Below are 57,198 nucleotides of genomic sequence, written 5' to 3'. Positions count from 1 at the left end.
GGGACGGGACGGGGACTCGCAGGTCGCGCTCGATTCGTGACACTGCCGATACGGATTCGCCTCGTCCGCGAAACACGACAGCCCAAACATGGGTGCATGAACACCACGGCAACGGGAGTGACGACGTCCGTCTCGCGGCGGGTGGCGGCGGGCCGGGAACAGGAATTCCTGCGCTGGACGGACGCCGGCATGGCGATGGCGGGCACGTTCCCGGGGTTCCTGGGCGGGGGCTGGCTGCGTGCGGCATCCGATCCCGAGCAGTACCACGTGGTGTACCGGTTCGCGGACGAGGACACTCTCGACGCGTGGACGACGTCGCCCGCCAGGAAGGTGTGGGTAGGCAGGGGGACGGGCCTCGCACAGGACACGGTCACTCACCGGCTGACCGGGGTGGAGGGCTGGTTCGAACCGCAGTCGACGCTGACGCACGCCGTACGGGTGAGTGCACCTCCGCCGCGGTGGAAGCAGGCGGTCACCATCTGGCTCGGTTTCTTTCCGATCTCACTCCTCATCGCGATGTTCGTCACTCCCCGGCTCTCGGCGCTGGACGTGGTGACCCGCACTGTGGTGGCGTCGGTGGTCACGACTCCGGTGATGGTCTTCGTGGTTCTGCCGTTCCTGACGGGCAGGTTGCGGCGCTGGCTGCACGGCTGATCGGGCCACGCTCTAGGCTGGACCCACTTGTGTACGTCCGAACCGAAAGGGGCCCCGCGGTGCCTGCCATCTCCCGTGACGAGGTCGCGCACCTCGCGCGGCTGTCTCGACTCGCCCTGACCGATGCCGAGCTCGACGAGTTCGCCGGTCAGCTGGACTCGATTCTCAGCCACGTGAAGGTGGTCACCGAGGTGCCCGCCGAGGATGTTCCGCCGATGGCGAACCCGAATGCGGTCACCAACGTGACCCGTCCCGACGTGATCGTTCCCGGCCTGACTCCCGAGCAGGCGCTCTCCGGCGCCCCGGCTGTCGAGCAGGATCGCTTCGCCGTCCCGCAGATCCTTGGAGAGGGCGAATGAGCGCCGAACTGACCACTCTCGACGCCGCAGATCTCGCGTCGAAGATCCACAGCCGTGAGGTGTCGTCCGTCGAGGTCACCCAGGCGCATCTCGACCGCATCGCCGCGGTCGACGGTGAACTGAACGCCTTCTTGCACGTCGCAGGGGAGCAGGCCCTCGTGTCGGCGAAGGAAGTCGACAGCAGCCTCGCCGCAGGCAACGCGCCCGCCTCCCCGCTCGCGGGAGTTCCATTGGCGCTCAAGGACATCTTTACCACCACCGACATGCCCACCACGTGCGCGTCGAAGATTCTCGAGGGCTGGATCGCACCGTACGACGCGACGCTCACGACGAAACTGCGCGAGGCCGGCATCCCGATCCTGGGAAAGACCAACCTCGACGAGTTCGCGATGGGTTCGTCCACCGAGAACTCCGCCTACGGCCCCACCCGCAACCCGTGGGACACCACGCGCATCCCGGGCGGCTCGGGCGGCGGCAGTGCCGCCGCCCTCGCGTCCCGGCAGGCCCCGCTCGCGATCGGCACCGACACCGGCGGCTCGATCCGTCAGCCCGCCGCCGTCACGGCGACGGTCGGCACCAAGCCGACGTACGGCACGGTCTCCCGTTTCGGACTGGTGGCCTGCGCGTCCTCGCTCGACCAGGGTGGTCCGTGCGGTCGCACGGTCCTCGACACCGCGCTGTTGCACGAGGTCATCGCCGGGCACGACCCGCGTGACTCGACGTCGATCGACGCACCCGTGCGCCCCGTGGTGGCGGCCGCGCGTGAGGGCGCCGGTGGCAATCTGAAGGGCGTGAAGGTCGGTGTGGTCAAGGAACTGCACTCCGACAGCTACCAGCCCGGGGTCATCTCCTCGTTCGACGCCGCCGTCGCGCAACTCACGGAGCTCGGTGCCGAGGTCGTCGAGGTGTCGTGCCCCAACTTCGAGTACGCGCTCGCGTCGTACTACTTGATCCTGCCGAGCGAGGTGTCGTCGAACCTCGCGCGCTTCGACGCGATGCGGTACGGACTCCGCATCGACGAGGGCGACATGAGCGCCGACCAGGTGATGGCTGCGACGCGCGCCGCCGGCTTCGGCCCGGAGGTCAAGCGCCGCATCATGATCGGTACCTACGCGCTGTCGTCCGGCTACTACGACGCGTATTACGGTCAGGCGCTCAAGGTGCGGACGCTCATCGCCAGGGACTTCGAGAAGGCCTACGAGAAGGTGGACGTCCTGGTGTCGCCCACCAGCCCGTTCACCCCGTGGAAGCTGGGCGAGAAGGTCGGCGACCCGCTCGCGATGTACCTCTCGGACCTGTGCACGCTGCCCACCAATCTGGCCGGGCACTGCGCGATGTCGGTTCCGTCGGGACTGTCCGCGGACGACGGTCTGCCGGTGGGACTGCAGATCATGGCGCCCGCGCTGGCCGACGAGCGGCTGTACCGCGTCGGTGCCGCGTACGAGGCCGCACGCGGTCCGATCGGCTCGCCGAACTAGGAGCAGTCGGGCAGGGCGGTGCCCTGCTCGCTGCCGTAGCGGTGTCCGTGCCCGGCCGCGAAGTTCAGCGCGGACACCAGGTCGACGCTCGTCTGCAGGAACGTGATGCCCGGAATCCATTGGGGGACCGGCGCATCGCGTACTGCGAGCGAGAGGTCGGGTCGGTGGACGATCAGGTCGGGGGACCACCACACCACCGGGTCGGACGTGTTCGCCAGCACCGTCGCCCCGTCCGTCAGTACGGAGCCTGCGGGCGGCCCTGCCCACAGTGCGCCGCAGACACGCTCGCGGAGTTGGTCGGCGTCGGTGAAAATTGCGCTGCCGCCGACGGATCCGAGACTCTGGCCGTAGACGTACAGCGCCGGGCGCAGGAGGTCGGGAAGATCGGCGATCCGCTCGGCGACGGCATCGAACAACGCTGCCGCCGATTCGTCTGCGGCGGAACGTCCGAACACGAACGTGATCCAGCTCGGCAGGTACGAGTACTGCATGCCGACGATCGCGACGTCGTCGTCGAAGCGCTCCTCGAATCCCTCGGCGGCATTCTCGTCGATCCACCCCGAGCCGGTGGGGACGGTGACGACGATGGCGGACCGGGCGAATCCGCCTGCCCGCTCGAGCTCCGAGACCGCCAGTGCCGCACGCGATTCGACGTCGGGTGCCGAGTCCATTCCCACATAGGTGCGGATGCCGGCCGACTGCTCGCCCGCCGCCACGAACCGTCGTCCCTGGCGTCCGAGCGACTCCCAGCTGATAGCGGAGTCCGGGCTGCCGGACAATTCGGCGGACATCGGCCGGTGCAGTGACACGTCGACGAGAGCGTTGGAGTCGCTGTAGGAACGGGACATCATTCCCCACAACGCGGGCCCGGCGACCAGTTGCAGTCCGGTCGCGAGAACGACGGCGGTGGTGGCGCTGCCGATCCAGCCGAGACGGCGGGCGACCGTGCCGACGACGCTGCCGATACCGACCAACAGCAGGAACGTCAGCGCCGCCCCGAGGATCGCCTGCATCCAGTGGTCCGGCCCGATGCCCGGCATGCCCATCGCGGCGCGCAGCGAATCCTGCCAATGGTCGGCGAGCACGATCGCCCAGGTCACCACGATCATGGCGCCGATCAGGACCAGCAGACGCACCGAGTCCCGCGGCGGGTGGTGGCTGCGCGAACGGGTGACGAGGTACCGCAGCCGGCGGAAGAGGACGACGAATCCGAAACCGATCGCGGCGAGGACCCCGGTGAACAGGGCCTGCGTCAGCGCACTCCGGGGGAGCAGTGAGGGAGCAAGAGATGCGAGTGTGACGGCGGTGACGACGATCGTGGAGGAGGCGCGGGGGAGAGCGGAGACCGGGATCGTCGTGACCAGAGTGCGGCGCAGGGCATTCGGCTTCGTGTGCGAGCTACTGTGCACCGTGCTCCGTCCGGGACCGGACAGAGCGGTGGTGGTCATGCGACGGCTCCGACCGGATGCGGCCGGCGGCGGATCGACCAGGCCGCGCCGGCGAGGAGCACGACACCGACACCGCCTGCCAGTGCATACGGGAGTCCGGATTCGGTGACCGGTGCCGAATAGCTCTGGCGCCAGCTGTTTCCGGTGACGAAGGTGGTCGCGACGTTTGCCATGACGAAGCACTGCGCCCGTGACTGCTCGTCGGCGCGGGTGTCGCACGCCGCGTGCATGCGCTGATCCAGCTGCGTGTCGAGGCTCTGCCGCGCCCAGGGACCCAGGTCCTCACCGGACCGGGACGCGTACCGCAGAAGGTCGTACCCGAGGTCGTGCGCCTTGCACGACGTGTCGAACTCGAGGGGCAGCGGCACGGGAGACGAGCAGTCCCCGCCGGGATTGGCGAGCATCCCGTCGATCGGCACCGGCGTGTAGCCCATCACGTCGGCGAAGTCCGCGGGAATGGAGTCCTCGGAGATCTCGGCCGGTGCGGTGAGGGTGTGCACCGCGGCGGAGGCGGCAGCGTTCTCGTGCCGGGGCGTGCTCGCGGCGCCGGTGCCTGCGAATCCTGTCGTGGTCAGTAGTGCGGTTGCGGCGCACGCCACCGCGGCCCAAGTCGTTCTCCGTGTCCCCGTCTTTCGCATGACGAGAACGTTATGAATTCGTGTTGCGCGGCCACATCACCCCGGAGTCCGGTTCGATCCCTGGCCTCGTGGTGCGAGGGGGCCCCGATCTCATACTCCGGGGCTACGCCGACATGAGCCCGGGGTATGAGGACACTGCGTGACCACGGTTTCTACTGTCGACGGTGTGAAGACGAAGACGCGCATCCGGAGAGCCGCCGAAGGTCAGTGGCTGAACGTGGCAATCGTCGTGGTCACGGCGATCCTGTTCGCCGTGGCGTGGCCGACCCTGCAGCTGACCCACCAGGTCAGTCCTCCCATTCAACCGTTCGTGGCGGCGCTCGCGACGTTCCCGTTCCTGCTCATCCGGTCGAATCCGGCGCTGGCCTGGGCCGTCTCCGCAGTCTCGGCGCTGGTGATTCCGCGCGTCTTCGCACTGCAGGACGGCTACGACTACCCCTGGCAGGTGGTCCACATCCTGGTGATGCTCGCCCTGCTGGCCGCCGTCAGCATGCGGGCCGCGATTCCGGTAGTGGGCGTGGCATGGATGTCCACCGTCCTGCTGTTCCTCGCCGACACCCCGGGCACCAACGGCCGCGGGTGGGCGGTGGGCCTGACCGCGATCGTCGTCTTCGGCCTGCTGATCCGGTGGCTGGTGCTCTCCCGCCGGCAACTCGCGCAGCAGGAGGAACTGAGCGAGCTCGAGCGCACTCGCCGGACGATTCTGGAGGAGAAGGCGCGCATCGCCCGGGACCTGCACGACGTCGTCGCGCACCACATGTCGATGGTCGTGGTGCAGGCGCAGAGCGCGCCGTACCGCATCGCCGACATGTCGGACGAGACGCGGGCCGAGTTCGAATCGATCGGGGCCGCCGGCCGCGCCGCGCTGAACGAGGTGCGCGGACTGCTCGGAGTGCTGCGCAGCGACGGCCAGCTGGCAGAGCACGCGCCCCAGCCCGGGGTGCAGCAGATCAGCGAGCTGCTCGAGGGCAGCCGCAGGGCAGGCATTCCCGTCGCCTGGCACGTCGACGGTGACCCGACGCTCGTGTCGGAGTCGGTCGGACTCGTGATGTACCGCATCCTGCAGGAATCCCTCGCCAACACGGCCCGCCACGCGGCGGGCGCCGCGGTCGAGGTGAAGATCGCGTACGAGTCGCCGATCGCGTCGGTGTCGATCGTGAACGGCCCGCCGAGGCGGAGCCTCGTCTCGGCCCTGACCAGGCACGAGTCGACCGGCGGCAACGGCATCATCGGAATGCGTGAGCGTGCGCAGGCAGTCGGGGGCGTACTCACCACCCACCTGCACGACAACGGCGGATTCGAGGTCCACGCCGAGTTCCCGGTCGCCTCCGCCTAGGCTGGCTGGGTGGCCATCACCGTATTCATCGCCGACGACCAGGCTATGGTCCGGCAGGGCTTCGGAGCCCTGCTCGCCTCACAGCCCGACATCAGTGTCATCGGTGACGCTCCGGACGGGGCAGTGGCGGTGAGCGAGGTCCGGCGTCTGCGGCCCGACGTGGTCCTGATGGACGTCCGCATGCCGGAGATGAACGGACTCGACGCGGCCCGCGTCATCCTGTCGGCCGGTTTCGATCCGCCGGTGCGGGTGCTCATGCTCACCACGTTCGACGTCGACGACTACGTGTACGAGGCGCTGAGCATCGGGGCCAGCGGCTTCATGCTCAAGGACGCGCCCGCGGAGGAACTCATCCGTGCGGTGCGGGTGGTCGCGGACGGCGAGGCGCTTCTCGCGCCGACCGTCACCCGGCGACTCATCGCCGACGTGACCAGCCGCCGCAGCACGGCGCGCCGCAAACCGGCAGCGCTGTCGGCGCTGACGCCCCGCGAGCGCGAGGTGCTCGAACTCATCGCCCGCGGCATGTCCAACACCGAGATCGCGGAGCGCCTGTTCGTCGCCGAGCAGACCGTCAAGACGCACGTCGGCAAAGTGCTGTCGAAGCTGGATCTGCGCGACCGCGCCCAGGCAGTGGTCCTGGCGTACGAGAGCGGTCTCGTCACACCCGGCTGAGTGAACCGGCGGTCCGAGGTGCTCGAACGCGGTTCGAGCGGCAAGATGTGTAAAGAGAACCACCATCACCACACGAGACGACGAGGGGTGCTTGGATGCGGATCGGAATGCTCACCGGAGGCGGCGACTGCCCCGGACTGAATGCGGTGATCAGGGCGGTGGTTCGGACCGCCGCCGGCCGATACGGCAGCTCGGTGGTGGGATTCCGTGACGGCTGGCGCGGCCTGCTCGAGGATCGCAAGGTCGTGCTGTCCAACGACGACCGGATCGACCGAATTCTCACCCGCGGCGGCACCATCCTCGGCACCGCGCGGGTCAACCCCGACAAATTGAAGGCCGGTCTCGACCAGATCCGCCAGACGCTCGACGACAACGGGATCGACGCGCTCATCCCGATCGGCGGGGAGGGAACGCTCACGGCCGCCAGCTGGCTCGCCGAGAGTGGGGTGCCCGTGATCGGGGTTCCGAAGACGATCGACAACGACATCGACTGCACCGACGTGACGTTCGGTTTCGACACCGCGCTGTCCATCGCGACCGACGCGATCGACCGCCTCCACACCACCGCCGAATCCCACCAGCGGGTGATGCTCGTCGAGGTGATGGGACGGCATGCGGGCTGGATCGCGCTGCACTCCGGGCTCGCGACCGGTGCGCATCTCACTCTCGTTCCCGAGGTCCCGTTCGACGTCGGCGAAGTCTGCTCCCTCGTGAAGAAGCGATTCCAGCGCGGCGATTCGCATTTCATCTGCGTCGTCGCCGAGGGGGCCACTCCGACCCCGGAGTCGATGAGTCTGCGCGAAGGCGGCATCGACGAGTTCGGTCACAAGCGATTCACCGGCGTCGCGCAGCAGCTCGGCGACGAGATCGTCCGCCGCATCGGCAAGGAGGTGCGGACGACGGTGCTCGGGCACGTGCAGCGGGGTGGAACCCCGACGCCGTACGACCGGGTGCTCGCCACCCGCTTCGGGGTGCACGCCACCGACGCGGTCCACCGCGGCGACTTCGGCAACATGGTGGCCCTGCACGGCACGTCGATCGACCTCGTGCCGCTCGAGGAGGCGACCCGGCGCCTCAAGACGGTGCCGCGGGAGCGGTACGAGGAGGCGGCCGCATTTTTCGGCTGACCGCGTTTTTCGGTGAACGCCCGGACGCATAAACTCTGTGGCATGACTGCTGTCGATGCTCCGGACCTCCTCGACTACGACGAAGTGCTCGCCAAGTACGAGCCTGTTCTCGGCATGGAGGTGCACGTAGAGCTCGGCACCGAAACGAAGATGTTCTGCCCGTGCCCCACCGAGTTCGGTGCCGAGCCGAACACGCAGGTGTGCCCGGTGTGCCTCGGTCTGCCGGGGTCGTTGCCCGTCGTGAACGAGGCGGCGGTCGAGTCCGCGATCCGGATCGGGCTCGCACTGAACTGTTCCATCACACCGTGGGGCCGGTTCGCGCGGAAGAACTACTTCTACCCGGATCAGCCGAAGAACTACCAGATCTCCCAGTACGACGAGCCGATCGCCACCGACGGTTACCTCGACGTCGTCCTCGACGACGGCACCACGTGGCGCGTGGAGATCGAGCGCGCGCACATGGAAGAGGACACCGGAAAGTCGCTGCACGTCGGCGGCGCGACCGGGCGCATCCACGGTGCCAGCCATTCGTTGCTCGACTACAACCGCGCCGGGGTCCCGCTGGTCGAGATCGTCACCAAGACGATCAGCGGCGCCGGTGCCCGCGCCCCCGAGGTGGCCCGCGCGTACGTCACCGCGCTGCGCGACCTGCTGAAGTCGCTGAACGTCTCCGACGTCCGCATGGACCAGGGTTCGATGCGCTGCGACGCCAACGTGTCGCTGATGCCGATCGGGGCGACCGAACTCGGGACCCGCACCGAGACGAAGAACGTCAACTCCCTCAAGAGCGTCGAGGTGGCGGTGCGGTACGAGATGCGCCGGCAGGCCGCTGTGCTGGAGGCCGGCGGTGAGGTGATCCAGGAGACCCGGCACTTCCAGGAGGCCGACGGGACCACGTCGCCGGGCCGCCGCAAGGAGACCGCCGAGGACTACCGCTACTTCCCGGAGCCCGATCTCGAGCCGGTCGCGCCCAGCGCGGAATGGATCGAGGAACTGCGTGGCACCCTGCCGGAGCTGCCGTGGGTCCGCCGTGCCCGGATCCAGGCCGACTGGGGCGTCTCCGACGAGGTCATGCGCGACCTCGTCAACGCCGGCGCCCTCGACCTCGTCATCGCGACCGTCGAGGCCGGCGCCTCCCCGGAGGCCGCGCGGTCGTGGTGGGTGTCATACCTGGCGCAGCAGGCCAATACCCGCGGGGTGGAACTCGCCGAGCTGCCGATCACCCCGGCTCAGGTCGCGCAGGTCGTCGCGCTGATCGACAGCGGGAAGCTCAACAACAAGGTGGCCCGCCAGGTGGTCGACCACGTCCTCGAGGGTGAGGGCGACCCCGAGCAGGTCGTCGCGAACCACCCCGAGCTCGTCGTCGAACGCGACGACACGAAGCTGAAGGCGGCCGTTGAGGAGGCTCTGGCCGCGAACCCCGACATCGCCGAGAAGATTCGTGGCGGCAAGGTCGCGGCGGCGGGCAAGATCGTCGGCGACGTGATGAAGGCCACGCGTGGTCAGGCCGACCCGGCCCGCGTCAAGGAGCTGGTCATCGAGGCCTGCGGCTGATCTCCGTCTGCACCAACGGGACGCTCGTTCGGATGAACCGAACGAGCGTCCCGTTCGTTTCGACGGGGGCGGGCCGTCAGTCGAATCCGCCGCCACCGGAGGGCAGGGGCATCTTGATCACACGGTCGTCGTTGGGTCCGGGCTGACCGGCGGTCTTGTTGACGGTGCTCACCCAGATGAGACCGTCGGGTCCGAGTGCGGCGCCGCCGAGTTGGCCGTACCGGTCCTGGACGATGACACCGGGGGCTGTCGTGACGGCTCCCGTGCCGGGGTCGGCAGCGAGTGCGGACATGGCCTTCGCGGTGCTCAGTGACACCGCAACGACGTCACCGGCGGCGACGCAGCCGCCGACGCCGGGCCGCTCCGGCCACGTCCACACCGGAGACGACACGGCTCCGTCGGCGCTGACCCGCAGGAGCCGGTCCTCCAACGCGGTGCGGTCGGTGACCCACACGGCCACACCCGGGTCGACGCACACCCCGCCGGCGGTCCCGATGCCCGACAGCACCACCTGAGGGCGGGGCTGCGCCGGAGTCGGTGCGGGCGACAGGGCGGTGACCTTCAGCAGTTTCCCGGCGAGGGACGCCGGATCGGCGGCCGCGGCGGCGTTGCCCGCGTTGCCGGTGAGGACCATCAGTTCGTCGCCCGAGAATTCGAGCGACCCGGCGTTGCCCGCGTCTCCGCGCGGGATCCCGCCGAGAACTTCCTTGGCGGAGTCTCCCGGTGCGATCCGCACCACCCGGTTGTCGGTCGGGGTCGTGACGTACGCGTAGATGAGGTTGTCCTCGACGAAACTCGGCGACAGCGCGATGTCGAGGAGTCCACCGTCGGTGCTGCCGTCGACGTCGACGTGCGCGATCTCCTTGGGGGTCTGCCCCTGGGCGACCTGCAGGATGCGTCCGGTCCGCCGCTCCGCGACCAGGGCGGTGGCCCCGTCGGGGAGGACGACGAGTCCGCCGGTGGTGTCGAGGCAGGTGGCGATCACGCTGGGGTCCGGATCCTGGCACGGTCCGAGCGGCCCGCTCGGCGGTGGGGTGGTCGTGGTGGACGGCGGCGGGTTCTCCGGTTCCACCTCGCCCCCCGACGCGCCCGTCGGTTCGGGTGTGAAGGGGGAGGACGCGGAGTCGTCAAATTTCGCGCATCCGGCGGCGAGGACCGCCGTCACGCACAGTGCGGACATCGCCATCTTGCGGGACGCCGTGCGGCGCCGCCCACCCACCATCATGATGGAGACGTTACGGAAGAGTGCGAGGTCGCCGCCACGCCGGTTCCGCCTACCAGCGATGTCCGGCCGGTCGACCTAGGCTTGACGGTGTGACTGACATGCGGAAAGACCCCAGCGAGTCGTCGGACCAGGGTGCTGCGGACCAGAGCGCCTCACCCGGCTACGGCAAGGTCTCGAGCCCTTACGACCTTCCCACCGAGCGCTTTCCGTCGGCCACGCCGACGTCCGGTTCCGCGGGGCAGCGTCTGCCGCACACCGATGACGAACTCGACTACGGCGATGCGCGCGGCGCCGGTCTCCCCACCGAGCAGATCCCCGCGTACCGGCAGTCGGGGGCGTCCGACATGTCGGACCAGCCGACGCAGGTGATCGGCGCGGGTTCCGGCGCATCCCTCGGGGCCACGGCGGGTGATTCGTCGACCGACCGGATCGGCGAGGGCGACGTGAAGATCGGCCGCGGCACCCTGGACCTCGGACTGCTGGCCCTGCGACTCGCGGTCGGCGGAACGGCACTCGTGCACGGCCTGCAGAAGCTGACGGGGATGTGGAACGGTCCGGGACTCGACGGGTTCGAAGAGGTGCTCGTGAACTCGGGGTTCCAGCAGGCGAAACTGCTCGCGATCCTGGGTGCGATCGGTGAGGTCGCAGGCGGTGCACTGCTGATCCTCGGCCTCGTCACCCCGCTGGCCGCGGCCTCGGTGCTGGCCGTGATGATCAATGCGTGGGCGTTCCGGCAGATCGCGGAACCGGGGCTCGAGTACTTCGCGCCCGCAGGCACCGAGTACGAGACGCTGCTGGGTGTGTGCGCCGGCGTGATCATTCTCACCGGGCCGGGACGCATCTCGCTCGACGGCCGCCGGGGCTGGGCGACGCGCCCGTTCATCGGGTCGTTCGCGGCACTGATCCTGGGCGTCGCCGCCGGTGTCTGCGTGTGGATCTTCCTGAACGGCGCCAACCCGCTCATCTGAGCGTCTCTTGCATACACGACTGCGCCGCACCCCGGATCGGGAGTGCGGCGCAGTCGTTTTCGTCAGAGATCAGCGTTGGACGAGTTCCGGGATGTTCTCCTCCTCGGGCGGGCCGGACTGTGCGGCGAGCTTCTGTCCGAGGACCGACTTGCGCCGGCCGTAGGCGAGGTAGACGACGACGCCGAGGGCCATCCACACGAGGAACCGGATCCAGGTCTCGACCGACAGGTTCAGCATCAGCCACCCGCAGGCCAGGACGGCGAGGATGGGGACCAGCGGGACCAGCGGAACGCGGAATCCGCGCGGCAGGTCGGGACGCGTGCGGCGGAGGATGATGACGCCGATGCAGACGAGGACGAACGCGAAGAGGGTGCCGATGTTCACCATCTCCTCGAGCGTGCCCATCGGGAAGAAGGCGGCAAGGAGTGCGACCACGGCGCCGACGAACAGGGTGATGCGGACCGGGCTGCCGTTCTTGCCGGTCTTGGCGAGACCGCGGGGCACCAGTCCGTCGCGGGACATGGCGAACAGGACACGGGTCTGGCCGAGCATCATCACCATCACGACGGTGGTGAGGCCCGCGAGCCCACCGAAGTTGATCGCGGTCTGGGCCCAGGTGATGCCGTGTGCCTCGAAGGCGGTTGCGAGGGTGGCGCTGCTGTCGCCGACGAGCGGGCTACCGGTCTTGAGGTCGGTGTACTTCACCATGCCGGTGAGCACGAGGGTGACGGCGACGTAGAGCACGGTGACGATGGCGAGCGAACCGAGAATGCCGCGGGGGAGCGCCTTCTGCGGGTTCTTGGTCTCTTCGGCGGTGGTGGCGACGACGTCGAATCCGATGAAGGCGAAGAAGACGAGGCTCGCTGCGGCGAGGAGGCCGTACCAGCCGTAGCTGCTGCCGTCGGCTCCGGAGAGGAAGGAGAAGAGGGTCTGGTGCACACCCTGCGCGGCGCTCCCGTTGCTCTCGGCGGGCGGGATGTACGGGGCGTAGTTCTCCTTCTTGATGTAGAAGACGCCCACGGCGATGACGAGGAGGACGACGGCGATCTTGATGGCCGTGATGACGGCGGACACGCGCGAGGACACCTTGGTCCCGATGGCGAGCACGATCGTGATGCCGCCGACGATGATCAGCGAGCCCCAGTCGAAGTCGATGGGACCGAGGTGGGCTGTGGTGGATCCGCTGAACCCGAGGACGTTACCCAGATAGAGCGACCAGCCCTTGGAGACGACGGCCGCTGCGAGGGCGAATTCGAGGATGAGGTCCCAGCCGATGATCCAGGCGACGAACTCGCCGAAGGTGGCGTAGGAGAACGTGTACGCACTGCCCGCGACGGGGACGGTGGATGCGAACTCGGCGTAGCAGAGGGCGGCCAGGCCGCACGCGATGGCGGCGAGGACGAAGGCGAGCGAGATGGACGGCCCGGCGACGTTGCCTGCAGTCCGGGCGGTGAGCGTGAAGATGCCGGCGCCGATCACGACGGCGACACCGAAGACGGTGAGGTCCTTCGCGGTGAGTTCCCTCCGCAGCCGGGTGTCGGGTTCGTCGGTGTCCGCTATCGATTGCTCAACGGATTTCGTTCGCCAAATGCCGACTCCTGGCATGTGTCGCTCCTTGGTTGTGTTCCCGATGGCCTCGTGGGCCGGAGATGTTCCGGTGGTGCTGCCGATTGTGATGTAGGTCTCAACGGCCAACTGAGGGAACCACTACTGAGCGCCGTGTGCAAGAAGCGCGGCCTCAACTGATCAATTCGATCAGTAGAACCTGTTCTGGGGTGTTGCCGCCTGCGCGAGTTGATCACCCGTGAGCGCGGTCACATCCGCGGCGGAATCGGTGGGCGCACCGACGACGGAAGCCGGGTGCCGCGGCAGGAAGCTCCTGCTGCGGCACCCGGCTTCGTGTCTGCTCGGTGCGCCCGGTGCTGGGGCGTCAGGGGACCTGACGGACCGCGCCCTTGTCTGCGGACGTGGCCAGCGCGGCGTACGCCCGCAGGGCCGTGGTGACGGTGCGTTCGCGATTCACCGGCTGCCACGGACGCTCGGAAGACTCCATCTTCGCCCGGCGCTCGGCGAGCACCGCGTCGTCGACGAGGAGCTTCAGCGTGCGGGTCGCGATGTCGATGAGGATCTGGTCGCCGTCCTCCACCAGGCCGATGGCGCCGCCACTGGCGGCCTCGGGGGAGATGTGGCCGATGGACAGTCCCGAGGAACCGCCGGAGAATCGGCCGTCGGTGATCAGCGCGCACTTCTTCCCGAGGCCGGAGCCCTTGAGGAATGCGGTGGGGTGCAGCATCTCCTGCATGCCCGGGCCGCCTGCGGGACCCTCGTAGCGCACGACGAGGACCTCACCGGGCTGAATCCTCTTGCCGAGGATCACCGACACCGCCTCTTCCTGAGACTCCACGACGCGCGCGGGACCCTGGAAGTGGAACAGGTCTTCGTCGATGCCCGCCGTCTTGATGACAGCACCGTCGACGGCGATGTTGCCGCGCAGCACGGCCAGGCCGCCCTCGACCGTGTGCTTGTGCTCGAAGTCGCGGATGCAGCCGTTGGCGGCGTCCGTGTCGAGCGACGACCAGCGGTTGTTCGTCGAGAACGGCTCGGTGGTGCGGACACCGCCCGGTGCGGCGTGGAAGAGTTCGACGGCCTCGTCGGATGCCTTGCCGGACCGGATGTCCCATGTGTCGAGCCACTCGTCGAAGCTCTTCGTGTGCACGGTCGAGACGTCGCTCTCGAGCAGTCCGGCCCGCCGGAGTTCGCCGAGGATCGCGGGGATCCCGCCCGCCCGGTGCACGTCCTCCATGTGGTAGTCCGAGTTGGGCGAGACCTTCGACAGGCACGGAACCTTGCGGCTGATCTCGTCGATCTTGTCGAGGTCGAAGTCGTAGACCTCACCCTCCTGCGCGGCCGCGAGGGTGTGCAGGACCGTGTTGGTGGACCCGCCCATCGCGACGTCCAGTGCCATCGCGTTGCGGAACGCGGCGGGCGTCGCGATGTTGCGGGGGAGGACGGAGTCGTCCTCGTCCCGGTAGTACCGCAGTGCGGCTTCGACGACGGTGGTTCCCGCACGGGTGAACAGCGCGCGACGGGCCTCGTGGGTGGCCAGCGTGGAACCGTTGCCCGGCAACGCCAGACCGAGCGCCTCGGTGAGGCAGTTCATGGAGTTCGCGGTGAACATGCCCGAGCACGACCCGCACGTGGGGCAGGCGCTGCGCTCGACCTCGGACAGTCCTTCGTCGTCGACCTGGTCGTTGGCGCTCGCCGAGATCGCCGTGATGAGGTCGGTCGGTGCCTGGGCGACACCGTTCACGACCACCGCCTTGCCTGCCTCCATCGGACCGCCGGACACGAACACTGTGGGAACGTTCAAACGCAGTGCGGCATTGAGCATTCCGGGGGTGATCTTGTCGCAGTTGGAGATGCACACGAGTGCGTCGGCGGTGTGCGCGTTGACCATGTACTCGACGGAGTCGGCGATGATCTCGCGGCTGGGAAGGGAATACAGCATGCCGCCGTGTCCCATCGCGATGCCGTCGTCGACAGCGATCGTGTGGAACTCGCGAGGTACACCACCGGCGGCGCGGACGGCGTCGGCGACGATGTCGCCGACGTTCTTCAGGTGGACGTGCCCGGGAACGAACTGCGTGTACGAGTTCGCGATCGCGACGATCGGCTTCCCGAAGTCGGAGTCGGTCATTCCGGTGGCGCGCCACAGCGCGCGGGCGCCTGCGGCATTTCGTCCTGCGGTGGTGGTTCGGGACCTCAGCGGGGGCATGAGCGTATTCCTTAGTCAGCGTACGGAAGTACTGACAAACGCTACTCGCGCACTATTCCCCGTCTGTGTCCGGCCGGTTCTTCACGGGCTGCTCGCCGTTCGATTCGGCGCCGGCGTGGTCGGCCGCTTCGTCCGCCGCGGCGGCTGCCGCGTAGGGGTCGGTGATGCGGCCGCCGCTCGCCTCGGCGATCTCGGGAAGGCGGTCGAACGTGACGACGGGCAGGGTCACCTCGCCCCCGTCGGCCAGCGTCGCCCGGGCCCAGCCGCGCTTGGGGAACCGGAATCCCGTGATCTCGGACCACGCCAGCGACCGGCCGCCGAACAGCCGGCGCACCTCGAGTCCGTCGGACGTGACCGTGGTGCGCACCCGCGCGACCCAGGCCACCGCGGCGATCGGGGCGATCACGAGCCAGCCGAAGGCGGCGGGCCAGCCGAAGATGGGGAACGACACGGCGAACAGGAGGAAGGCGCATCCCAGATAGGCCAGGGGAGAAATCCGGATGACCTGCTTGGGTGGGTTCGTCGTGTGGGATGATGATTCTGGTGGCACGGGCTGCTGCGGAGTTGACACCTCTACATCTTCGCACCGCAGCCGATGTATCTCATATTCTGGGACGGCCGACTCACCAAGTTGACTGTTCGCTATTAGCGCGCCTACCGTCGAGCGCGTGAAACAGAATGAGTTGCTCGTAATCGGCCGGCGCGTCGTCGCCTGAGTCGATTCCTTCAACTCGCCAGATAACGACGCGCCACCCTCGTACAGCATCAGCTGACGGGGGTTTTTTGTTGCCCGGAGCCAGAATCAGAGGATTTCCCAGTGAGCGCACCAACCGCACGGCCTCAACCCACGCCGCGCAAGTCGGGGGCAGCAAGCCCGACGACCGCGGCCGCCGCGACTCAGACCGGTAGCCGCCGCCAACTCGCCCCCGAGCGGGTCAGCGGCGCCCAGTCCGTGGTCCGAGCCCTCGAGGAGCTCGAGGTCGACACGGTATTCGGCATTCCGGGTGGTGCCGTTCTGCCTGTCTACGACCCGCTCTTCGACTCGAAGAAGGTCCGGCACGTGCTCGTCCGTCACGAGCAGGGTGCAGGCCACGCTGCCACCGGGTATGCCCAGGCGACCGGCAAGGTCGGCGTCTGTATGGCGACGTCCGGGCCCGGTGCGACCAACCTCGTGACACCGCTCGCCGACGCGCAGATGGACTCCGTTCCGGTCGTGGCCATCACCGGACAGGTCGGCCGGGGGCTCATCGGCACGGACGCGTTCCAGGAAGCCGACATCTCCGGCATCACGATGCCGATCACCAAGCACAACTTCCTCATCACCGACGGCGTCGACATCCCCCGGATCATCGCGGAGGCCTTCTATCTCGCCTCCAGCGGTCGTCCCGGCGCAGTGCTCGTCGACATCCCGAAGGACGTTCTGCAAGCGCAGACCACGTTCTCGTGGCCGCCGGAGATGCGGCTGCCCGGATACCGACCCGTCACCAAGCCGCACGGCAAGCAGGTCCGCGAGGCGGCCCGCCTGATCGCCGACGCGAAGCACCCGGTGCTGTACGTCGGTGGTGGCGTCATCAAGTCGGAATCGTCTCCGGAGCTGCTCGAATTGGCCGAGCTCACCGGCATTCCGGTGGTCACCACCCTCATGGCGCGCGGCGCGTTCCCGGACAGCCACACGCTGAACTGCGGCATGCCCGGTATGCACGGCACGGTCGCCGCGGTGGCGGCACTGCAGCGCAGCGACCTGCTGATCACGCTCGGTGCGCGCTTCGACGACCGCGTCACCGGTCAGCTCGATTCGTTCGCCCCCGACGCCAAGGTCATCCACGCCGACATCGACCCGGCGGAGATCGGCAAGAACCGGTACGCGGACGTCCCGATCGTCGGCGACTGCAAAGAGGTCATCGTCGAACTGATCGAGGCGATCAAGGCCGACCTGGCCACCGGAACCACGCTGGACCTCACCGAGTGGTGGGCGTATCTCGACGGAATCCGTCGCACGTACCCGCTCAGCTACGACCGTCCGTCCGACGGCGCGCTGTCCCCGGAGTACGTGATCCAGTCGGTCGGCAAGCTCGCCGGTCCCGACGCGATCTACTGCGCCGGCGTCGGACAGCACCAGATGTGGGCCGCACAGTTCGTCAACTACGAGAAGCCGCGCACCTGGCTGAACTCCGGCGGTCTCGGCACGATGGGCTACGCCGTGCCCGCCGCGATGGGCGCCAAGATGGGCATGCCCGACACCGAGGTGTGGGCCATCGACGGTGACGGCTGCTTCCAGATGACCAATCAGGAACTCGCCACCTGCGCGCTCGAGGGCATCCCGATCAAGGTTGCGCTCATCAACAACGGCAACCTCGGCATGGTGCGCCAGTGGCAGACGCTGTTCTACGACCAGCGCTACTCCAACACCAACCTCGGCACGCACGGCGCGATCCGCATCCCCGACTTCGTCAAGCTGGCGGAGGCGTTGGGCTGCCACGGCATTCGCGTCGAGCGCGAAGAGGACGTCGAGGCGGCGATCCGTGAGGCGCAGTCCATCAACGACAAGCCCGTGGTGATCGACTTCATCGTCGGCGCCGACGCCCAGGTGTGGCCGATGGTCGCGGCGGGCACAAGCAACGACGAGATCATGGCGGCGCGGGGCATCCGTCCGCTGTTCGACGACGACGAGGCGGCCGCAGAGCCGGCCGTCATTCACGAGGCCATGGAGCGCGAGCAGCGTTCGGGCACGGCCGCAGCGGCCAGGGAGGAAGATCAGTGAGCACCAGCCACACCCTCAGTGTTCTCGTCGAGGACAAGCCGGGCGTGCTGGCCAGGGTGGCCGCGCTGTTCTCCCGTCGTGGGTTCAACATCGAGTCGCTCGCCGTCGGTGGCACCGAGCTCCCCGAGATCTCCCGCATGACCATCGTCGTGACCGTCGACGAGTTCCCGCTCGAGCAGGTGACCAAGCAGCTCAACAAGCTCGTCAACGTCATCAAGATCGTCGAGCAGGACGGTGAGGCCTCCGTGGCCCGCGAGCTGGTGCTCATCAAGGTGCGAGCCGACGCCAGCGTGCGCACGCAGGTGATCGAGACGGTGAATCTGTTCCGCGCCAAGGTGATCGACGTCTCCCCGGAGTCGGTCACGATCGAGGCGACTGGAACGCGATCCAAGCTGGATGCGCTGCTGCGGATGCTCGATCCGTACGGTATCCGGGAGATCGTGCAGTCCGGGGTCGTGGCCGTGGGACGGGGGCCTAAGTCCATCACGGCCACTCGCTAGTACTTTAGATACGCAAATCCAAGAAAGAGGTTGAACTGTGGCAGTCGAGATGTTCTACGACGACGATGCCGATCTGTCGATCATCCAGGGCCGTAAGGTCGCTGTGATCGGTTACGGAAGCCAGGGCCACGCGCACTCGCTGAGCCTGCGCGACTCGGGCGTCGATGTGCGTATCGGCCTCAAGGAAGGCTCGAAGTCCCGCGCGAAGGCCGAAGAGCAGGGCCTGACCGTCGGTACCCCCGCCGAGGTCTCCGAGTGGGCCGACGTGATCATGGTGCTCGCACCCGACACCGCGCAGGCGTCGATCTTCACCAATGACATCGAGCCCAACCTGAAGGACGGCGACGCGCTGTTCTTCGGACACGGCCTCAACATCCACTTCGACCTGATCAAGGCTCCGGAGTTCGTCACCGTCGGCATGGTCGCCCCCAAGGGCCCCGGCCACCTGGTGCGTCGTCAGTTCGTCGACGGCAAGGGTGTTCCCGCACTCATCGCGATCGACCAGGACCCGAAGGGTGAGGGCCAGGCCCTCGCGCTGTCCTACGCCAAGGGCATCGGCGGCACCCGCGCCGGCGTCATCAAGACCACGTTCAAGGAAGAGACCGAGACGGACCTCTTCGGCGAGCAGGCCGTGCTCTGCGGCGGCACCGAGGAACTGGTCAAGACCGGTTTCGAGGTCATGGTCGAGGCCGGCTACGCGCCCGAGATGGCGTACTTCGAGGTGCTGCACGAGCTCAAGCTCATCGTCGACCTCATGTACGAGGGTGGCATCGCCCGCATGAACTATTCGGTGTCCGACACCGCGGAGTTCGGTGGCTACCTCTCCGGCCCGCGCGTCATCGACGCCGGCACCAAGGAGCGCATGAAGGCGATCCTGGCCGACATCCAGTCGGGTGAGTTCACCCGCCGCCTCGTCGCCAACGTCGAGAACGGCAACACCGAACTCGAGGGCCTGCGCAAGGCCAACGCCGAGCACCCCATCGAGGTCACCGGCAAGAAGCTGCGCGACCTGATGAGCTGGGTCGATCGCCCGATCACCGAAACCGCCTAGGTTTCACTGCTTTACAGTTCCACCGAATCACCGGCCCGATGCCGCATCGGTCTCGTCAGAGGCCACCGATGCGACATTGGGCCGGTGTTGTTTCGTGTCCGATTCCGTTGTTGCAGGCGTCCACTATGTGGTATCGGAGACCAGGATGCGGTTTCCCTGTGAGGGCGGACTAAGCTGTGTGTGGTTAAAACACCCCCACACCCACCTATTCAGGGAGTTTGCACGTGAGCCAGCCAGGCCGTCCTGTAGTTCTGATCGCCGACAAGCTCGCGCCGTCCACCGTCGAGGCATTGGGCGACGGTGTGGAGGTGCGATGGGTCGACGGACCTGATCGCCCGGCCCTGCTCGCGGCGGTGCCCGAGGCCGACGCGATCCTCGTCCGTTCCGCCACCACCGTGGACGCCGAGGTCCTGGCGGCCGGTACCAAGCTCAAGATCGTCGCCCGCGCGGGCGTCGGCCTCGACAACGTCGACGTGCCCGCGGCCACCGAGCGCGGTGTCATGGTCGTCAACGCCCCGACGTCCAACATCCACACGGCCGCCGAGCACGCCGTCGCGCTGATGCTCGCCACCGCCCGCCAGATCCCCGCGGCCGACGCCACCCTGCGCGACCGCGAATGGAAGCGCAGCAAGTTCAACGGTGTCGAGATCTTCGGCAAGACCGTCGGCGTCGTCGGCCTCGGCCGTATCGGCCAGCTGTTCGCGCAGCGTCTCGCCGCGTTCGAGACGCACGTCATCGCGTACGACCCCTACGTGTCGGCCGCCCGCGCCGCGCAGCTCGGCATCGAACTGGTCACCCTCGACGAATTGCTCGAGCGCGCCGACCTCATCTCCGTCCACCTCCCCAAGACCCCCGAGACCAAGGGACTGCTCGGCACGGAGAACCTGGCGAAGACCAAGAAGGGCGTCGTCATCGTCAACGCTGCCCGTGGTGGTCTGATCGACGAGGCCGCGCTTGCCGAGGCCATCAAGTCGGGTCACGTGCGCGCCGCGGGCCTGGACGTGTTCGAGACCGAGCCCTGCACCGACAGCCCGTTGTTCGACCTGCCCGAGGTTGTCGTGACGCCGCACCTCGGTGCCTCCACGAGCGAGGCTCAGGACCGCGCCGGCACCGACGTCGCGAAGTCCGTACTGCTCGCTCTCGCAGGCGATTTCGTTCCGGACGCCGTCAACGTGTCGGGTGGCGCCGTGGGCGAGGAAGTTGCCCCGTGGCTCGAGATCGTCCGCAAGCAGGGTGTGCTCATCGGCGCCCTGTCGGGTGAACTGCCCGTCAACCTGTCCGTCGACGTGCGCGGCGAGCTCGCCTCCGAGGACGTCGAGGTGCTCGCGCTCTCGGCTCTGCGCGGTGTGTTCTCCGCCGTCATCGAGGACGCGGTCACGTTCGTCAACGCTCCCGCACTTGCGGAAGAGCGCGGTGTCACGGCCGAGGTCACCAAGGCCGCGGAAAGCCCCAACCACCGCAGCGTCGTGGACCTGCGCGCGGTGTTCGGCGACGGCAGTGTCATCAACGTCTCGGGCACGCTGACCGGCCCGCAGCAGGTCGAGAAGATCGTCAACATCAACGGCCGCAACTTCGAACTGCGCGCCGAGGGTCTCAACCTGGTGGTCAACTACACCGATCAGCCCGGCGCGCTGGGCAAGATCGGCACGCAGCTCGGCAACGCCGGCATCGACATCCAGGCTGCCCAGCTCAGCCAGGATGCCGAGGGCGAGGGTGCGACCATCCTCCTCCGCGTCGACCGGGAGGTGCCGAGCGAGGTGCGGGACGCGATCTCCACCGCCGTCGGCGCCACCAAGATCGAGCTCGTCAACCTGGCCTAATCCCCACTGTGCGCGTGTCGCGACCCCTGTTGTCGTGGCACGCGCACAGCTCTATCTGAAGTGAGGCGTTCATGAAGCTTGCGGTCATTCCGGGTGACGGCATCGGTGTCGAGGTCACGGCCGAGGCGCTGAAGGTGCTGCGGAAGCTCGTACCCGATCTCGAGACCACCGAGTACGACCTCGGTGCCCGTCGATACAACGCCACCGGGGAGCTGCTCCCGGACGCCGATCTCGCGGCGATCCGCGAGCACGACGCGATCCTGCTGGGCGCCATCGGCGACCCGTCGGTCACGCCCGGCGTGCTCGAGCGGGGTCTGCTGCTGAACATGCGATTCGCGTTGGATCATCACGTGAATCTGCGTCCGTCGCAGCTCTATCCGGGGTCGAAGTCGCCGCTGGCGGCGCAGCCGGACATCGACTTCGTGGTCGTGCGCGAGGGGACGGAGGGTCCGTACACCGGCAACGGTGGCGCGATCCGCGTCGGCACCCCGCACGAGATCGCGACCGAGGTGTCGATCAACACGTGGTTCGGTGCCGAGCGGGTGGTGCGGTACGCGTTCGCGCTCGCGCAGACCCGGCGTAAGCACGTCACGCTGATTCACAAGACGAACGTCCTCTCCAACGCCGGTGCGATCTGGACGCGTGCCGTGGAGACGGTGTCGGCCGAATACCCGGACGTGGAGACGGCCTACTGCCACATCGACGCGGCCACCATCTACATGGTCACCGACCCGTCGCGCTTCGACGTGATCGTCACCGACAACCTGTTCGGCGACATCATCACCGACCTCGCGGGTGCGGTCACGGGAGGCATCGGCCTGGCGGCGTCGGGGAACATCGACGCGTCGGGGACCAACCCGTCGATGTTCGAGCCCGTGCACGGCAGCGCCCCGGACATCGCCGGCCAGGGGATCGCGGATCCCACGGCGGCCATCCTGTCCGCGGCGCTGCTGCTGCGTCACCTCGGCCGGGACGGCGATGCTGCACGCATCGAAGCTGCCGTCGAGGCCGATCTGGCGTCCCGTGGTGACTCGAAGGTCGTCACGTCGGAGGTCGGCGACCGGATCGCCGCCGCCCTCTAGGACCGCGATTCGACCTTGTCTCCCTCGATCCCCGTGGCCCGGTCTTCGGACCGGGCCACGGGGATCAGTGGTATCGAGGCGGCCGGAAATCCCGCAGCTATGGCGAAAGTCACCGGGAAGCCGACGATTCCGATCAGAGCGCCGAACACCGGGGGAACGATCGAGGCCGCGACGAACTGACCGGTGTTCTGGACGCCGAGCGCGCGCCCGCCCCAGAACGGCCCCGCGATCTCGGCGACGGCGGTGAAGGCGAGGCCGTTCGGTGCCACGGTCGCGACGGACGCCGCCAGCAGCGCCGCGATCGCCAGCGGCGAGTCCATCGCATCCGTCACGGCGAGCGCCGCCATCGACACTCCGCCTGCGACGGCGACCCAGCGAAGTGGGCGCATGCGACTGCCCACCACGTCGGACCAGAAGCCGACTCCCATCCTGCCGAACGCGCCGAGGATCTGGGCGACTGTCACGATCAGGCCTGCCGCCGTTGCTTCCCAATGCCTTTCGGAGATCAGCCACACGAGCGCGTACGTCCACACCGTGTACTGGGGCACGACGAGCAGCACCGAGACTGCGTGGATGCGCCACAGTGTGCCGCTGTCGCGATACGGATTCGCGAGCATGCCGAGGTCCTCCGCAGCGCTGCGACTCGGTCTGGGCGGATCGACCACCCAGAGTGCGCAGGCCAGCGCGGCGGTCGCGCACAGGATGGCAGGCAGCGCGAGCGCCCATCCGATGCCGTGGTCGTGTGCGACCGAGGGGAGCGTCAGCGCAGCGCAGGCAATGCCCAGCGGCAGCGACATCTGCCGGATGCCCATCGCCAGTCCACGGCGCTCGGGCGGGAACCATCCGACGACGACGCGTCCACTCGCGGCATTCGCCGAGGCCGCCGCCATGCCGCCCAGCAGCAGGAAGGCTGCGGTGGCCGTGAGTGATCCGGACAGGGCCGCGCCGATTCCCGCGGCCGCCGTGGACGCCATTCCGGCGGCCAGCACCCGGCGTTCGCCGTAGCGGTCGGCGAGTGCGCCCCACGCGATCAGCGTCAGCATGACTCCGAGGGTGGGTGCGGCGACGAGGAGTCCGGTGCGGGCGAGGCTGAGCCCGTGATTCTCCTGGAGTTCGGGGATCAGGAAGGCGACGCCGTTGACGAAGACCGCCTGTGCGGCCTGCGCGAACATCCCGAGGGCGAGCATCCACCATCTGCGGGCAGTTCCGACGGTGGACGGCGTGTCGATCGATGCTGTCATGTCATCTCAATATCTAGGATTGAAGTCTCATATATTGGGGAACATGCGGAGTCTATACCTCGCGTCCCCCGGCGTCCCGGTACGGCGGTGAACCCGGGCCGATAGACTCGGCGCCATGCGTCTTGGTCGAGTGGCAAGTCCCGATGGTGTTGCGTTCGTCAGTATCGAGGGGGACGGGGAGTCCCGGATCGCGAAGGAGATCGCCGAGCATCCGTTCGGCAGTCCCACTTTCACCGGCCGGAGCTGGCCGCTCGCCGATGTGCGACTGCTGGCCCCGATCCTCGCGAGCAAGGTCGTGGCGATCGGAAAGAACTACGCTGCCCACGCCGCCGAGATGGGCGGCGAGGCACCGGCCGATCCTGTGATCTTCCTCAAGCCCAACACCTCGATCGTGGGCCCCGACGCCGCGATCGTCCTGCCGAAGTCCTCCAACGAAGTTCATTACGAAGGAGAACTCGCGGTCGTCATCGGACGCCCCTGCAAGGACGTGCCTGCGGCCAAGGCCCTCGACGTGGTGCTCGGTTACACGGCCGCCAACGACGTGTCGGCCCGTGATCAGCAGCGCCAGGACGGGCAGTGGACGAGAGCGAAGGGTCACGACACGTTCTGCCCACTGGGCCCGTGGATCGAGACCCAGCTCGACGCGTCCGACGTCGACATCACCACCGAGGTGGACGGAGTGGTGAAGCAGCGGAGTAACACTTCGCTTCTGCTGCACGACATTCCGAAGATCATCGAATGGGTGTCGGCCGTCATGACGCTGCTCCCGGGCGACGTCATCCTCACGGGCACCCCCGAGGGCGTCGGCCCGATCGTCGACGGTCAGAGCGTGAGCGTGACCATCGGTGGCATCGGCACCCTCACCAACCCGGTGACTGCCAAGCGCTGACGGCTCTCGTGTCGAAATCGGGAGCGGACTAGCCTGTAGGAGTCCGTTTTCCCAGCGTCGACCCAAGTGAGCCATGACCACAAGCGAAGTTCGCGTCCGTTTCTGCCCGTCGCCCACCGGAACCCCGCACGTGGGGCTCGTCCGAACCGCCCTGTTCAACTGGGCGTTCGCCCGACACAACGGTGGGTCGTTCGTGTTCCGCATCGAGGACACCGATGCTGCCCGTGACAGCGAGGAGTCGTACCAGGCGATCCTGGACGCGCTGCGCTGGCTCGGACTGAACTGGGACGAGGGCCCGGAGGTCGGGGGACCGTACGAGCCCTACCGCCAGTCCCAGCGGCGGGACCTGCATCTGGACGTCGTCGCGAAACTGCTCGCGGCGGGCGAGGCGTACGAGTCGTTCTCGACGCCCGAAGAGGTCGAGGAGCGGCACAAGGCAGCCGGCCGCGATCCCAAGCTCGGCTACGACAACTTCGACCGTGATCTGACACCGGAGCAGCGGCAGGCGTTCCTCGACGAGGGACGCAAACCCGTGGTCCGGCTCCGGATGCCGGACCACGACCTGACATGGGACGACCTCGTGCGTGGCGAGACGACGTTCAAGGCCGGAACCGTTCCCGACTTCGCCCTCACTCGCGGCAACGGGATTCCGCTGTACACGTTGGTCAACCCCGTCGACGACGCGTTGATGAAGATCACACACGTCCTGCGCGGCGAGGACCTGCTGTCGTCGACGCCGCGGCAGCTCGCCCTCTACGAGGCGATGCAGCGGATCGGCGTGGCCGATTTCACTCCGAAGTTCGGGCATCTGCCGTTCGTCATGGGGCAGGGCAACAAGAAGCTGTCCAAGCGCGACCCCGAGTCGAACCTCTTCATTCATCGCGACCGCGGTTTCGTCCCCGAGGGATTGTTGAATTACCTGGCGCTGCTGGGCTGGGGTATTTCCGACGACCACGACGTGTTCTCGCTGGACGAGATGGTCGCCGCCTTCGATATCTCCAAGGTCAATTCCAATCCGGCCCGGTTCGACCAGAAAAAGGCCGACGCGATCAACGCCGAGCACATCCGGTTGCTGGAGCCCGCCGACTTCGCCGCGCGCCTGCGCGCGTTCCTGACGCTGCACGGCCATCTCGGGGAGAACGTGGACGAGTCCGTCTTCGCGACCGCTGCAGAACTGGTCCAGACGCGCATCGTCGTCCTGTCCGATGCCTGGGATCTGCTGAAATTCCTGTTCGTCGACGAGGCCGGCTTCGTGATCGATCCGGCCGCCGCTGCCAAGAACCTGGGCGCCGACTCCGCACCGGTTCTCGACGCCGCCCTCGCGTCGCTGGACGCACTCGAGGGATGGGATGCGGCCTCCCTGGAAGAGGCCCTCAAGACCGCTCTCGTGGACGAACTGGGCCTCAAGCCACGTAAGGCGTTCGCTCCGGTGCGGGTGGCCGTCACGGGCTCGCACATCAGCCCGCCGCTCTACGAATCGATGGAACTGCTCGGACGCGACGTTTCGCTGTCCCGGCTGCGCTCTGCGCGGGCCGGCATCGACGGCTAGGACGCCGCCCTCGGGCCGAAAAGGGTGCAAAAACAGCCTCTGACCATACGATTTGGTAAATCCCGGCAGTAGGCTGGTAATCTCTTCTTCGGCCCGAGGCGGGCCGCAGAGCCCACAAGCTCAGCGGTTCGAGAACGGCCATTGGGGTATGGTGTAATTGGCAACACAGCGGTTTCTGGTACCGCCATTCTAGGTTCGAGTCCTGGTACCCCAGCGGAAGTTCGGCCGATTTTGACTCCGAACTTCTGGAAGCTATGCTTGCTGAGCTTCCAAAGCAAGACAAAGTTCCTGGCCCCGTCGTCTAGCGGCCTAGGACGCCGCCCTCTCAAGGCGGTAGCGCGGGTTCGAATCCCGTCGGGGCTACAAAGAGAAACACCCTCCAAGTAATTGGAGGGTGTTTCTTTATATCCGGATATGTGTCGTTTATCCGGTCTTGCGGCGGAATTCGCGTTTGTGGTCGGCAGGCCCGTGGGCCTCGTGCGCCTTGGAATGTCCGTCCTTGTGATCGGTGGACAGCCCGGCCTGATGATTCTTCCGCTCGAGTGCTTCGCGGAATTTCTTTTTCGTGTCCTCGTTACTGGCGTCAGTCATGGTGAACTCCCTCGGGTAGTCGGTTCACTCTGTGAAGCTACGCCGAGGGCACCGAGAATGCTCCCGTTTTTCCGCCCGCCCGGGATCAGGCGCGGCGGTCGGCCGTCTCCAGGTACGCGGCCGTGGTGCCTCCCACCGGCATCGCGGGCAGGCCGAGCTTGGCGTGATTCCAGCTCCTGATGCGCTCGGGAACGATCCGCACGACCACCCGCTTGTGCAGCAGCTGATCGATGGCGGGACGCAGATCGTCGGTGTAGGGGCCGGTGTACCGCTCCCACACGCTGACCCCGACCGCGAACATCGCGTCCGGGTCCTCCACGATCTCCGCCCGGCCCTCGACGGAAATACCGCGCAGGGTGTCGTACGTCTGGCCGTCCTCGATCAGGACGGTGACCCGGTCGTCACGGCGCAGGTTGACCGCCTTCTGCGATTTGGATTTCGTCTCGAACCAGATCTCGCCGTCGATCACGGCGTACCACATGGCGACCAGATGAGCTCTGCCGTCCGCTGCCACCGTTGCGAGCGTGGCAATCCGGCTCCGATCCACGAATTCGGCGATCTCCGAATCCGTCATCGTGATCTGCGATCGCTGGTTCTTCCCCATCGGCTTCTCCTGTTCGCGGTGAACGTCGGTCGTGAATGGTCAGAGTCTCTTGTGCAACGCCTCCGCGGCGGCGAGAAGGTCGGCCGCCCACCGGGCACCGGGGCGCCTGCCCATTCTGTCGATGGGTCCGGACACCGAAATCGCTGCGATGACAGCGCCGCCGGAATCCCGCACGGGAGCGGCGACGCTGGCGACACCGGGTTCCCGCTCGGCGGCGCTCTGTGCCCAGCCGCGTCGGCGGACCTCGAGCAGCACACGTTCGCCGAACGCCGCGTCGGGCAGAACTGCGCGCTGGGTCTGCGGGTCGGCCCAGGCGAGAAGGACCTTGGCGCCCGAGCCGGCGCTCATCGGCAGTCGTGCCCCGACGAGAACGGTGTCGCGCAGGCCCGTGGGCGGCTCCATCGCCGCCACACAGATGCGCTGCGTGCCTTCCCGGCGGTACAGCTGCACGCTCTCGCCGGTGATCTCGCGCAGCCGCGGGAGGACGAGCGCGGCCGCCGAGACGAGCGGATCGTTAGCCGTTGCAGCGAGTTCGGCGAGGCCGGGACCGGGGCACCACAGCCCCTCGGAGTCGCGGGTCAGGAGGCGGTGGACCTCGAGCCCGACGGCCAGCCGGTGGGCGGTGGCGCGGGGGAGTCCGGTGCGCGAGCACAGTTCAGTGAGGCTGCAGGGCTTCTCGGCCACGGCATGCAGCACGCCCACCGCTTTGTCAAGGACTCCGATGCCGCTATGCTGTCTCATAGGTCGATACCACTTTCTCGCATACTGGGATCATAGCGCACCTTCGTCTCACGTCGAGTGCGTGTCCGGGAAGAGGGTAACGACATCAAGCGCACGGCGGACCGGCCCGACGCCCGCGGTGCGAGAGGACACACAGAGGTGGAGAAGATGGCGGAGAAAGCACGCACCCTGGCAGAGAAGGTGTGGGACGACCACGTCGTGGTCCGGGGTGAGGGAGACAACCCCGACCTCATCTACATCGATCTGCATCTCGTTCACGAAGTGACGAGTCCGCAGGCATTCGACGGACTTCGGCTGGCGGGGCGCCCGCTGCGCCGTCCCGACCTGACGATCGCCACCGAGGACCACAACGTCCCCACCGTCGACATCGACAAGCCGATCGCCGACCCCGTCTCCAAGACTCAGGTGGACACGCTAAGGCGCAACTGTGAGGAATTCGGTGTCCGGCTGCACCCGATGGGAAACATCGACCAGGGCATCGTCCACGTCGTCGGCCCCCAGTTGGGTCTCACTCAGCCCGGCATGACCGTGGTGTGCGGCGACAGTCACACGTCCACCCACGGCGCCTTCGGCGCGCTCGCCATGGGTATCGGCACCAGTGAGGTCGAACACGTCATGGCGACGCAGACGTTGTCGTTGCGTCCCTTCCGGACGATGGCGATCACCGTCGACGGCGAATTACCCGAAGGCGTGACGAGTAAAGATCTCATTTTGGCCGTCATCGCGAAGATCGGAACGGGCGGAGGCCAGGGTTACGTCCTGGAGTACCGCGGCGAGGCGATCCGCAAGATGTCGATGGAAGCGCGGATGACCATCTGCAACATGTCCATCGAGGCGGGTGCACGGGCAGGCATGATCGCCCCCGACGAGATCACCTACGAATTCATCAAGGGCCGTCCCCACGCGCCGAAGGGCGCCGACTGGGACGCCGCGGTGGAGGCCTGGGAGCAGTTGAAGACCGACGAGGGTGCGGTTTTCGACAACGAGGTCCACATCGACGCGAGCGCCCTGACGCCGTTCGTGACCTGGGGCACCAACCCGGGGCAGGGCCTGCCGCTCGGCGACGCCGTGCCGAACCCGGCCGAGATCGTGGACGAGAGCGAGCGTCACGCCGCGGAGAAGGCGTTGACCTACATGGGTCTCGAAGCCGGAACTCCGTTGCGTGAGGTGGCGATCGACACAGTTTTCGTGGGTTCGTGCACCAACGGCCGTATCGAGGATCTGCGGGCCGTGGCCGACGTGCTGCGCGGCCGCCACGTCGCAGACGGAGTCCGGATGCTGATCGTGCCGGGCTCGATGCGCGTTCGCGCGCAGGCCGAAAAGGAGGGTCTCGGCGAGATCTTCACCGCCGCGGGCGCCGAATGGCGGCAGGCGGGGTGCTCGATGTGCCTCGGAATGAACCCGGATCAGCTCGCGCCCGGCGAGCGTTCGGCCTCCACGTCCAACCGCAATTTCGAAGGCCGTCAAGGCAAGGGCGGCCGGACTCACCTGGTTTCGCCGCTGGTCGCCGCCGCGACCGCGGTCCGGGGAACACTGTCCGCGCCGACAGATCTGGCCTAGGACCCAAGGAATTTAGGAGATTTTTCGATGGAATCCTTTAGCACACACAAAGGTATCGGCGTTCCGCTGCGGCGATCCAACGTGGACACGGACCAGATCATTCCGGCGGTCTACCTGAAACGAGTGACCCGCACCGGTTTCGAGGACGGTCTGTTCGCCGCGTGGCGGAACGATCCGGACTTCGTTCTGAACGTCGCCCCGTACGACAAGGGCAGCGTTCTGGTGGCCGGGCCCGACTTCGGTACGGGCTCCTCCCGGGAGCACGCCGTGTGGGCGCTATCCGACTTCGGATTTCGGGTCGTGATCGCATCTCGCTTCGCGGACATCTTCCGGGGCAACGCCGGCAAGGCCGGTCTGCTGGCCGCTCAGGTGGCCCAGTCGGACGTCGAACTGCTCTGGAAGTTGCTCGACGAGCAACCCGGTCTCGAATTGATTGTCGACCTCGAGAACAAGACTGTGACGGCCGGAACCACCGTGGTGCCCTTTGCGATTGATGACTACACGCGGTGGCGTCTGATCGAGGGTCTGGACGACATCGGATTGACATTACGGCAGGTAGAAGCCATTTCCGAGTTCGAAAAGTCAAGGCCTTCTTGGAAACCTGCCACTCTTCCGGAGCCCACTCCGGCCGACTGAAAGTTGGAATCGGAGCCCTGTCTCCCAGATAATAAGTTCCTGAGAATGGTGCCGCGTTGTATGAGAATTGGCGTGGCACATAGACTCCTGCGGTATTCAGGTTTACCGTAGTTCGTAGTCGGTCCGATGATGGACCATTAGTTCGCGGAGGAATTTCAATGAATAAGGCAGAGCTCATCGATGTTCTGACCGAGAAACTGGGCACGGACAGGCGCACGGCAACGGAAGCTGTCGAGCATGTCGTGGACACGATCGTCCGGGCAGTGCACCGCGGCGACAGCGTGACCATCACCGGTTTCGGTGTCTTCGAGCAGCGTCGTCGCGCGGCACGTGTCGCACGTAACCCGCGCACGGGCGAGACCGTCAAGGTCAAGCCGACGTCGGTGCCGGCGTTCCGTCCGGGCGCTCAGTTCAAGGCGGTTATCGCTGGCGGCCAGAAGCTTCCGGCCACCGGTCCGGCAGTCAAGCGCGGCGCAGCGGCGCCCGCCACCAAGGCTGCCGCCAAGAAGGCCGCTGCAAAGAAGACGGCTGCAAAGAAGACCGCAGCCAAGAAGGCAGCTCCGGCCAAGACCACGGCCGCGAAGAAGACCGCAGCCAAGAAGGTGACTCCGGCCAAGACCACGGCAGCGAAGAAGACCGTGGCGAAGAAGGTGGCTCCGGCCAAGACCACGGCAGCGAAGAAGACCGCGGCCAAGAAGGCTCCGGCCAAGACCACGGCAGCAAAGAAGACCGTGGCGAAGAAGGTGGCCCCGGCCAAGACCACGGCAGCAAAGAAGACTGCGGCCAAGAAGGCTCCGGCCAAGACTGCAGCCAAGAAGACCGCAGCAAAGAAGGCTCCCGCGAAGCGCGCCAAGTAATACAGCGCACACAGGACTGCCCGAACACAGACAGGCGCCGACCCTGGGGGTTGGCGCCTGTCTGTGTTTTCCTGGCCTCCCGGTGAACTCCGGCCGGTGCTCAGTCCTTCCGAGTGGGAGGCAGTGGACTGTCGATGTGGTCGGCGGCGATGAGTTTGCCACCGGACAGCGAGAGCACCCAGGTGCTCGCCTTTCTGTTCCGAGCCGGGGGAAGTGCGATGCCGTCGATCTCCGCCCACCAGTCGAGCAGATCGGGAATGACACCACCCTGACTGCAGATCACCTGAACTCCGCCGAGAGAGGCGATCTTGCGGACCAGCGTGCGGGTGGCCACCGGGTCGGCGGTGTAACTCTCCTCGGACAGCAGCGGATCCAACCGGACGGTCGTGTCCAACGTGCGTGCCAGCGGCTCGACCGTCTGAGTGCACCGCGTCCGGTCGGCCGACGTGATGTCGGTGGCCCCGAACGCCTCGAGCTGCGTGACGAGCGCTTCGGCCTGGAGTAGGCCGTTCGCATCCAAGGGCCGGGTGGTGTCGTCGCCCTTGTACCGTTTCCGGCTTCCAGCCTTGGCATGCCGGACCAGGAGCACGGTTGCGGTGTCGGGTGGCTGAGCCGTGAATCGACGGAGCATCTTGCGATCCATGGGATACGACAGCTGGTCGGCCACCTCGGATACGGGAAGCCACCGCATCTCGTCCACTTCGCTGTTGGGAACGAATTCACCGGCGCGGGCTTCCGCCGCCCAGTATTCGACTCGTTTCAATCGGCGGTGGCCCGGAATCGGATATGTCAACGCACCGAGATGCCGGCCGAGGCGCCCGCGGATACCCGTCTCTTCTTCCACCTCACGCAGTGCGGCCACGACGGCGGTCTCGCCGGGGTCGAGCTTTCCCTTGGGGAATGACCAGTCCTCGTATTTGGGCCGGTGAATGAGCGCGATCTCGATCTCGTCGGGATTGTCGGGAGATTTTCGCCACAGCACTGCCCCCGCAGCGAAGATATTGGCTTTGACCGGTTTGCCGGGTGAACTGCTCACCGAATTCCTTCCTTCTGCCGCGGACTCGCCGCGATCAGGATCCGGTGCCCATTCGTTTGCGCATCATGGCTTCCTGGTGGTCGCGAACCTCCTCGCCGTGGGCGGGTGACGGAACCCACCGGCCGTCGGACCCGAGCACCCAGCACCGCGTGCGGGGATCGAGCGCGGAATCGGCTATCTCGGCTATCTGGGCGGTGAGTCGAGGATCTTTCACCTGCGCCATGACTTCGACGCGTCGGTCGAGGTTGCGGTGCATCATGTCTGCGCTGCCGATCCAGAATTCGTCGGCGCCGCGAAAATGGAAGACTCGGGAATGCTCGAGGAAGCGTCCGAGAATCGACCGGACGTGGATGTTCTCACTCAAACCGGGAACTCCGGGTTTGAGGGCGCAGATGCCGCGCACCACGATCTCGACGGGCACACCGGCCCGGGATGCACGGTAGAGCGAGTCGATCACCTGTTCGTCGACCAAGGCGTTGGCCTTCAGCAGGATTCCGGCGTCCTCGCCCCGCAGTTTGTGCGCGATCTCACCGTCGATCCGCTCGATGATTCCCCGGCGCACACCGTACGGCGCGACGAGGAGGTTGCGGTACTGCGTCTTCCGCGAGTAGCCGGTGAGGGAATTGAACAGGTCGGTGAGGTCTGCGCCGATCTCCGGGGCGGCGGTGAGCAGACCGATGTCTTCGTACAGCCGGGCGGTCTTCGGGTTGTAGTTGCCGGTACCGATGTGGCAGTAACGCCGGATGGTGGACCCTTCGCGACGGACGACGAGGCACGTCTTGCAGTGGGTCTTGAGCCCGACCAGTCCGTACACCACGTGCACACCCGCGTGTTCGAGCTTGCGGGCCCACTTGATGTTCGCCTGCTCGTCGAATCGCGCCTTGATCTCGACCAGTGCCACAACCTGTTTGCCCGCCTCGGCGGCGGTGATCAACGCGTCGACGATGGGGGAGTCGCCCGAAGTGCGGTAGAGGGTCTGCTTGATCGCCAGAACCTGGGGGTCGGCCGCAGCCTGTTCGATGAAGCGCTGGACGCTCGTGGAGAACGAGTCGTACGGGTGGTGGACCAGGACGTCGCCGTCGCGGAGGGTCGAGAAGACGCTCTTGGGTGTTTCCCTCTCGCCGAATGCCGGATGCGTTGCCGGGACGAACGGTGCGTCCTTGAGGGCGGGCCGGTCGACCGCGTACACCTGCCAGAGGCACGACAGGTCCAGCAATCCGGGCACCTGGATGACGTCGCCGGGATCGACGTCGAGTTCGCGCAGGAGGAGTTCGAGCATGTGCTCGGTCATGTCGTCCGCGACCTCGAGCCGCACCGGTGAACCGAACCGGCGGCGCGCCAACTCACGCTCGAGCGCCTGCAGAAGATCTTCGTCGCGGTCTTCCTCGACCTCGAAATCGGCGTTACGCGTGATGCGGAATGCATGGTGCTCCACGATCTCCATGCCCGGGAACAGCATGTCGAGGTGAGCGGAGATCAGATCTTCCAGGGGCAGGAACGCGTCGATGGAGGAGGGTGTCTCGTCGCGGCGGACGCGGACGAACCGGCCCACGTTGTCCGGAACCTTGACCCTCGCAAAGTGTTCGCCACCCGTGACCGCATCCTTCACCGTCACCGCGAGGTTGAGACTCAGGCCGCTGATGTACGGGAAGGGGTGGGCGTGGTCGACGGCCAGCGGAGTGAGCACCGGGAAGATCTGGTCCTGGAAATGCACCGACAGGCGCTCGCGGTCGTCGTCGGTGAGATCGTCCCATCCGATGATGGAGATCCCTTCGGCGGCAAGCGCAGGACGAACGGAGTCGAGGAACACCCGCGCGGCCTTCTCCGAGATCTCCTGGGTCCGGGTCGCGATCAGGGAGAGCTGTTCGCGGGGGGAGAGGCCGTCGGCGGACCGCACGGACAGGCCGGTCTCGTCGCGGCGCTTGAGTCCGGCGACGCGGACCATGAAGAACTCGTCCAGATTGGACGCGAAGATGGCGAGGAACTTGGCGCGCTCGAGCAACGGCAGCGACGTGTCCTCGGCGAGGGCGAGAACCCGGGCATTGAAATCGAGCCAACTGAGTTCGCGGTTCAGATAACGATCTTCGGGGAGTCCGTCGGTCAGCGCGCTCGTGAGGGCACTCGTCGCAGCGGGTGGCGCCATCGGAACGTTCGTGGGATTGGCCGTGACGATGCTGTCGCGGGTTCCGTTCTTTCCGTCGACGTCGGTCTGCTGGTCGAGTGCTTCTCGGTTACTCACCCCACGATCATCCCTCGAGAATTCGGCCGCGGACAATCGATGGGGCAAATTCACACGGCCTGCGCGGCCTACTCGTTTCCGCAGCGCGAGGGGGCGGAGTGTTCGAGAGCGTCGAGTGCGGCACGCGTCGCAGGTCCGACGCCGAGAGCCTGCGCGGCATCGAGATCGTCGGCGGTGTCGACGTCGGTTCGCAGACCCGGCCAGTGCCCGTCGAGGGGACGTGCCCCGGATTCGAGGTGCCGCTTCGCCGATCCTGGTCCGAAGCGGGGATCGAGCGGAATGTCCGGGTCGCAGGAGAACAGTGCGGCGGTGCCGGTGCCGTGATGATCGACGACCACAGACCTGCCGCCGGTTCTCGCCGCAGCGAGTGCTTCACCGAATTCGCCTCCGCGCAGAGACGGAAGGTCGGCCTGCAGTGCGACGACATCGACTCCGCGCTCGTTGAAGCGGACATGCTCGGCCGCCGCTGACAGCGCCGCATTGAGACTGTGCTCGGTGCCGCCCTCGTCCGGCCGCTCGTCGGTGGACACGGGCGCGGGGTCGGCGTAGACGTCCGCGCCGACACTGCGTGCGAGCCGCGCCACCGCGGGGTCCGGCGTGACCACGGTGACACCGACGACCGTCGCGACGTCGCTGACGACGGCCAGGGTGTCGCGCAGCATCGACAGCACCAGTCCGGTGCGGTCGGCCGTGTCGAAGACACCGGACAGCCGCGTCTTGGCCGCGTGGAGTTCCTTGACCGCGACGAGTACGTGCGCGCGCGGCGCCACGGATCGGGTCGCTGTGCTCATGCGGATATCTTGCCAGCCCGCGCGGGGTGGTGCTCCGGACGCCCGGTCGCGGCTGAGCAGCGAACGAGTTCGGTAGCGGGGCGGCGCTCGACCTCGGCATCGGCAATACTGTGGGCGACGCATCGGGTAACGAACGACGAGGGGGCTGTGTGAGCAAGGCTGCGGTACTGGGAGCGGGTTCATGGGGGACTGCATTTGCGAAGGTCCTGGCCGATGCCGGGACCGATGTCACCATGTGGGCGCGACGCGCTGAGGTCGCCGAATCGATCGTGTCGCGTCACGAGAACGCGGACTACCTGCCGGGCATCGCCCTGCCTCCGTCGTTGACCGCAACGGACGACGCGCGGGCCGCACTCGATGGCGCCGACATCGTCGTCCTGGCGGTGCCGTCGCAGTCTCTGCGCGACAATTTGCAGGTCTGGACTCCGATGATCCCCGAGAACGCCACCCTGCTGAGCCTCGCCAAGGGCATCGAGACCGGCACCCTCATGCGGATGAGTCAGGTGATCATCCAGGTCACCGGCGCAGACCCGGGCCGGGTCGCCGTCCTGTCCGGGCCCAATCTGGCCCGGGAGATCGCTATCGGTCAGCCGGCGGCGACGGTTGTCGCGTGCACGGATTCGACGCGGGCACTGGAACTGCAGAAGGCCTCGGCAACCGGATACTTCCGTCCGTACACGAATTCGGACGTCATCGGGTGTGAGATCGGCGGCGCCTGCAAGAACGTCATCGCCCTCGCCTGCGGTATGGCATCGGGAATCGGATTGGGAGAGAACACGATTGCGAGCATCATCACTCGCGGTCTGGCCGAGATCATCCGGCTGGGGGTGGCGCTCGGTGCGAAACCTGCCACCCTCGCGGGTCTCGCGGGAGTGGGCGATCTGGTCGCGACATGCACGTCGCCCCTGTCACGAAATCGGTCGTTCGGTGAACGCCTCGGCCAGGGTGGTTCGATCGAGAGTGCCCAGGCGGCAACTCATGGTCAGGTCGCCGAGGGTGTGAAATCGTGCTCGTCCGTGCGGGCTCTCGCCGCCAGTTACGACGTCGAGATGCCGCTGACCGATGCCGTGCACAGGGTGTGCCACGAGGGTCTCGTGGTGCAGGACGCGATCGGTCAGCTGCTCGGCCGCCGCACGAAGCCGGAGTGAGCTCGTGACTGGTGATTCCACCCGCTGCGTCAAAGCCGTTGCCGCAGAAAATATTCCCGGCTCGCCGATGCAGAGGGGGCCGGTTTTCGCAGCGCCGTATCAGCTGAGCGCCGACGAGGGAACCGAGTCCGACACCTACGCACGCGCCTCCAATCCGGGCTGGCGTGACCTCGAATCGGCGCTGGCGACGCTCGAGGGCGCCGCGGGCGCGCTCGTCGTCGGCTCCGGGATGTCGGCGGTCACCGTCGTGCTGAGGAGTCTGCTCACCGCCGGTGACACCGTGGTCGTTCCGTCCGACGGCTACTACCAGGTGCGTGCGTACGCGCGGGAGCGTCTGGAGCCGATGGGTATCACCGTGCACGAACTGAGGACCGCCGACATGGCCGGCGAGGCGGCCGCCGCACTGCTGGCGTCCGCCGAGGGGACGACGGTGGTGGTGGCCGAGACTCCGGCCAACCCGTCCCTCGACGTGGTGGATCTGCGCGCCGTATCAGAGCAGTGCGCGAACGCGGGCGCCGTTCTGGTGGTGGACAACACGACTGCCACCCCACTCGGCCAGCAGCCGCTCGAACTCGGTGCTGACGTGGTAGTCGCCAGCGGCACAAAGACTTTGAGCGGTCACAGCGATCTCCTCATGGGATACATCGCCGCGTCGGACGCCGATTTCCTGGCCGGAATGGAACGCGAGAGGGCGCTGTCGGGCACGGTGCTGGGGCCGTTCGAGACGTGGCTCGCCCATCGGAGTCTCGGGACGGCCGGTCTGCGCTTCGAGCGTCAATGCGCCAACGCCCTGGCCCTCGCGGCGCTGCTCGAGTCGCACCCGGCGGCCCACCGCGTCCGGTACCCGGGTCTGCCCGGTGATCCTGCACACGCCGTCGCCGCCGGTCAGATGCGTCGATTCGGCGGGCTGGTGAGCTTCGAGGTGGATTCCGCCGAACAGTTCCACCGCCTCGTGGCCGGAAGCGAACTCCTCGTACCTGCGACGAGCTTCGGCGGCATACACACCACCGCCGATCGCAGGGCCCGGTGGGGTGACCCCGTGCCCGACGGGTTCGTCCGGCTCTCGTGTGGAATCGAGGACACCGAAGACCTGGTCGCCGATCTCGAGCGGGCACTGTCCGCATTGTGAGTGCGGGACCCGACGTGTCGTGAGGTCGGCGAAGGAAATGTGAGGAGAGGTGGGTGCGATGAGCGTGTCGCGGCGACGGTACGGTTTGTGTCGTGAGTAAACCGCGTACCCGGGTAGCCGTCATCTTCGGTGGCCGCAGCAACGAGCATTCCGTGTCCTGTGTGTCGGCCGGAAGCGTCCTGAGGAACCTCGACCCGGAACGGTACGAGGTGGTGCCGATCGGCATCACCACCGAGGGTTCGTGGGTCCTCGGCTCCACCGACCCCGAGACGCTGTCCATCCGCGGCCGGGCACTCCCGAGCGTCGACGCCGACGGGTCCGCACTGGCCCTCACCGCCGACCCGACGCGGTCCGGGGACCTCGTCGCCCTCGACGACGGCGAAGCGGGCAAGATCCTCGCCTCGGTCGACGTCGTCTTCCCCGTCCTGCACGGCGCCTACGGCGAGGACGGCACGATCCAGGGCCTGCTCGAACTCGCAGGTGTTCCGTACGTCGGTCCCGGTGTTCTCGCCAGCGCTGCCGGCATGGACAAGGAATTCACGAAGAAGCTGCTCGCCGCGGAAGGCTTGCCCATCGGGTTCCAGGTCGTCCTGCGTCCGGGCACAGCCTCGCTGACCGACGAACAGAAGTCCCGCCTCCACCTCCCGGTGTTCGTGAAGCCTGCCCGCGGCGGATCGTCGATCGGGATCACCCGGGTGGCCGAGTGGGCCGCGCTCGACGACGCCATCACCCACGCCCGTCTGCACGACCCCAAGGTGATCGTCGAATCGGGGATCGTCGGCCGTGAGGTCGAGTGCGGAGTCCTCGAGTTCCCGGACGGCGACGTGCGGGCCAGCGTCATCGCCGAGATCCGGATGCCGGAAGGCGCAGGCGACGACGAGGCGTTCTACGACTTCGACAGCAAATACCTCGACGACGTGTGCGAGTTCGACGTGCCCGCCAAACTCGACGAATCGGTCAGCGAAGAGATCCGCGAACTTGCGGTGCGAGCGTTCTCCGCGCTCGACTGCCAGGGACTCGCGCGGGTCGACTTCTTCGTGACCGAGGACGGCCCGGTGATCAACGAGATCAACACGATGCCGGGATTCACGTCGATCTCGATGTACCCGCGCATGTGGGGCGCGGTGGGTGTCGACTACGGCACACTCGTCTCGACCCTGGTCGACACCGCCCTCGCGCGCGGCATCGGCCTGCGTTAGCGAAACGGCGGTCCGGCGCTCAGGGATTCGCGACGGGCGCCGGATCGAGGGGCTTCTGCGGCAACGCCTGCGACACCGCGCCGGAAATGTCCTGAAGCGGCGTCGGTCCCACCCCGGTGGGGACCGTGAGTCCGATGTACACGCCGCGGTCGACGGCGAAATAGCTGCTCGCGTCGATTCCGGCGCTCGCGCCCGAGATCTCGAACCACTGAACTCCGTCGATCACCTGCAGCGGTGAAGCCTGATCGAACTCCGCGGGACGGTCCAGACCGCAACGCAGGACGAGTGGTTCGCCCTCGACCGGCTGCCACGCGGCGGTCGCCTCGGGTGCGGGTTCGGTGAGTTCGGCGCGCGTGTAGTCGCCGAGCGCGTCGGGGAGGCCCCCCATCAGGGTGGCGCATTCCGCGGAGCCGGATGCGGGCGCGGGCACAGGGCCCAGCGACACGGGTTCCTTCACCGGGTTCCGCCCGGCGAACACCGCGGCGACGACGATGCCGATGACCAGGGCCACGGGAAGCGCCACGGCCGTCGCGATGAGTGCGGGATTCCGCCGCTCCGCAGGAACCGGGTCGGAGTTGCCGGCGGGTGTGCTCTGTTCGGGTTCGAGGTCGGACATGCTCAGTTCTTGTTCGCAGACTTTTCGGGGACATCGCAGGTGAGGGTGCGGGTGATGCCGGAGACCTGACGGATCTCCTTGACGACGGGAGCGACGTCGTCAGCGGACACCCGCACGATGACGTCGTACGGTCCGACCACGTCCTCGGCGGTGCGGACTCCGGTGATCTTCGCGATCTCGGTCGCGATCGCCGCGGCCTTGCCGACTTCGGTCTGGATCAGGATGAACGCTTGCACTCTCGCTCCGGCCCTTCCCTGCTCCGCGCCGCGTGGGGTCTCGGTAGAGTCGCGGGTGCTTCGGCGCGCTGATCGGTCACGTGCCGAGAAGTCCCGGCAACAGCTAAAAGGTACCGCAGTCGTACATTCCGTCGACCGGACCCACCGCCGCTGCACGGGCCACCCGACACTGGAGGCACACCATCACACCGACGGATTCCCCGGACCCGACCCCGCCCCTCACCGTCGCCGACGTCGGCGAGTTCGCCGTGATCGGCCGAGCGGTGGAGGGCCGGGTGCAGCCCCCGTCCACGCTGATCGGTCCCGGAGACGACGCCGCCCTCGTCCGGGCCGCCGACGGCCGGGTGGCGGTGTCCGCCGACATGCTGGTGCAGGACAGACACTTTCGGCTCGACTGGTCGACTCCGCGCGACGTGGGCCGCAAGGCGGTGGCCCAGAATGCGGCCGACGTCGCGGCGATGGGCGCGCGGCCGACGGCGTTCCTGGTCTCTCTCGGCTTGCCGCCGGACACGTCGATCGACGTGGCGGACGGCATCTCGGCCGCAATCGGAGAGGGCGCCGAGGAACTCGGGGCCGGTGTCGTGGGCGGTGATCTCGTGCAGGCCGCGCAGGTCGTGATTTCCGTCACCGTCCTCGGTGATCTGGGTGGCAGGAGCCCGATCCGGCGGTCCGGCGCGCGGCCGGGCGACGTCGTCGCGGTGGCCGGCGAACTCGGCCGATCGGCGGCCGGTCTCGCACTGCTGCTCGGCGGGTCCTCGGATTTCCCGGACCTCCTCGCCGCACACCGTGTCCCCACGCCGCCGTATTCCGCCGCCTGGGCCGCCGCGGACGGGGGCGCCCACGCGATGACCGACATCTCCGACGGGCTCCTCGCCGACCTCGGTCACATCTGCGACGCCTCCGGCGTCGGAATGTCCCTCACCCGATCCGAAATGGCCGTCTCACCCGAACTGGTGTCGGCGGCGAAGGTTCTCGGCGCCGACTACTGGGAATGGGTGCTCACCGGGGGAGAGGACCACGGCTTCGCCGCCACCTTTTCCGCCGACGTCCCGCTCCCGGCGGGCTGGACCGCGATCGGCGCGGTACACGACGGGTCCGGCATCTCGGTCGACGGCGAGACCTGGCCGGGGGCCGGCGGCTGGCAGAGTTTCTCGGTATAGGTTGCACGCATGGCTATCTACGCGCTCGGGGACCGCGAACCCGACATCCATCCGGACGCCTACGTCCATCCCGACGCCGTGGTGATCGGGAACGTGACCCTGGCGGCAGGCACCTCGGTGTGGCCGCAGGCCGTGCTCCGCGCCGACTACGGCACCATCACCGTCGGCGCCGACACGAACATCCAGGACGGCACGGTGATCCATTGCACGATGATCGATCCCACCGTCATCGGCTCGGGATGCGTCGTCGGTCACGCGGCGCACATCGAGGGATCCACGATCGGCGACCACTGCCTGATCGCCTCCGGATCGATCGTTCTCAACGGCTCGGTCATCGGTGCCGGTTCGGTCGTCGGCGCCGGCGCCGTCGTTCCGTTCAAATTCGAGGTTCCGCCGCGGAGCATGGCGCTCGGCGTCCCCGCGAAGATCCGGCAGGGCTACGAGGTTCCCGAGGGGCACCTCGAGATGAACGTGAAGATGTATGCCGCGAACGCGGCCTACTACCGCGACTCGCTGCGCAGGCTCGACTGATGGCGGCGCCGCTGTCGGACCTCGTCGAGGCCGGATGGGCAGACGCACTCGAACCGGTGTCCGGCCGGATCACGGAGATGGGCGAGTTCCTGCGCGCGGAAATCGCCGGCGGGCGTGAATACCTCCCCGCCGGAGAGAACGTCCTGCGCGCGTTCACCCACCCGTTCTCGGAGGTCAAGGTCCTGATCGTGGGTCAGGACCCGTACCCCACACCCGGTCACGCGGTCGGTCTCAGTTTCTCGGTGGCACAGGACGTGCGCCCGGTGCCACGCAGCCTCGGCAACATCTTCACCGAGTACAGCAAGGACCTCGGCTACGAGACACCCACCACCGGCGACCTCACTCCGTGGTCACGCCAGGGCGTGCTTCTCCTGAACAGGGTGCTCACCGTGCAGCCCGGACTCCCGGCCTCGCACCGGAAGAAGGGCTGGGAGGCGGTGACCGAGCAGGCCATCCGCGCTCTCGTGGCGCGCCCCGAACCCCTCGTCGCAATTCTGTGGGGCCGGGACGCGTCCACGCTGAAACCGATGCTCGGCGATGTGCCGACGATCGAGTCGGCCCACCCCTCACCGTTGTCCGCGTCGCGCGGATTCTTCGGTTCGCGGCCGTTCAGCCGGGCGAACGAACTCCTCGACGGACTGGGCGCCGAGCCGGTGAACTGGCAGCTGCCGTAATTGGTGGCCGCGAGAAGTCGGCACGTCGATTCACTGCACTGATGAGAAGTCGGCTCGCCGCTTCTCGACGAATGCGTCGACGCCCTCGCGTCCCACCGGGCTGTCGGCCGCGGTGGCGATCGACGCGGCCTCCGCGTCGAGTTGCTCGGCGAGCGTGCGATATCGGGAGTCGCGGACGAGCGTCTTGATCCCCGAGAAGGACGGCGTCGGGCCGGCAGCGAGGGTGCGGGCGAGCCGAAGTGCCTCGTCCTGGACGACGTCGTCGCCGACGAGGCGGCTGAGGATGCCCAGGCGGACGGCCTCGTCGCCGCTGAGAACGGCATCGGTGATCAGGATCTCGCGCGCGCGGGCGTCGCCGACGATGCGCGGCAGGGTCCAGGACATGCCGCCGTCCGGGGTGAAGCCGATGGACGGGTAGGCCGGGCGCAACTTGGTGCCCGGGCCGCCGATGGCGACGTCCGTCAGGCACACGAGGCTCATGCCGGCGCCCGCAGCCCACCCGTGAACACCGGCGATCACCGGAACGGTCACGGCGTCGAGCGCACGAACGAATTCGTGGAACACGCGCGCGACCTCGGCGACGTATTCGCTTCGCACCGGTGCGGACGCGAAGGCGTGCACGTTGCCGCCGGCGCAGAAGTTCGGGCCCTCCCCGACGAGAAGGACGCTGCCGATCCGGTCACCGACCGCTTCGAGTGCCCGGGCACCCTGCACCATGCCTTCGCCGTCCAGCGAGGTGCCGTTCTCCGCAGTCGCGATCGTGATGCGCAGCACGCCGTCTTCGAGCTGTACTTTGCTGAGTCCATCGAGAGAAGTCACCGTTGCACCTTACGTGGGTCCCTGCCGGTGCCCGACGTGCCCCGATGCGCTGCGACGATGCCGAATCGGACAGGTGCGGGGACATAAAAAAACTGCGCCCCCGACACCGAAGTGTCGGGGGCGCAGTGACATCGCACGCAGCGTCGGGTCAGCCCCGAGCAACCTTTCCAGCCTTCAGGCAGGAGGTGCAGACGTTGACCTTCCGGGTGTTTCCGGGGGCAACCTCGGCACGAACAGTCTGAATGTTCGGGTTCCAGCGACGGTTGGTACGCCGGTGCGAGTGCGAGACCGACTTACCGAAGCCGGGCCCCTTGGCGCATACGTCGCAGACGGCAGCCATAGTCGCGAACTCCTTCAAGATAGTGAACTGTGAAATTTGCTGGCCTCGTGGAGACAGGACACAGCAAGCGCGCCCTGTACGAGGCAACCGTGCAAGAGTAGCCGCTCGAGTGTGGATTGGCCAAACCCGGTCCCGAAGGGCTCGGACCGCGGGCCCGATCATCGTCCCCCGACTAGTCTGACGGCACCTTCCCATTCCCTGGCCGGAGAGGACGACAGTGGCCCCTGAGCTCCCGATGGACGGGCGAGTCCTCGAATCGTGGGCGCGGACCGCCGTCGCGGGTCTGGAAAAGCGGTGCGAGGAGATCAACAGCCTCAACGTCTTTCCGATCCCGGACTCCGACACGGGCACCAATCTGCTGTTCACGATGCGTGCGGCGCTGGGTGCGATCGACGAGTACGCGGGCAGCGGCACCAAGGACGTCCGGCAGGTAGCCATCGCCCTGGCCCGGGGCGCGGTCGCGGGCGCGCGCGGGAACTCCGGGGTGATCCTGTCCCAGGTGCTGCGGGGGATTGCGGAAGCAGCCGTCACCCCCGCCGTCGACACAAGGACGGTCCGGACCGGGCTGTTGATGGCCACCAACCTGGTGACGGACGCGGTGAGCTACCTGGTGGAGGGGACCATCGTCACCGTGCTGCGCTGCGCCGCCGACGCCGCGGCGGAGTTCCCGGACGAGGCGCCGATCGCGGTCACGGCCCGCGCAGCCGCGGATGCGGCGGCGTCCGCGCTCACCAGGACGCCGTCGCAACTCGAGGTGCTCGGCACCGCGGGCGTCGTCGATGCGGGAGGACTCGGCCTCGTCGTGATCCTCGACGCTCTCGTCACGGCGGTAACGGGGTCGCCGCCGGATCGCGCACCGATCGCGCTCCACGTTCCGCGTCGCACACCGTCCACGCATCGCGCAGAGCCCGTCCCCGTTTCCGCACCGCACCCATCGCAGGGCACGCACGCGCATTCGGGCCCCGACTGCGAAGAGGGCCCGGATCAGGACTTCGAGGTGATGTACCTGGTCGCGGAGTCCGACGAGGACCGCATGGCGGAGTTGCGCACAACGCTGAACGCGCTCGGGGACTCGATCGTGATCGTCGGCGACGGCGGCGGAGGCTGGTCGGTGCACGTGCACTGCACGGACGCGGGCGCCGCCGTGGAGGCCGGACTCGCGGCAGGACGCATCCACGGAATCCGCGTCAGCAGCTTCCTCGTGGATGCTCGGGACCAGGGGTTGCTCGTCCCGCCGGTCCGGACCCGCCCGGATCAGGGGGAACGGGGAATCGTCGCCGTCGTGGCCGGAGACGGCGCCGCCGAACTGTTCGCGAGCGAGGGCGCGACAGTCCTCCGGTGCGACGATGCGCCCGTCACCCGGGCCCAGCTCCTCGGCATCATCAGGCAGATGGGACGCACCGAGGTGCTCGTCCTCCCCAACGGCGCGCTGACTGCTCAGGAACTCGTCGCGGTCAGTGCCGCGGCGAGGGACGCCCGGCACGAGGTCCTGCTGCTCGCGACGTCCGCGATGGTGCAGGGACTCGCGTCCCTGGCGGTGCACGACCCCGAGCGTGAGGCGGTGGACGACGCGTTCGCGATGTCGGAGGCCGCCGCCGCCACCCGCTGGGGATCCCTGCGCATCGCCCGGGAACGGGCCCTCACCTACGTGGGAACGTGCGAACCGGGAGACGGCATCGGCCTGATGGGTCACGAGGTGATCGTCATCGAACCGGACGCGGTCGCGGCCGGACGGCGACTCGTCGACCTCGTCCTCGGCGCGGGTGGTGAACTGGTGACGCTCCTGATGGGGTCGGAGGCGCCGGAGGGGCTCGACACGGAACTGGCCGATCACATCTCGCAGCGGCACCCCGGCGTCGAGGTGATGATCTACCACGGTGGACAGCCAGGAGATCTGTTGCAACTCGGGGTGGAATGAGGAATTCGATGGCCACATTGTCCGATCGGCTCGATCATCTGCTGGGGAAGAAGACCGCCGACGCGCTCGAGGCGGACTTCGACATCCGCACGGTCGAGGACCTGCTGCGGCACTACCCGCACCGGTACGCCTCCCAGGGCCGCGAGCTCGCGGAAAAGGACCCGCCGGAGGGCGAGCACATCACGATCATCGCCCGGGTCACGTCCGCGGCAGTCGTGAAGATGAAGAACCGGCCGGGCAGCATGCTCAAGGTGGTCCTGTCGACCGACACCCAGAACGTGGACGTCACCTTCTTCAGCCCGCAGAAGGTCAAGCACGTGATCAAGCCCGGTGTGCGCGCGATGTTCTCGGGAACGGTCAAGTACTTCCGCCAGAAGTGGAGCCTCACCCATCCGAGCTATCTCATCCTTCCCGAGCCACGTGCCGGCAGCGAGGACCCCGTGGTGAACGTCGGCCGGATCCGCGGTGCCGGGGATCTCGCGGGAATCGCCCGAGCGTCGCAGGAAGCCGGTGCGGGGGTAGACATGTCCGTGTTCGACCGGGCGCTGATCCCGCTCTACCCCGCCACGCGGGACGTCGAGAGCTGGACGATCATGAAGTGCGTCCGCCAGATCCTGGACCAGCTCGATCACGTCGACGACCCCCTGCCGGAGAACATCCGAGCCGAACGCGACCTGATCGGTCTCGACGAAGCTCTCCGGTCGGTCCACCTGCCCGACACACGTGAGGACGTGGAGAACGCCCACGACCGTCTGCGGTTCGACGAGGCGACCGCGCTCCAGCTGGTTCTCGCCCGACGCCGCCACGACAACGCCGAGCGAGTCGCGCCCGAGTGCCCGCCCGTGCCCGGCGGGGTCGCCGACGTGTTCGAGAGCATGCTTCCGTTCCAGCTCACCGACGGTCAGAACGCGGTCGCCGACGAGATCTCCGCCGATCTGGCGCAGCCGCACCCGATGAGCAGGCTGCTGCAGGGTGAGGTGGGTTCGGGTAAGACGATCGTGGCCCTGCGCGCCATGCTCCAGGTGGTCGACGCCGGCTACCAGTGCGCTCTACTCGCCCCGACCGAGATCCTCGCGACGCAGCACGCCCGGTCGCTGCGGGCGATGCTCGGCTCCCTCGCGACCGCCGGGGAACTCGGGGCGCACGAGAAGGCGACGCGGGTGGCGCTGCTGACGGGGTCGATGCCGGTCGCCGCCAAACGCGCGGCGCTGAACGAGGCGATTACCGGCGACGCCGGGATCGTCATCGGCACGCACGCCCTCATCCAGGACAACGTCGAATTCTTCAACCTCGGGATGGTGGTGGTCGACGAGCAGCACCGGTTCGGTGTCGAGCAGCGCGACCGGCTGCGGTCGAGGGCGCGGGAGGGTCTGAGCCCGCACCTGCTGGTGATGACGGCGACGCCGATTCCCCGCACCATCGCGATGACGGTGCTCGGCGATCTCGAGGTGTCGACGCTGCGCCAGCTGCCGAAGGGGCGGTCACCGATCAAGAGCAGTGTGGTACCCGCGTCCCAGAAGCCGCAGTGGGTCGCGCGCGCGTGGGAACGGATCCGCGAGGACGTGGCCGAGGGGCGGCAGGCATACGTCGTGTGCTCGCGCATCGGCGACGGCGAGAAGGGCGACGGTGAGGACGCGTTCGACGAGAAGGCGCCCGAGACGAAGTCCGCCGTCGAGGTGTTCGAGGAGTTGAGCGGCAGCATCATGCCCGACCTGCGGGTGGGACTGCTGCACGGCCGGCTTCCCGCGGACGAGAAGGACGCGGTGATGCGCGACTTCACGGCCGGTGACATCGACGTCCTCGTGTGCACCACCGTCGTCGAGGTCGGCGTCGACGTCCCGAACGCGACGATCATGGTGATCGTCGACGCGGACCGTTTCGGTGTGAGTCAGCTGCACCAGCTGCGCGGACGCGTCGGCCGAGGCAAACACCAGGGCCTCTGCATTCTCGTCACGGAGATGAATCCGGGCGGTCCCGCCTACGAGCGACTGTCGAACGTGGCCTCGACCAACGACGGTTTCGAACTCGCGCAACTCGACCTCGCCACCCGGCGCGAAGGCGACATTCTCGGTGCGGCGCAGTCGGGCACGACGTCTACGTTGCGGCTGTTGTCGCTGCTCGGCCACGAGGACGTCATCGCCGCGGCATCCGAGTTCGCGCGTTCGGTGATCGCGGACGATCCGCGACTCGAGAACCATCCGGGACTGTCGGCGATGGTGACGTCGGCTCTCGACGCCGACCGCATCGAATATCTGGAGAAAACGTGAGAATTTACTTCGCTTCACGTAAATCTTCGCTCGTCTGTTTCGGGTCTGTTGCAGAATTCGCACACGTCAGGGGGGTCTTTGTGAAGTTTGTGGAGGATCCTGAAATGTGGGATGCCACTTATCCGCGGCCGTCTTCGGCGGGGTAGTTTGCTCCAATGTTCTCCAAAGTCCTGGTCGCCAACCGTGGCGAAATTGCGATCCGCGCTTTCCGTGCCGCCTACGAACTAGGTGCTGGAACGGTCGCGGTGTTCCCGTACGAGGATCGGAACTCGATCCACCGTCTGAAGGCCGATGAGAGTTATCAGATCGGCGAGGAGGGACACCCGGTTCGGGCGTACCTCTCCGTCGACGAGATCGTCTCCGCGGCCAAGCAGGCAGGCGCCGACGCCATCTACCCCGGCTACGGCTTCCTTTCCGAGAACCCCGATCTCGCCGCCGCGTGCGCCGAGGCGGGCATCACGTTCGTGGGTCCCTCCGCCGAGGTGCTCGAGCTCACCGGCAACAAGGCGCGTGCGATCGCCGCGGCGAAGGCGGCCGGTCTGCCGGTGCTGGCGTCGTCGGAGCCGTCCGCCGATGTGGACGAGTTGCTGGCCGCGGCCGAGACCATGCAGTTCCCGCTGTTCGTGAAGGCCGTCGCCGGCGGCGGTGGCCGCGGCATGCGCCGCGTCGCCGAGCGGGCTCAGCTCAAGGAGTCCATCGAGGCCGCCGCGCGTGAGGCCGAGTCGGCCTTCGGCGACCCGACGGTGTTCCTCGAACAGGCCGTCGTCGACCCGCGTCACATCGAGGTCCAGATCCTGGCCGACGGTCAGGGCAACGTCATCCACCTGTTCGAGCGGGACTGCTCGCTGCAGCGCCGCCACCAGAAGGTAATCGAGCTCGCGCCGGCCCCGAACCTTTCGGAAGAGCTGCGGGCGAAGATCTGCGCGGACGCCGTGGCGTTCGCGAAGGAGATCAACTACGCCTGTGCGGGCACCGTCGAATTCCTCCTCGACACCCGCGGCAACCACGTCTTCATCGAGATGAACCCCCGCATCCAGGTCGAGCACACCGTCACCGAAGAGGTCACGGACGTCGACCTCGTGCAGTCGCAGCTGCGGATCGCGTCGGGGGAGACCCTCGCGGATCTGGGCCTGAGCCAGGACAAGATCACGCTGCGCGGTGCGGCTCTGCAGTGCCGCATCACCACCGAGGACCCCGCCAACGGGTTCCGCCCGGACACCGGTCGGATCACCGGCTACCGCACCCCGGGCGGTGCCGGTATCCGCCTCGACGGCGGGACGTCGGTCGGGGCAGAGGTCTCCGCATACTTCGATTCGATGCTCGTCAAGCTGACGTGCCGCGGCCGCGACTTCGAAACCGCCGTCGCCCGTGCCCGCCGCGCGGTCACCGAGTTCCGCATCCGCGGCGTGTCGACGAACATCCCGTTCCTGCAGGCCGTGCTCGACGACCCCGATTTCAAGGCCGGCCGGGTCACCACGTCCTTCATCGAGGAGCGGCCCCAGCTGCTCACGCTGCGCAGCTCCGCCGACCGTGGCACCAAGATCCTCACCTACCTCGCCGACGTGACGGTCAACAAGCCGCACGGCGAGCGGCCGTCGGCGGTGTACCCGCGCGACAAGCTGCCCCAGATCGACCTGTCCACCCCGCCGCCGGACGGCAGCCGTCAGAAGCTGCTCGCCCTCGGGCCGGAGGGATTCGCCAAGGCACTGCGGGAGCAGAAGGCCCTCGCCGTCACCGAGACCACGTTCCGTGACGCACACCAGTCGCTGCTCGCGACCCGCGTGCGGACCAGCGGTCTGCTCGACGTCGCCGGGCACGTCGCCCGGCTGACCCCCGAGCTGCTGTCCATCGAGGCGTGGGGCGGTGCGACCTACGACGTGGCGCTGCGGTTCCTGCACGAGGACCCCTGGTACCGGCTGGCCGCGCTGCGCGAGGCCGTGCCGAACATCTGCCTGCAGATGCTGCTGCGCGGACGGAACACCGTCGGCTACACCCCGTACCCGGAGAAGGTGACGCGGGCGTTCGTCGAGGAGGCCACCAACAGCGGCATCGACATCTTCCGCATCTTCGACGCCCTCAACAACGTCGACCAGATGCGGCCGGCCATCGACGCCGTCCGCGAGACCGGCACCGCTCTCGCCGAGGTCGCCCTGTCCTACACCGGCGACCTGTCGAACCCGAACGAGAACCTCTACACCCTCGACTACTACCTGCGCCTGGCGGAGGAGATCGTCGAGGCCGGTGCGCACATCATCGCGATCAAGGACATGGCCGGACTGCTCCGCGCCCCCGCCGCCACCACCCTGGTGACGGCGCTGCGCAAGAACTTCGACCTGCCCGTGCACGTGCACACCCACGACACCCCCGGCGGTCAGCTCGCGACGTACCTGGCCGCATGGCAGGCAGGCGCGGACGCGGTCGACGGTGCGTCGGCGGCGATGGCGGGCACCACCAGTCAGCCGGCGTTGTCGGCGATCGTGGCCGCGGCCGCGCACTCGCAGTACGACACCGGCCTGGACCTGCAGGCCGTGTGCGACCTCGAGCCGTACTGGGAGGCGCTGCGCAAGGTCTACAAGCCGTTCGAGTCCGGGCTGCCTGCCCCGACCGGACGCGTCTACACCCACGAGATCCCCGGCGGTCAGCTGTCGAACCTGCGCACCCAGGCCGTGGCCCTCGGACTCGGCGACAAGTTCGAGGAGGTCGAGGCCAAGTACGCGGCCGCCGACCGGATGCTCGGACGCCTGGTGAAGGTCACCCCGTCGTCGAAGGTCGTCGGCGACCTCGCCCTGCACCTCGTCGGATCCGGGGCCTCCACCGAGGAATTCAAGGAGAACCCGGCGAAGTTCGACATCCCCGACTCGGTGGTCGGGTTCCTGCGCGGCGAACTGGGCACCCCGCCCGGTGGCTGGCCCGAACCGTTCCGCACCCGGGCCCTCGAAGGTCGCGGAGCCGCGAAGCCCGAGGTGCCGCTGTCCGCGGAGGACGAGAAGGCCCTCTCCGGCACCTCCGCGGAACGCCGCGCGACGCTCAACCGGCTGCTGTTCCCCGGCCCGACGAAGGAATTCCTCGAGCACCGCGACAAGTACGGCGACACCTCGCAGCTCTCGGCGAACCAGTTCTTCTACGGCCTGCGCCGCGGCGACGAGCACCGGGTCCGTCTCGCACCCGGTGTCGAGCTGATCATCGGGCTCGAGGCCATCTCCGAACCCGACGAGCGGGGATACCGCACCGTGATGTGCATCCTCAACGGGCAGCTGCGCCCGGTGTCGGTGCGCGACCGGTCCATCTCCAGTGAGATCCCCGCCGCGGAGAAGGCCGACAAGAACAACCCCGGCCACGTGCCGGCACCGTTCGCCGGTGTGGTGACCCTCGCCGTCACCGAGGGCCAGCACATCACCGCCGGCGACACGATCGCCACCATCGAGGCCATGAAGATGGAAGCGGCCATCACCGCCCCACGAAGCGGCACCGTCTCCCGGCTGGCCATCGGATCGGTCCAGCAGGTCGAAGGCGGCGACCTCCTCGCCGTCGTGTCGACAGGGGAGTCCGCGAGCGAGTGACTCGGATCATCGCGGGACTCGCGGGCGGTCGACGCCTGCGGGTCCCGCCGAGCGGGACCCGGCCCACCTCGGACCGGGTCCGCGAGGCATTGTTCAGCGCACTGCACAGCCGGATGGACCTCGAGGGCGCGTCCGTCCTCGATCTCTACGCGGGATCGGGGGCGCTCGGCCTGGAGGCGCTCTCCCGGGGTGCGGACCGCGTCGTCCTCGTCGAGTCCGACGCGAAAGCGGCGGGCATCATCAAGCACAACGTGACGACGGTCGGTCTGCCGGGCGCGGAGGTGCGCGGCGCTCCGGTGGCGGCGGTGCTCGCGGGCACCGCCGACAGGCCGTACGACCTGGTGATGGCGGATCCGCCGTACGCCGTCGACGACGGGGCGGTGCAGACGGTGCTCGACCATTTGCGGGGCAACGGCTGGGTCGGCGACGGCTCGATCGTGGTGCTCGAGCGGTCGTCGAGGTCGCCCGAGACGGTCTGGCCCGAAGGCTTCGCGCCCGTCAAGGCGAAGAAGTACGGCGAGGCGAGAATCGAATTGGCGACCTGCTACGGTCTGGACTCATGACTGGCGCTGTCTGCCCCGGATCCTTCGACCCCGTGACCAATGGCCACCTTGACGTGATCGGCAGAGCTGCCGCGCAGTTCGACGAGGTCATCGTGACGGTCATGGTCAACAAGAGCAAGCGTGGCCTGTTCACCGTCGAAGAGCGCATCGAGATGCTCGAAGACTCGACCAGTGAGCTGCCCAACGTTCGGGTGTCCTCCTGGCACGGTCTGCTGGTGGATTACGCCAAGCAGCAAGGGATCACAGCGATCGTCAAGGGCCTGCGCGGCGCCAACGACTTCGACTACGAACTGCAGATGGCGCAGATGAACCAGAAGCTCAGTGGCGTCGACACCCTCTTCATCCCGACCAACCCCACCTACAGCTACCTGTCGAGTTCGCTCGTGAAGGAAGTGGCCACGTTCGGTGGCGACGTCTCCGACATGCTGCCCGAGAAGGTGCACGCCCGTCTTCTCGCGAGGATCGCCGAGCGCGCCGCCGAGAGCAGCTGATACCCGACACACCGGCTGCCACGACACACCCGCGGCGTCCGGTCGGGCAGACTTGCACGAAGAAGGCTGCGCCGACCTGCTGAGGGTCATGGATGATTGGGGTTGCTTGTGTACCGGGTATTCGAGGCGCTCGACGAACTTGTCGCGATTGTCGAAGAGGCACGCGGCGTACCGATGACCGCCGGCTGCGTGGTTCCGCGCGGTGACGTCCTCGAACTGCTCGACGACGTGCGCGATGCGATTCCCGGTGAACTCGACGACGCCCAGGACGTCCTGGACCACAAGGACAAACTGGTGGGGGACGCGCGGTCCAACGCGGAGAAGACCGTCTCCAGCGCCAACGCCGAGGCGAACTCCACCATCGAGAACGCCCGGGACGATGCCGACCGCATCCTGGCGGACGCGAAGGCGCAGGCGGACCGGATGGTCGCCGAGGCCCGCGCACACGCTGAGCAGTTGGTCACCGACGCGCGCGCCGAGGCCGAGTCCTCCGTCGCGGAAGGCCAGCGCGAGTACGACGCACTCACGGGCCGTGCACGGTCCGAGGCCGATCGCATGATCGAGTCGGGCAAGGCGTCCTACGAGAGGTCCGTTGCGGAGGGCACGGCGGAGCAGGCGCGCCTCGTCTCGCAGACGGAGGTCGTCCAGGCGGCGCACGCCGAGTCGGCCCGGGTGATCGACTCCGCGCACGCCGAATCGGATCGTCTCCGCTCGGACTGCGACCTGTACGTCGACACGAAGCTCGCGGAGTTCGAGGACTTCCTGAACGGCACCGTCCGGTCCGTGGGGCGCGGACGTCAGCAGTTGCGGACCGGTTCGGGTGTTCCCGACTACGCCTCGGACTACGACGTCGACGACCGCCGGGCCGAGCGTCGCCGCTGAGCGACCGTCCGACCGGCGCCCGATCGAATTTGGCTCCACCGCGCAGATTGCGTATCGTGGAGTGGTTGCCCTTTGTCGTTTCCCTTTTCTCGAAAGTGAAGTTTGTTGTCATCCCATCGCCACAGCTCATCGCGTTCCCGACGGGACGCGGACTTCGTGCTGGACACGGTCAAACTCGGCCGTCGTCCCGGTTCGATGCGCACCGTGGAACGGGTGGTGACGGCGCCACAGCGCATCGGTCTCGACCTGATCGCCATCGAGGAAGGATCGGAGATCGATCTCGATCTCCGATTGGAGGCCGTATCCGAGGGGGTCCTGGTCACCGGTTCGTTGCGAGCCGACACCGTGGGGGAGTGCTCGAGATGTCTCGAGCCGTTCTCCGACGCGGTGGACCTGACTCTCACGGAGCTGTTCGCATACCCGGACAGCACCACGGAGGAGACCACGGAGGAGGGGGAGGTCTATCACGTCGTCGACGACGAGATCGACCTCGAACCCGTCGTGATCGACGCCGTCGGCCTCGCACTGCCATTGCAGCCGCTCTGCAGTGACGACTGCCAAGGATTGTGCCCAGAATGTGGCGTTCGCCTGGCGATTGCCGAATCTGGCCATGGGCATGACATACTTGATCCTCGCTGGGCTGGTCTTGCAGCCAAATTTGGCGTGGAATCAGAACCCAGCAAGAATCTTGTGAACACCGAAGCCGAGGAGAAGTAGAAGTGGCTGTCCCCAAGCGCAGAATGTCGCGATCCAACACGAGGTCGCGTCGCAGCCAGTGGAAGACCACTGTGCCTACCCTCGTCACCTGCCCCAACCGTGGCTGCGGCGAGAAGACGCTGCCCCACGTCGCGTGCCCGTCGTGTGGCACATACAAGGGCCGCCAGGTCACTGCCGCCGTCTAGTTCTCCGCGGAGAGGCGTTGTGACGAGCGACATCAGTAATACACCCGCCGGCGGCGAGGAGGATCATGCTTCCCTCCTCGCCGCCCTCGGCGTAGAAATCGAGCCTTCGCTGCTCACCCTGGCGTTGACGCACCGCTCGTATGCGTACGAGAACGGTGGTCTGCCCACCAACGAGCGTCTCGAATTTCTCGGCGACTCCGTGCTCGGAGTGACCGTCACCGAGAAGCTCTACCTTGCGCATCCCGACAAATCCGAGGGCGACCTCGCGAAGATTCGGGCGAGCATCGTCAACATGCACGCGCTCGCGGAGGTGGCCCGCACTCTCGGTGAGGGCGGCCTCGGTGCCCATCTCCTGCTCGGTAAGGGCGAGGAGATGACCGGTGGCCGTGACAAGCCGAGCATCCTGGCCGACGGCATGGAGTCGATTCTCGGCGCCATCCACCTCGAGCACGGCATCGACACGGCGCGACGCGTCGTGCTCGACCTCTTCAGCGATCTCCTCCAGCGAGCCCCCCGTCTCGGCGCGGGTCTGGACTGGAAGACGAGTCTGCAGGAGTTGACCGCGGAGCGTGGCGTCGGTGTGCCGGCGTACGAGATCACGGCGACCGGCCCCGACCACGACAAGGAATTCACCGCCACCGTGATCGTCGGCGGCAAGCCCCTCGGCGTCGGTATCGGCCGCTCCAAGAAAGAGGCCGAGCAGAAGGCTGCGAGTACGGCGTGGAATGCGTTGTCCGACGCAGGCCCCGACGTAGCGGCCGACGACGTCAGTGCCTGAACTACCCGAAGTTGAGGTGGTCCGGCGCGGACTCGAACGCCACATCGTGGGGGCGTCGATCGATTCCGTCGACATCCTGCACCCGCGGGCGATCCGGCGTCATCTGCCCGGGGCCGCCGACCTCGCCGGACAGCTCACCGGCGAACGCATCGCGAGCGCCGACCGTCGTGGAAAGTATCTGTGGCTGGTCCTCGAACCCAGTACGGTCGCTCTCGTGGTGCATCTCGGCATGAGTGGTCAAATGCTCGTGCAGCCACCGGAATTGCCGACCGAGAAGCATTTGCGCATCCGGGCCCGGCTCGATTCGGGTCTCGACCTCAGATTCGTCGACCAACGGACGTTCGGGGGCTGGGCGCTGGCACCCCTCGTCGACGTCGACGGCTCGCTCGTGCCGGACTCGGTGGCGCACATCGCCCGCGACCCGCTGGATCCGCGTTTCGACCTCGCGGCCACCGTGAAGGTCGTGCGCGGCAAGCACACCGAGATCAAGCGTGCCCTTCTGGACCAGACCGTCGTCTCCGGCATCGGCAACATCTACGCAGACGAGGCGCTGTGGCGCGCACAGATCCACGGAAATCTGCTCACCGACAGGCTGAGTGGTCCCAAGATTCGTGCAGTGCTCACCGCCGCCCAGGAGGTCATGCGTGAGGCACTCACTCAGGGCGGCACGTCCTTCGACGCGCTGTACGTGAACGTCAACGGCGAGTCGGGCTATTTCGACCGTTCGCTGTCCGCCTACGGTCAGGAGGATCGCCCGTGCCCGCGGTGCGGCACCGCGATCCGGCGGGAGAAATTCATGAACCGCTCGTCGTTCAGTTGCCCGAAGTGCCAGCCGGCACCACGGAGAAGCCCGGCGACATCGTCTGTGTGAGTGCGGCGGTCGCGGGCTCCTCGGCGAACTGATCGTCGGTGTCGTGGCGTGGTGTCGCCTTGGCGTCGAAGTAGTCGCCGCCCTTGCGTTTCACGTCGTCGGTTCCCCATTCGCGGTGCCGGGGAACCGGTGCCATTCTCGGAATGTGTTTGCGGCAGTGTATGTATGCCTCCTCCACCTCCACCACCACCCAGCGTTCCGGGATCCGGCCGTTCGTGTGGTCCGCAGGCAGATCCGCGATCTCGGAGCGAAGGACCGGGTCTTCGACGATCCGGGCCGAACCGTTCACGTGCAGTCCGATGAGGTCCTGCACGAAGTCCACGAGAATGATTCCGACGTGCGGGTTTTCCCGGATGTTGCCGAGGCTCGCCATCACGCCGTTGCCGCGGTACTCCGGGTACGCGAGGGTAGTGGAATCGATGACGTGCATGAATCCCGGTGTCCCGGCGCGCAGACTGTTGTCGCACTCGCCGGACGCGTCGGCGGTGGCGATGAAGGCGATCTCCTGGCGTCCGATGAACTCGATCATCATGGGATTGAGATGGTCCAGCATCTGATCCGAGTAGAACTTGGCGGCACGATCCTCGGTGCCGTACTCGGACTGAAGTTGGCGCTCTCCCGCACTACCGATCTGGCCCATCTGCATTCCCCGCTACGTCTCGGCGTCATTGGTCGGTTCACCCTACGGCCCACCGATTCCCTCTGCTGAGAATCCTCGTTCACAATTCCGCGGAAACCACTGCCGCCCACCCACCTACCTGGCGTTGCGCCGACCGGTGGCAGGATTGAGCGCATGGCAGAACAGACTTCCGACACGACGGCGCCCACCTCACTGTGGGTCGAGCGAACGGGCACCCGGCGATACACCGGCCGTAGCTCGCGCGGCGCCGAGGTCCTGATCGGCTCCGAGGGCGTGGAGGGCGTGTTCACCCCCGGGGAACTCCTGAAGATCGCACTCGCCGCGTGCAGTGGCATGAGCTCGGACTTCCCGCTGTCGCGGCGGCTGGGCGACAACTACGACGCCACCATCCGGGTGTCGGGTGCCGCCGATCGGGAGAACGAGGTGTACCCGCAGCTGGACGAGGTGATGGAGCTCGATCTCAGCGAGCTCGACGCCGACGCGCAGGAGCGTCTGGTGGCGCTCGTCGAACGGTCGGTCGACAAGGTCTGCACGGTCGGACGGACGCTGAAGGCGGGAACGACGGTGACGTTGACCGTCGAAAGAGAAGCATGATGCGGCGTGAGCTGGCCGCGCTCGCGGGCGGGACCGCGCTCTGCGCGGGTCTACTCGTGGTCGCGCCCGCGGCTGCCGGGCCCGCGTTCGCGCCCCCCGGCGGTGCGTGCACCCCGTGGTCGGTGTCCGAGGTGACCTCCGGGGCGGGTGTTCTCGAGAACCTGGCCTTCGACGGCGCGGGCACCATGCTGGTGTCGCGGACAGGCCTGGTGGGCGGCGGAGCCCTCGACGGGGTCGCCCCCGACGGCTCCGTCACCCCGATCGTGCCCGAGGTCGAGTCGCCCGGCGGAATTGCCGTGGACGGTGCCGACGCGTATTTCGCCACGGGCAACTCCTTCGCCGCCGGGGTCACGGGCTCGGCCAGCGGCACGGTGGACGTGGTGAACCTCGACACGGGTGACACACGAACCGTGGCCGAGGGGCTGGTCATGCCGAACGGGCTGGTCCGGCTGAGCAACGGAGACATCCTCACCGCCCGGAATCTGGGCGCCGGGGCCGGACTGACCCGCGTCCCCGCCTCGGATCCCCACACACCGGAGGTCGTGCGCACCGATCTGGGAACGGTGGACGGTCTCGCCGCGCACGACGGCAACGTGTACACGGTGACGACGTTCGACACGACCACCACGCTGCGCATCCTCCGCGAAGACGACCTCGGCGGTCCGGTCGTATCGGTCGAGTTGCCCGGCTCCGGGCCC

General features: G+C 67.5%; 54 protein-coding genes and 2 tRNA genes (1 of these 56 cut by a window edge). 38 read left to right on the top strand and 18 right to left on the bottom strand.

Translation table 11 applies throughout. From position 1 onward, the window contains the following. Nucleotides 1-96: 96 nt before the first annotated feature. From OYT95_RS04130 to gatA, 3 genes are read left to right on the top strand one after another with little or no spacing between them, the layout of a single operon-like run. Entirely contained in the window at nt 97-654 is a 558-nt protein-coding gene (locus tag OYT95_RS04130) for an antibiotic biosynthesis monooxygenase (protein ID WP_037245417.1), read from the top strand. A 59-nt stretch (nt 655-713) separates the two neighbouring features. Next, a complete protein-coding gene (gatC, locus tag OYT95_RS04125) occupies nt 714-1,013 on the top strand; it encodes an Asp-tRNA(Asn)/Glu-tRNA(Gln) amidotransferase subunit GatC (protein WP_005240352.1) in 300 nt (99 codons plus the stop codon). Then, nucleotides 1,010-2,491, top strand: coding sequence for an Asp-tRNA(Asn)/Glu-tRNA(Gln) amidotransferase subunit GatA (gene gatA, locus OYT95_RS04120; protein ID WP_037245420.1), 1,482 nt, complete (start codon nt 1,010-1,012; stop codon nt 2,489-2,491). Before gatC ends, gatA begins: the two co-directional genes overlap by 4 nt. Here the strand turns inward: gatA and OYT95_RS04115 are convergent. Beyond that, nucleotides 2,488-3,939, bottom strand: a complete 1,452-nt coding sequence (locus tag OYT95_RS04115; RefSeq protein ID WP_037245422.1) for an alpha/beta-hydrolase family protein — start codon at nt 3,937-3,939, stop codon at nt 2,488-2,490. The two genes, gatA and OYT95_RS04115, sit on opposite strands and share 4 nt — an antisense overlap. Next, nucleotides 3,936-4,577: a hypothetical protein gene (locus OYT95_RS04110; RefSeq protein WP_052033816.1), complete on the bottom strand. Its 642-nt coding sequence runs from the start codon at nt 4,575-4,577 to the stop codon at nt 3,936-3,938. The genes OYT95_RS04115 and OYT95_RS04110 overlap by 4 nt, the downstream gene beginning before the upstream one ends. 139 nt (nt 4,578-4,716) lie before the next feature. Between OYT95_RS04110 and OYT95_RS04105 the strand changes: the two genes are divergently transcribed. The 4 genes from OYT95_RS04105 (at nt 4,717) to gatB (ending at nt 9,266) form a co-directional block, all read left to right on the top strand. Next, nucleotides 4,717-5,913 carry a sensor histidine kinase gene (locus tag OYT95_RS04105; protein ID WP_037245426.1) on the top strand — a complete coding sequence of 399 codons (1,197 nt, stop codon included), beginning with the start codon at nt 4,717-4,719 and terminating at the stop codon, nt 5,911-5,913. Between the two features lie 9 nt (nt 5,914-5,922). Then, entirely contained in the window at nt 5,923-6,585 is a 663-nt protein-coding gene (locus OYT95_RS04100; protein ID WP_005240363.1) for a response regulator, read from the top strand. Nucleotides 6,586-6,680: 95 nt separating this feature from the next. Continuing rightward, the gene (locus OYT95_RS04095; RefSeq protein ID WP_009479670.1) at nt 6,681-7,712 is read left to right on the top strand and encodes an ATP-dependent 6-phosphofructokinase; all 1,032 of its coding nucleotides are present in this window, start codon (nt 6,681-6,683) and stop codon (nt 7,710-7,712) included. 42 nt (nt 7,713-7,754) lie between these two features. Continuing rightward, the gene (gatB, locus tag OYT95_RS04090) at nt 7,755-9,266 is read left to right on the top strand and encodes an Asp-tRNA(Asn)/Glu-tRNA(Gln) amidotransferase subunit GatB (RefSeq protein WP_037245430.1); all 1,512 of its coding nucleotides are present in this window, start codon (nt 7,755-7,757) and stop codon (nt 9,264-9,266) included. A gap of 76 nt (nt 9,267-9,342) precedes the next feature. Here gatB and OYT95_RS04085 read toward each other — a convergent pair whose 3' ends face one another. Next, nucleotides 9,343-10,491 (bottom strand): PQQ-dependent sugar dehydrogenase, encoded by a 1,149-nt coding sequence (locus tag OYT95_RS04085; protein WP_037245433.1) that lies wholly within the window; start codon nt 10,489-10,491, stop codon nt 9,343-9,345. Between the two features lie 98 nt (nt 10,492-10,589). Here OYT95_RS04085 and OYT95_RS04080 point away from each other — a divergent pair, with 98 nt between their 5' ends. Beyond that, entirely contained in the window at nt 10,590-11,459 is an 870-nt protein-coding gene (locus tag OYT95_RS04080) for a DoxX family protein (RefSeq protein ID WP_037245435.1), read from the top strand. Nucleotides 11,460-11,528: 69 nt separating this feature from the next. Here the strand turns inward: OYT95_RS04080 and OYT95_RS04075 are convergent, their stop codons facing one another. The 3 genes from OYT95_RS04075 to OYT95_RS04065 form a co-directional block, all read right to left on the bottom strand. Further along, nucleotides 11,529-13,064, bottom strand: coding sequence for an amino acid permease (locus OYT95_RS04075; protein WP_037245438.1), 1,536 nt, complete (start codon nt 13,062-13,064; stop codon nt 11,529-11,531). 325 nt (nt 13,065-13,389) lie between these two features. Beyond that, nucleotides 13,390-15,234, bottom strand: coding sequence for a dihydroxy-acid dehydratase (gene ilvD, locus OYT95_RS04070; RefSeq protein WP_037245440.1), 1,845 nt, complete (start codon nt 15,232-15,234; stop codon nt 13,390-13,392). A gap of 52 nt (nt 15,235-15,286) precedes the next feature. Then, nucleotides 15,287-15,784, bottom strand: a complete 498-nt coding sequence (locus OYT95_RS04065; RefSeq protein ID WP_037245444.1) for a PH domain-containing protein — start codon at nt 15,782-15,784, stop codon at nt 15,287-15,289. Between the two features lie 267 nt (nt 15,785-16,051). On the opposite strand from OYT95_RS04065, the gene OYT95_RS04060 reads away from it, so the two are divergent. The 5 genes from OYT95_RS04060 (at nt 16,052) to OYT95_RS04040 (ending at nt 22,448) form a co-directional block, all read left to right on the top strand. Further along, nucleotides 16,052-17,995, top strand: coding sequence for an acetolactate synthase large subunit (locus OYT95_RS04060; RefSeq protein ID WP_037245447.1), 1,944 nt, complete (start codon nt 16,052-16,054; stop codon nt 17,993-17,995). Then, nucleotides 17,992-18,495 carry an acetolactate synthase small subunit gene (ilvN, locus tag OYT95_RS04055; RefSeq protein WP_015890233.1) on the top strand — a complete coding sequence of 168 codons (504 nt, stop codon included), beginning with the start codon at nt 17,992-17,994 and terminating at the stop codon, nt 18,493-18,495. Before OYT95_RS04060 ends, ilvN begins: the two co-directional genes overlap by 4 nt. 49 nt (nt 18,496-18,544) lie before the next feature. Further along, complete coding sequence (ilvC, locus tag OYT95_RS04050; RefSeq protein ID WP_061700158.1) at nt 18,545-19,546, top strand: ketol-acid reductoisomerase; 1,002 nt, start codon at nt 18,545-18,547, stop codon at nt 19,544-19,546. Between the two features lie 224 nt (nt 19,547-19,770). Beyond that, nucleotides 19,771-21,366 (top strand): phosphoglycerate dehydrogenase, encoded by a 1,596-nt coding sequence (gene serA / locus OYT95_RS04045; protein ID WP_005240386.1) that lies wholly within the window; start codon nt 19,771-19,773, stop codon nt 21,364-21,366. Between the two features lie 71 nt (nt 21,367-21,437). Beyond that, nucleotides 21,438-22,448, top strand: a complete 1,011-nt coding sequence (locus OYT95_RS04040) for a 3-isopropylmalate dehydrogenase (RefSeq protein ID WP_005240388.1) — start codon at nt 21,438-21,440, stop codon at nt 22,446-22,448. On the opposite strand, the gene OYT95_RS04035 is transcribed toward OYT95_RS04040, so the two are convergent. Beyond that, on the bottom strand, nt 22,445-23,689 hold the full coding sequence (locus OYT95_RS04035) for an MFS transporter (RefSeq protein ID WP_037245451.1): 1,245 nt from the start codon (nt 23,687-23,689) through the stop codon (nt 22,445-22,447). The two genes, OYT95_RS04040 and OYT95_RS04035, sit on opposite strands and share 4 nt — an antisense overlap. Nucleotides 23,690-23,804: 115 nt before the next feature. On the opposite strand from OYT95_RS04035, the gene OYT95_RS04030 reads away from it, so the two are divergent. From OYT95_RS04030 to OYT95_RS04015, 4 genes are all read left to right on the top strand, one after another. Next, nucleotides 23,805-24,578, top strand: coding sequence for a fumarylacetoacetate hydrolase family protein (locus OYT95_RS04030; RefSeq protein WP_037245454.1), 774 nt, complete (start codon nt 23,805-23,807; stop codon nt 24,576-24,578). A gap of 73 nt (nt 24,579-24,651) precedes the next feature. Further along, nucleotides 24,652-26,127 carry a glutamate--tRNA ligase gene (gene gltX / locus OYT95_RS04025; RefSeq protein WP_268790849.1) on the top strand — a complete coding sequence of 492 codons (1,476 nt, stop codon included), beginning with the start codon at nt 24,652-24,654 and terminating at the stop codon, nt 26,125-26,127. Between the two features lie 142 nt (nt 26,128-26,269). Then, nucleotides 26,270-26,341, top strand: a tRNA-Gln gene (locus OYT95_RS04020). 76 nt (nt 26,342-26,417) lie between these two features. Continuing rightward, nucleotides 26,418-26,490, top strand: a tRNA-Glu gene (locus OYT95_RS04015). A gap of 60 nt (nt 26,491-26,550) precedes the next feature. Here OYT95_RS04015 and OYT95_RS04010 read toward each other — a convergent pair. The 3 genes from OYT95_RS04010 to OYT95_RS04000 all read right to left on the bottom strand — a co-directional run bounded on the left by OYT95_RS04010 (nt 26,551) and on the right by OYT95_RS04000 (nt 28,063). Further along, complete coding sequence (locus OYT95_RS04010; protein ID WP_005240394.1) at nt 26,551-26,718, bottom strand: DUF5302 domain-containing protein; 168 nt, start codon at nt 26,716-26,718, stop codon at nt 26,551-26,553. An 85-nt stretch (nt 26,719-26,803) separates the two neighbouring features. After that, nucleotides 26,804-27,322 carry a pyridoxamine 5'-phosphate oxidase family protein gene (locus OYT95_RS04005; RefSeq protein WP_037245459.1) on the bottom strand — a complete coding sequence of 173 codons (519 nt, stop codon included), beginning with the start codon at nt 27,320-27,322 and terminating at the stop codon, nt 26,804-26,806. A 39-nt stretch (nt 27,323-27,361) separates the two neighbouring features. Next, nucleotides 27,362-28,063, bottom strand: a complete 702-nt coding sequence (locus tag OYT95_RS04000; protein ID WP_037245461.1) for an IclR family transcriptional regulator — start codon at nt 28,061-28,063, stop codon at nt 27,362-27,364. Nucleotides 28,064-28,201: 138 nt separating this feature from the next. Here OYT95_RS04000 and leuC point away from each other — a divergent pair, with 138 nt between their 5' ends. The 3 genes from leuC (at nt 28,202) to OYT95_RS03985 (ending at nt 31,116) form a co-directional block, all read left to right on the top strand. After that, a complete protein-coding gene (gene leuC / locus OYT95_RS03995) occupies nt 28,202-29,623 on the top strand; it encodes a 3-isopropylmalate dehydratase large subunit (protein WP_037245737.1) in 1,422 nt (473 codons plus the stop codon). A gap of 27 nt (nt 29,624-29,650) precedes the next feature. Further along, nucleotides 29,651-30,259: a 3-isopropylmalate dehydratase small subunit gene (gene leuD / locus OYT95_RS03990; RefSeq protein WP_037245463.1), complete on the top strand. Its 609-nt coding sequence runs from the start codon at nt 29,651-29,653 to the stop codon at nt 30,257-30,259. Between the two features lie 158 nt (nt 30,260-30,417). Continuing rightward, complete coding sequence (locus tag OYT95_RS03985) at nt 30,418-31,116, top strand: HU family DNA-binding protein (protein ID WP_037245465.1); 699 nt, start codon at nt 30,418-30,420, stop codon at nt 31,114-31,116. A 100-nt stretch (nt 31,117-31,216) separates the two neighbouring features. Here the strand turns inward: OYT95_RS03985 and OYT95_RS03980 are convergent, their stop codons facing one another. The 3 genes from OYT95_RS03980 to cofC form a co-directional block, all read right to left on the bottom strand. Then, a complete protein-coding gene (locus tag OYT95_RS03980) occupies nt 31,217-32,152 on the bottom strand; it encodes an NUDIX hydrolase (RefSeq protein ID WP_037245468.1) in 936 nt (311 codons plus the stop codon). 34 nt (nt 32,153-32,186) lie between these two features. After that, nucleotides 32,187-34,391, bottom strand: coding sequence for an RNA degradosome polyphosphate kinase (locus OYT95_RS03975; RefSeq protein WP_037245470.1), 2,205 nt, complete (start codon nt 34,389-34,391; stop codon nt 32,187-32,189). 68 nt (nt 34,392-34,459) lie between these two features. Then, a complete protein-coding gene (gene cofC, locus OYT95_RS03970; protein ID WP_308417624.1) occupies nt 34,460-35,161 on the bottom strand; it encodes a 2-phospho-L-lactate guanylyltransferase in 702 nt (233 codons plus the stop codon). Nucleotides 35,162-35,331: 170 nt separating this feature from the next. On the opposite strand from cofC, the gene OYT95_RS03965 reads away from it, so the two are divergent. The 3 genes from OYT95_RS03965 to OYT95_RS03955 all read left to right on the top strand — a co-directional run bounded on the left by OYT95_RS03965 (nt 35,332) and on the right by OYT95_RS03955 (nt 38,658). Further along, on the top strand, nt 35,332-36,330 hold the full coding sequence (locus tag OYT95_RS03965; RefSeq protein ID WP_037245476.1) for an NAD(P)H-dependent glycerol-3-phosphate dehydrogenase: 999 nt from the start codon (nt 35,332-35,334) through the stop codon (nt 36,328-36,330). A gap of 4 nt (nt 36,331-36,334) precedes the next feature. Then, nucleotides 36,335-37,459 (top strand): cystathionine gamma-lyase, encoded by a 1,125-nt coding sequence (locus tag OYT95_RS03960; RefSeq protein WP_268790848.1) that lies wholly within the window; start codon nt 36,335-36,337, stop codon nt 37,457-37,459. 92 nt (nt 37,460-37,551) lie between these two features. Next, nucleotides 37,552-38,658, top strand: a complete 1,107-nt coding sequence (locus OYT95_RS03955; RefSeq protein ID WP_037245482.1) for a D-alanine--D-alanine ligase family protein — start codon at nt 37,552-37,554, stop codon at nt 38,656-38,658. 19 nt (nt 38,659-38,677) lie between these two features. On the opposite strand, the gene OYT95_RS03950 is transcribed toward OYT95_RS03955, so the two are convergent. Both OYT95_RS03950 and OYT95_RS03945 read right to left on the bottom strand, forming a co-directional pair. Continuing rightward, nucleotides 38,678-39,274 (bottom strand): DUF3515 domain-containing protein, encoded by a 597-nt coding sequence (locus tag OYT95_RS03950; RefSeq protein ID WP_037245484.1) that lies wholly within the window; start codon nt 39,272-39,274, stop codon nt 38,678-38,680. Between the two features lie 2 nt (nt 39,275-39,276). Next, nucleotides 39,277-39,510, bottom strand: a complete 234-nt coding sequence (locus OYT95_RS03945; protein ID WP_005240420.1) for an Lrp/AsnC ligand binding domain-containing protein — start codon at nt 39,508-39,510, stop codon at nt 39,277-39,279. A 248-nt stretch (nt 39,511-39,758) separates the two neighbouring features. Here OYT95_RS03945 and OYT95_RS03940 point away from each other — a divergent pair, with 248 nt between their 5' ends. Genes OYT95_RS03940 through OYT95_RS03930 form a run of 3 tightly spaced genes read left to right on the top strand, consistent with a single transcriptional unit; the run spans nt 39,759 to nt 41,875 of the window. After that, entirely contained in the window at nt 39,759-40,670 is a 912-nt protein-coding gene (locus OYT95_RS03940; RefSeq protein WP_037245487.1) for a thiamine-phosphate kinase, read from the top strand. A gap of 9 nt (nt 40,671-40,679) precedes the next feature. Further along, nucleotides 40,680-41,201, top strand: a complete 522-nt coding sequence (locus OYT95_RS03935; RefSeq protein WP_037245490.1) for a gamma carbonic anhydrase family protein — start codon at nt 40,680-40,682, stop codon at nt 41,199-41,201. Beyond that, nucleotides 41,201-41,875: a uracil-DNA glycosylase gene (locus tag OYT95_RS03930; protein ID WP_268790847.1), complete on the top strand. Its 675-nt coding sequence runs from the start codon at nt 41,201-41,203 to the stop codon at nt 41,873-41,875. Before OYT95_RS03935 ends, OYT95_RS03930 begins: the two co-directional genes overlap by 1 nt. 30 nt (nt 41,876-41,905) lie before the next feature. On the opposite strand, the gene OYT95_RS03925 is transcribed toward OYT95_RS03930, so the two are convergent. Both OYT95_RS03925 and rpmB read right to left on the bottom strand, forming a co-directional pair. Beyond that, nucleotides 41,906-42,694, bottom strand: a complete 789-nt coding sequence (locus OYT95_RS03925; protein WP_037245497.1) for an enoyl-CoA hydratase/isomerase family protein — start codon at nt 42,692-42,694, stop codon at nt 41,906-41,908. Nucleotides 42,695-42,842: 148 nt separating this feature from the next. Next, entirely contained in the window at nt 42,843-43,034 is a 192-nt protein-coding gene (gene rpmB / locus OYT95_RS03920) for a 50S ribosomal protein L28 (RefSeq protein ID WP_005240429.1), read from the bottom strand. Between the two features lie 235 nt (nt 43,035-43,269). Here rpmB and OYT95_RS03915 point away from each other — a divergent pair, with 235 nt between their 5' ends. The 10 genes from OYT95_RS03915 to mutM all read left to right on the top strand — a co-directional run bounded on the left by OYT95_RS03915 (nt 43,270) and on the right by mutM (nt 55,266). Beyond that, on the top strand, nt 43,270-44,952 hold the full coding sequence (locus OYT95_RS03915; protein ID WP_052033817.1) for a DAK2 domain-containing protein: 1,683 nt from the start codon (nt 43,270-43,272) through the stop codon (nt 44,950-44,952). An 8-nt stretch (nt 44,953-44,960) separates the two neighbouring features. After that, nucleotides 44,961-47,219, top strand: a complete 2,259-nt coding sequence (gene recG / locus OYT95_RS03910; RefSeq protein ID WP_037245503.1) for an ATP-dependent DNA helicase RecG — start codon at nt 44,961-44,963, stop codon at nt 47,217-47,219. 155 nt (nt 47,220-47,374) lie between these two features. After that, nucleotides 47,375-50,779, top strand: a complete 3,405-nt coding sequence (locus tag OYT95_RS03905; RefSeq protein ID WP_037245506.1) for a pyruvate carboxylase — start codon at nt 47,375-47,377, stop codon at nt 50,777-50,779. Further along, entirely contained in the window at nt 50,776-51,342 is a 567-nt protein-coding gene (gene rsmD, locus OYT95_RS03900) for a 16S rRNA (guanine(966)-N(2))-methyltransferase RsmD (protein WP_037245508.1), read from the top strand. Before OYT95_RS03905 ends, rsmD begins: the two co-directional genes overlap by 4 nt. Then, complete coding sequence (gene coaD, locus OYT95_RS03895) at nt 51,339-51,833, top strand: pantetheine-phosphate adenylyltransferase (RefSeq protein ID WP_005240440.1); 495 nt, start codon at nt 51,339-51,341, stop codon at nt 51,831-51,833. The genes rsmD and coaD overlap by 4 nt, the downstream gene beginning before the upstream one ends. 108 nt (nt 51,834-51,941) lie before the next feature. After that, nucleotides 51,942-52,715, top strand: coding sequence for a DivIVA domain-containing protein (locus tag OYT95_RS03890; RefSeq protein ID WP_037245510.1), 774 nt, complete (start codon nt 51,942-51,944; stop codon nt 52,713-52,715). Nucleotides 52,716-52,871: 156 nt separating this feature from the next. After that, nucleotides 52,872-53,432 (top strand): YceD family protein, encoded by a 561-nt coding sequence (locus OYT95_RS03885; protein ID WP_037245512.1) that lies wholly within the window; start codon nt 52,872-52,874, stop codon nt 53,430-53,432. A 2-nt stretch (nt 53,433-53,434) separates the two neighbouring features. Continuing rightward, nucleotides 53,435-53,617 carry a 50S ribosomal protein L32 gene (rpmF, locus tag OYT95_RS03880; protein ID WP_005240446.1) on the top strand — a complete coding sequence of 61 codons (183 nt, stop codon included), beginning with the start codon at nt 53,435-53,437 and terminating at the stop codon, nt 53,615-53,617. 19 nt (nt 53,618-53,636) lie between these two features. Continuing rightward, nucleotides 53,637-54,395: a ribonuclease III gene (rnc, locus tag OYT95_RS03875; protein WP_009479707.1), complete on the top strand. Its 759-nt coding sequence runs from the start codon at nt 53,637-53,639 to the stop codon at nt 54,393-54,395. After that, a complete protein-coding gene (gene mutM, locus OYT95_RS03870; RefSeq protein ID WP_037245515.1) occupies nt 54,388-55,266 on the top strand; it encodes a bifunctional DNA-formamidopyrimidine glycosylase/DNA-(apurinic or apyrimidinic site) lyase in 879 nt (292 codons plus the stop codon). Before rnc ends, mutM begins: the two co-directional genes overlap by 8 nt. Here the strand turns inward: mutM and OYT95_RS03865 are convergent. Beyond that, a complete protein-coding gene (locus OYT95_RS03865) occupies nt 55,208-55,912 on the bottom strand; it encodes a pyridoxamine 5'-phosphate oxidase family protein (RefSeq protein ID WP_037245519.1) in 705 nt (234 codons plus the stop codon). The two genes, mutM and OYT95_RS03865, sit on opposite strands and share 59 nt — an antisense overlap. A gap of 147 nt (nt 55,913-56,059) precedes the next feature. Between OYT95_RS03865 and OYT95_RS03860 the strand changes: the two genes are divergently transcribed. Next, on the top strand, nt 56,060-56,500 hold the full coding sequence (locus OYT95_RS03860; protein ID WP_037245522.1) for an OsmC family protein: 441 nt from the start codon (nt 56,060-56,062) through the stop codon (nt 56,498-56,500). After that, on the top strand, nt 56,500-57,198 hold the 5' portion of the coding sequence (locus tag OYT95_RS03855; RefSeq protein WP_081792793.1) for a hypothetical protein. Its footprint extends 231 nt past the window's final position; only the first 699 of its 930 coding nucleotides appear in the window; the start codon lies at nt 56,500-56,502; the stop codon falls past the right edge of the window. Before OYT95_RS03860 ends, OYT95_RS03855 begins: the two co-directional genes overlap by 1 nt.

It is taken from the genome of Rhodococcus sp. JS3073 (assembly GCF_026810085.1).
Lineage (GTDB): Bacteria > Actinomycetota > Actinomycetes > Mycobacteriales > Mycobacteriaceae > Rhodococcus_F > Rhodococcus_F wratislaviensis.
The sequence above is the reverse complement of the archived record's forward strand: the minus strand, read 5'-3'. Positions and strand labels throughout refer to the sequence as shown.

Bases quoted from the DNA above. Each gene is read 5' to 3' on its own strand.
- OYT95_RS04130 (WP_037245417.1), top strand. From the start codon at position 97: ATGAACACCACGGCAACGGGAGTGACGACGTCCGTCTCGCGGCGGGTG.
- gatA (WP_037245420.1), top strand. From the start codon at position 1,010: ATGAGCGCCGAACTGACCACTCTCGACGCCGCAGATCTCGCGTCGAAG.
- OYT95_RS04115 (WP_037245422.1), bottom strand. From the start codon at position 3,939: ATGACCACCACCGCTCTGTCCGGTCCCGGACGGAGCACGGTGCACAGT.
- OYT95_RS04110 (WP_052033816.1), bottom strand. From the start codon at position 4,577: ATGCGAAAGACGGGGACACGGAGAACGACTTGGGCCGCGGTGGCGTGC.
- OYT95_RS04095 (WP_009479670.1), top strand. From the start codon at position 6,681: ATGCGGATCGGAATGCTCACCGGAGGCGGCGACTGCCCCGGACTGAAT.
- gatB (WP_037245430.1), top strand. From the start codon at position 7,755: ATGACTGCTGTCGATGCTCCGGACCTCCTCGACTACGACGAAGTGCTC.
- OYT95_RS04085 (WP_037245433.1), bottom strand. From the start codon at position 10,491: ATGATGGTGGGTGGGCGGCGCCGCACGGCGTCCCGCAAGATGGCGATG.
- OYT95_RS04080 (WP_037245435.1), top strand. From the start codon at position 10,590: ATGCGGAAAGACCCCAGCGAGTCGTCGGACCAGGGTGCTGCGGACCAG.
- OYT95_RS04075 (WP_037245438.1), bottom strand. From the start codon at position 13,064: ATGCCAGGAGTCGGCATTTGGCGAACGAAATCCGTTGAGCAATCGATA.
- ilvD (WP_037245440.1), bottom strand. From the start codon at position 15,234: ATGCCCCCGCTGAGGTCCCGAACCACCACCGCAGGACGAAATGCCGCA.
- ilvC (WP_061700158.1), top strand. From the start codon at position 18,545: ATGTTCTACGACGACGATGCCGATCTGTCGATCATCCAGGGCCGTAAG.
- OYT95_RS04040 (WP_005240388.1), top strand. From the start codon at position 21,438: ATGAAGCTTGCGGTCATTCCGGGTGACGGCATCGGTGTCGAGGTCACG.
- OYT95_RS04035 (WP_037245451.1), bottom strand. From the start codon at position 23,689: ATGACAGCATCGATCGACACGCCGTCCACCGTCGGAACTGCCCGCAGA.
- OYT95_RS04030 (WP_037245454.1), top strand. From the start codon at position 23,805: ATGCGTCTTGGTCGAGTGGCAAGTCCCGATGGTGTTGCGTTCGTCAGT.
- gltX (WP_268790849.1), top strand. From the start codon at position 24,652: ATGACCACAAGCGAAGTTCGCGTCCGTTTCTGCCCGTCGCCCACCGGA.
- OYT95_RS04010 (WP_005240394.1), bottom strand. From the start codon at position 26,718: ATGACTGACGCCAGTAACGAGGACACGAAAAAGAAATTCCGCGAAGCA.
- OYT95_RS04005 (WP_037245459.1), bottom strand. From the start codon at position 27,322: ATGGGGAAGAACCAGCGATCGCAGATCACGATGACGGATTCGGAGATC.
- OYT95_RS04000 (WP_037245461.1), bottom strand. From the start codon at position 28,063: ATGAGACAGCATAGCGGCATCGGAGTCCTTGACAAAGCGGTGGGCGTG.
- leuD (WP_037245463.1), top strand. From the start codon at position 29,651: ATGGAATCCTTTAGCACACACAAAGGTATCGGCGTTCCGCTGCGGCGA.
- OYT95_RS03985 (WP_037245465.1), top strand. From the start codon at position 30,418: ATGAATAAGGCAGAGCTCATCGATGTTCTGACCGAGAAACTGGGCACG.
- OYT95_RS03950 (WP_037245484.1), bottom strand. From the start codon at position 39,274: ATGTCCGACCTCGAACCCGAACAGAGCACACCCGCCGGCAACTCCGAC.
- OYT95_RS03935 (WP_037245490.1), top strand. From the start codon at position 40,680: ATGGCTATCTACGCGCTCGGGGACCGCGAACCCGACATCCATCCGGAC.
- OYT95_RS03930 (WP_268790847.1), top strand. From the start codon at position 41,201: ATGGCGGCGCCGCTGTCGGACCTCGTCGAGGCCGGATGGGCAGACGCA.
- rpmB (WP_005240429.1), bottom strand. From the start codon at position 43,034: ATGGCTGCCGTCTGCGACGTATGCGCCAAGGGGCCCGGCTTCGGTAAG.
- OYT95_RS03915 (WP_052033817.1), top strand. From the start codon at position 43,270: ATGGACGGGCGAGTCCTCGAATCGTGGGCGCGGACCGCCGTCGCGGGT.
- recG (WP_037245503.1), top strand. From the start codon at position 44,961: ATGGCCACATTGTCCGATCGGCTCGATCATCTGCTGGGGAAGAAGACC.
- OYT95_RS03905 (WP_037245506.1), top strand. From the start codon at position 47,375: ATGTTCTCCAAAGTCCTGGTCGCCAACCGTGGCGAAATTGCGATCCGC.
- coaD (WP_005240440.1), top strand. From the start codon at position 51,339: ATGACTGGCGCTGTCTGCCCCGGATCCTTCGACCCCGTGACCAATGGC.
- OYT95_RS03865 (WP_037245519.1), bottom strand. From the start codon at position 55,912: ATGCAGATGGGCCAGATCGGTAGTGCGGGAGAGCGCCAACTTCAGTCC.
- OYT95_RS03860 (WP_037245522.1), top strand. From the start codon at position 56,060: ATGGCAGAACAGACTTCCGACACGACGGCGCCCACCTCACTGTGGGTC.